This window comes from Streptomyces sp. ISL-66 (assembly GCF_018614135.1).
Taxonomy (GTDB): domain Bacteria; phylum Actinomycetota; class Actinomycetes; order Streptomycetales; family Streptomycetaceae; genus Streptomyces.
Genome location: NZ_JAGGOW010000177.1, coordinates 1 through 56,756, shown reverse-complemented (window position 1 = coordinate 56,756; position 56,756 = coordinate 1). Strand labels below are relative to the sequence as shown.

At 70.7% G+C, this 56,756-nt stretch carries 52 protein-coding genes, 1 tRNA gene and 1 pseudogene (1 of these 54 running past the window's edge); 37 read left to right on the top strand and 17 right to left on the bottom strand.

Going from position 1 to position 56,756, the window contains the following annotated elements:
* Positions 1-321: pseudogene (locus J7E97_RS30575) on the top strand (site-specific integrase); its annotated part reaches 123 nt to the left of the window's first position; the annotation flags it as partial.
* A gap of 188 nt (positions 322-509) precedes the next feature.
* Here J7E97_RS30575 and J7E97_RS30570 read toward each other — a convergent pair.
* Positions 510-581, bottom strand: a tRNA-Arg gene (locus tag J7E97_RS30570).
* Between the two features lie 106 nt (positions 582-687).
* Between J7E97_RS30570 and J7E97_RS30565 the strand changes: the two genes are divergently transcribed.
* The 25 genes from J7E97_RS30565 to J7E97_RS30445 all read left to right on the top strand — a co-directional run bounded on the left by J7E97_RS30565 (position 688) and on the right by J7E97_RS30445 (position 26,980).
* Positions 688-1,158, top strand: a complete 471-nt coding sequence (locus tag J7E97_RS30565) for a PleD family two-component system response regulator (RefSeq protein WP_215034044.1) — start codon at positions 688-690, stop codon at positions 1,156-1,158.
* Positions 1,159-1,274: 116 nt separating this feature from the next.
* The gene (gene nrtL, locus J7E97_RS30560) at positions 1,275-2,435 is read left to right on the top strand and encodes an ArgS-related anticodon-binding protein NrtL (protein WP_215034042.1); all 1,161 of its coding nucleotides are present in this window, start codon (positions 1,275-1,277) and stop codon (positions 2,433-2,435) included.
* Between the two features lie 85 nt (positions 2,436-2,520).
* Positions 2,521-3,912, top strand: coding sequence for a diaminopimelate decarboxylase (lysA, locus tag J7E97_RS30555; protein WP_215034040.1), 1,392 nt, complete (start codon positions 2,521-2,523; stop codon positions 3,910-3,912).
* A 129-nt stretch (positions 3,913-4,041) separates the two neighbouring features.
* Complete coding sequence (locus J7E97_RS30550) at positions 4,042-5,331, top strand: homoserine dehydrogenase (RefSeq protein ID WP_215034065.1); 1,290 nt, start codon at positions 4,042-4,044, stop codon at positions 5,329-5,331.
* A gap of 6 nt (positions 5,332-5,337) precedes the next feature.
* A complete protein-coding gene (thrC, locus tag J7E97_RS30545; protein ID WP_215034038.1) occupies positions 5,338-6,408 on the top strand; it encodes a threonine synthase in 1,071 nt (356 codons plus the stop codon).
* Positions 6,409-6,731: 323 nt separating this feature from the next.
* Positions 6,732-7,658 (top strand): homoserine kinase, encoded by a 927-nt coding sequence (thrB, locus tag J7E97_RS30540; protein ID WP_215034036.1) that lies wholly within the window; start codon positions 6,732-6,734, stop codon positions 7,656-7,658.
* A 467-nt stretch (positions 7,659-8,125) separates the two neighbouring features.
* Positions 8,126-10,243, top strand: coding sequence for a transcription termination factor Rho (gene rho / locus J7E97_RS30535; RefSeq protein WP_215034034.1), 2,118 nt, complete (start codon positions 8,126-8,128; stop codon positions 10,241-10,243).
* Positions 10,244-10,558: 315 nt separating this feature from the next.
* A complete protein-coding gene (locus J7E97_RS30530; protein ID WP_215034032.1) occupies positions 10,559-11,662 on the top strand; it encodes an LCP family protein in 1,104 nt (367 codons plus the stop codon).
* A 206-nt stretch (positions 11,663-11,868) separates the two neighbouring features.
* The gene (gene rpmE / locus J7E97_RS30525) at positions 11,869-12,084 is read left to right on the top strand and encodes a 50S ribosomal protein L31 (protein ID WP_215034030.1); all 216 of its coding nucleotides are present in this window, start codon (positions 11,869-11,871) and stop codon (positions 12,082-12,084) included.
* Positions 12,085-12,198: 114 nt separating this feature from the next.
* Positions 12,199-13,278, top strand: a complete 1,080-nt coding sequence (prfA, locus tag J7E97_RS30520; RefSeq protein ID WP_215034028.1) for a peptide chain release factor 1 — start codon at positions 12,199-12,201, stop codon at positions 13,276-13,278.
* A 64-nt stretch (positions 13,279-13,342) separates the two neighbouring features.
* The gene (gene prmC / locus J7E97_RS30515) at positions 13,343-14,188 is read left to right on the top strand and encodes a peptide chain release factor N(5)-glutamine methyltransferase (protein WP_215034026.1); all 846 of its coding nucleotides are present in this window, start codon (positions 13,343-13,345) and stop codon (positions 14,186-14,188) included.
* Positions 14,189-14,246: 58 nt separating this feature from the next.
* Complete coding sequence (locus J7E97_RS30510; protein ID WP_215034024.1) at positions 14,247-14,894, top strand: L-threonylcarbamoyladenylate synthase; 648 nt, start codon at positions 14,247-14,249, stop codon at positions 14,892-14,894.
* Positions 14,891-15,523: a protein-tyrosine-phosphatase gene (locus J7E97_RS30505; protein WP_215034022.1), complete on the top strand. Its 633-nt coding sequence runs from the start codon at positions 14,891-14,893 to the stop codon at positions 15,521-15,523. The genes J7E97_RS30510 and J7E97_RS30505 overlap by 4 nt, the downstream gene beginning before the upstream one ends.
* A gap of 102 nt (positions 15,524-15,625) precedes the next feature.
* Positions 15,626-16,861, top strand: coding sequence for a serine hydroxymethyltransferase (gene glyA / locus J7E97_RS30500; protein WP_215034019.1), 1,236 nt, complete (start codon positions 15,626-15,628; stop codon positions 16,859-16,861).
* A gap of 101 nt (positions 16,862-16,962) precedes the next feature.
* On the top strand, positions 16,963-18,297 hold the full coding sequence (locus J7E97_RS30495) for an MraY family glycosyltransferase (protein WP_215034063.1): 1,335 nt from the start codon (positions 16,963-16,965) through the stop codon (positions 18,295-18,297).
* A gap of 274 nt (positions 18,298-18,571) precedes the next feature.
* Positions 18,572-19,009, top strand: a complete 438-nt coding sequence (locus J7E97_RS30490) for a hypothetical protein (RefSeq protein ID WP_215034017.1) — start codon at positions 18,572-18,574, stop codon at positions 19,007-19,009.
* Positions 19,010-19,219: 210 nt separating this feature from the next.
* Positions 19,220-20,056, top strand: a complete 837-nt coding sequence (atpB, locus tag J7E97_RS30485; protein ID WP_215034061.1) for a F0F1 ATP synthase subunit A — start codon at positions 19,220-19,222, stop codon at positions 20,054-20,056.
* An 82-nt stretch (positions 20,057-20,138) separates the two neighbouring features.
* Positions 20,139-20,375 carry an ATP synthase subunit C gene (locus tag J7E97_RS30480; RefSeq protein WP_008738174.1) on the top strand — a complete coding sequence of 79 codons (237 nt, stop codon included), beginning with the start codon at positions 20,139-20,141 and terminating at the stop codon, positions 20,373-20,375.
* Positions 20,376-20,416: 41 nt separating this feature from the next.
* Entirely contained in the window at positions 20,417-20,959 is a 543-nt protein-coding gene (locus J7E97_RS30475) for a F0F1 ATP synthase subunit B (protein WP_215034015.1), read from the top strand.
* Entirely contained in the window at positions 20,956-21,771 is an 816-nt protein-coding gene (locus J7E97_RS30470) for a F0F1 ATP synthase subunit delta (protein ID WP_215034013.1), read from the top strand. Before J7E97_RS30475 ends, J7E97_RS30470 begins: the two co-directional genes overlap by 4 nt.
* Before the next feature lie 127 nt (positions 21,772-21,898).
* Entirely contained in the window at positions 21,899-23,494 is a 1,596-nt protein-coding gene (atpA, locus tag J7E97_RS30465; RefSeq protein ID WP_215034011.1) for a F0F1 ATP synthase subunit alpha, read from the top strand.
* A gap of 20 nt (positions 23,495-23,514) precedes the next feature.
* On the top strand, positions 23,515-24,432 hold the full coding sequence (locus J7E97_RS30460; RefSeq protein ID WP_215034009.1) for a F0F1 ATP synthase subunit gamma: 918 nt from the start codon (positions 23,515-23,517) through the stop codon (positions 24,430-24,432).
* Positions 24,432-25,874: a F0F1 ATP synthase subunit beta gene (gene atpD / locus J7E97_RS30455; protein WP_215034007.1), complete on the top strand. Its 1,443-nt coding sequence runs from the start codon at positions 24,432-24,434 to the stop codon at positions 25,872-25,874. Before J7E97_RS30460 ends, atpD begins: the two co-directional genes overlap by 1 nt.
* A gap of 128 nt (positions 25,875-26,002) precedes the next feature.
* Entirely contained in the window at positions 26,003-26,377 is a 375-nt protein-coding gene (locus tag J7E97_RS30450) for a F0F1 ATP synthase subunit epsilon (protein WP_215034005.1), read from the top strand.
* 156 nt (positions 26,378-26,533) lie between these two features.
* Positions 26,534-26,980, top strand: coding sequence for a DUF2550 domain-containing protein (locus tag J7E97_RS30445; protein WP_215034003.1), 447 nt, complete (start codon positions 26,534-26,536; stop codon positions 26,978-26,980).
* A 172-nt stretch (positions 26,981-27,152) separates the two neighbouring features.
* On the opposite strand, the gene J7E97_RS30440 is transcribed toward J7E97_RS30445, so the two are convergent.
* Positions 27,153-29,006, bottom strand: coding sequence for a glycoside hydrolase family 18 chitinase (locus tag J7E97_RS30440; RefSeq protein WP_215034001.1), 1,854 nt, complete (start codon positions 29,004-29,006; stop codon positions 27,153-27,155).
* 312 nt (positions 29,007-29,318) lie between these two features.
* Positions 29,319-29,891 carry a cob(I)yrinic acid a,c-diamide adenosyltransferase gene (locus J7E97_RS30435; protein ID WP_215033999.1) on the bottom strand — a complete coding sequence of 191 codons (573 nt, stop codon included), beginning with the start codon at positions 29,889-29,891 and terminating at the stop codon, positions 29,319-29,321.
* A gap of 231 nt (positions 29,892-30,122) precedes the next feature.
* Here J7E97_RS30435 and J7E97_RS30430 point away from each other — a divergent pair, with 231 nt between their 5' ends.
* The 3 genes from J7E97_RS30430 (at position 30,123) to J7E97_RS30420 (ending at position 34,305) form a co-directional block, all read left to right on the top strand.
* The gene (locus tag J7E97_RS30430) at positions 30,123-30,971 is read left to right on the top strand and encodes a 3-hydroxyacyl-CoA dehydrogenase family protein (protein WP_215033997.1); all 849 of its coding nucleotides are present in this window, start codon (positions 30,123-30,125) and stop codon (positions 30,969-30,971) included.
* 194 nt (positions 30,972-31,165) lie between these two features.
* Positions 31,166-31,489, top strand: coding sequence for an STAS domain-containing protein (locus tag J7E97_RS30425; protein WP_215033995.1), 324 nt, complete (start codon positions 31,166-31,168; stop codon positions 31,487-31,489).
* A gap of 191 nt (positions 31,490-31,680) precedes the next feature.
* On the top strand, positions 31,681-34,305 hold the full coding sequence (locus tag J7E97_RS30420; RefSeq protein ID WP_215033993.1) for an ATP-binding protein: 2,625 nt from the start codon (positions 31,681-31,683) through the stop codon (positions 34,303-34,305).
* 97 nt (positions 34,306-34,402) lie between these two features.
* On the opposite strand, the gene nucS is transcribed toward J7E97_RS30420, so the two are convergent.
* Entirely contained in the window at positions 34,403-35,074 is a 672-nt protein-coding gene (gene nucS / locus J7E97_RS30415) for an endonuclease NucS (RefSeq protein WP_215033991.1), read from the bottom strand.
* Positions 35,075-35,293: 219 nt separating this feature from the next.
* Here nucS and J7E97_RS30410 point away from each other — a divergent pair, with 219 nt between their 5' ends.
* Positions 35,294-35,686, top strand: coding sequence for an SCO5389 family protein (locus tag J7E97_RS30410; protein ID WP_215033989.1), 393 nt, complete (start codon positions 35,294-35,296; stop codon positions 35,684-35,686).
* A gap of 162 nt (positions 35,687-35,848) precedes the next feature.
* On the opposite strand, the gene J7E97_RS30405 is transcribed toward J7E97_RS30410, so the two are convergent.
* The gene (locus J7E97_RS30405; RefSeq protein WP_215033987.1) at positions 35,849-36,904 is read right to left on the bottom strand and encodes an LLM class flavin-dependent oxidoreductase; all 1,056 of its coding nucleotides are present in this window, start codon (positions 36,902-36,904) and stop codon (positions 35,849-35,851) included.
* Positions 36,905-37,145: 241 nt separating this feature from the next.
* Between J7E97_RS30405 and J7E97_RS30400 the strand changes: the two genes are divergently transcribed.
* A complete protein-coding gene (locus J7E97_RS30400; protein WP_215033986.1) occupies positions 37,146-37,487 on the top strand; it encodes an ATP/GTP-binding protein in 342 nt (113 codons plus the stop codon).
* A gap of 39 nt (positions 37,488-37,526) precedes the next feature.
* Here J7E97_RS30400 and J7E97_RS30395 read toward each other — a convergent pair whose 3' ends face one another.
* From J7E97_RS30395 to mce, 7 genes are all read right to left on the bottom strand, one after another.
* On the bottom strand, positions 37,527-38,393 hold the full coding sequence (locus tag J7E97_RS30395) for an ABC transporter permease (protein WP_215033983.1): 867 nt from the start codon (positions 38,391-38,393) through the stop codon (positions 37,527-37,529).
* Complete coding sequence (locus J7E97_RS30390) at positions 38,390-39,574, bottom strand: ABC transporter ATP-binding protein (RefSeq protein ID WP_215033981.1); 1,185 nt, start codon at positions 39,572-39,574, stop codon at positions 38,390-38,392. The genes J7E97_RS30395 and J7E97_RS30390 overlap by 4 nt, the downstream gene beginning before the upstream one ends.
* Before the next feature lie 136 nt (positions 39,575-39,710).
* The gene (locus tag J7E97_RS30385) at positions 39,711-40,490 is read right to left on the bottom strand and encodes an ABC transporter permease (protein ID WP_215034059.1); all 780 of its coding nucleotides are present in this window, start codon (positions 40,488-40,490) and stop codon (positions 39,711-39,713) included.
* A 2-nt stretch (positions 40,491-40,492) separates the two neighbouring features.
* Entirely contained in the window at positions 40,493-41,515 is a 1,023-nt protein-coding gene (locus J7E97_RS30380; RefSeq protein WP_215033979.1) for an ATP-binding cassette domain-containing protein, read from the bottom strand.
* A 103-nt stretch (positions 41,516-41,618) separates the two neighbouring features.
* Entirely contained in the window at positions 41,619-42,557 is a 939-nt protein-coding gene (locus J7E97_RS30375; RefSeq protein ID WP_215033977.1) for a cellulose-binding protein, read from the bottom strand.
* Between the two features lie 203 nt (positions 42,558-42,760).
* Positions 42,761-47,350 (bottom strand): polarized growth protein Scy, encoded by a 4,590-nt coding sequence (gene scy, locus J7E97_RS30370; protein ID WP_215033975.1) that lies wholly within the window; start codon positions 47,348-47,350, stop codon positions 42,761-42,763.
* 181 nt (positions 47,351-47,531) lie between these two features.
* Positions 47,532-47,960, bottom strand: coding sequence for a methylmalonyl-CoA epimerase (gene mce, locus J7E97_RS30365; protein ID WP_215033973.1), 429 nt, complete (start codon positions 47,958-47,960; stop codon positions 47,532-47,534).
* 137 nt (positions 47,961-48,097) lie between these two features.
* Here mce and J7E97_RS30360 point away from each other — a divergent pair, with 137 nt between their 5' ends.
* From J7E97_RS30360 to J7E97_RS37130, 3 genes are read left to right on the top strand one after another with little or no spacing between them, the layout of a single operon-like run.
* Positions 48,098-49,297: an acetyl-CoA C-acetyltransferase gene (locus J7E97_RS30360; protein WP_215033971.1), complete on the top strand. Its 1,200-nt coding sequence runs from the start codon at positions 48,098-48,100 to the stop codon at positions 49,295-49,297.
* 60 nt (positions 49,298-49,357) lie between these two features.
* Positions 49,358-50,344, top strand: a complete 987-nt coding sequence (meaB, locus tag J7E97_RS30355) for a methylmalonyl Co-A mutase-associated GTPase MeaB (RefSeq protein WP_215034057.1) — start codon at positions 49,358-49,360, stop codon at positions 50,342-50,344.
* Positions 50,345-50,384: 40 nt separating this feature from the next.
* Positions 50,385-50,459: a 50S ribosomal protein bL37 gene (locus J7E97_RS37130; RefSeq protein WP_099895366.1), complete on the top strand. Its 75-nt coding sequence runs from the start codon at positions 50,385-50,387 to the stop codon at positions 50,457-50,459.
* 79 nt (positions 50,460-50,538) lie between these two features.
* Here J7E97_RS37130 and J7E97_RS30350 read toward each other — a convergent pair whose 3' ends face one another.
* From J7E97_RS30350 to J7E97_RS30330, 5 genes are all read right to left on the bottom strand, one after another.
* The gene (locus J7E97_RS30350) at positions 50,539-51,120 is read right to left on the bottom strand and encodes a PepSY domain-containing protein (RefSeq protein WP_215033970.1); all 582 of its coding nucleotides are present in this window, start codon (positions 51,118-51,120) and stop codon (positions 50,539-50,541) included.
* Between the two features lie 123 nt (positions 51,121-51,243).
* Positions 51,244-51,720: a MarR family winged helix-turn-helix transcriptional regulator gene (locus J7E97_RS30345; RefSeq protein WP_215034055.1), complete on the bottom strand. Its 477-nt coding sequence runs from the start codon at positions 51,718-51,720 to the stop codon at positions 51,244-51,246.
* 104 nt (positions 51,721-51,824) lie between these two features.
* A complete protein-coding gene (locus J7E97_RS30340) occupies positions 51,825-52,652 on the bottom strand; it encodes an AIM24 family protein (RefSeq protein ID WP_308346855.1) in 828 nt (275 codons plus the stop codon).
* A complete protein-coding gene (locus J7E97_RS30335) occupies positions 52,649-53,299 on the bottom strand; it encodes an AIM24 family protein (protein WP_215033968.1) in 651 nt (216 codons plus the stop codon). The genes J7E97_RS30340 and J7E97_RS30335 overlap by 4 nt, the downstream gene beginning before the upstream one ends.
* The gene (locus J7E97_RS30330; RefSeq protein WP_215033966.1) at positions 53,299-53,937 is read right to left on the bottom strand and encodes an AIM24 family protein; all 639 of its coding nucleotides are present in this window, start codon (positions 53,935-53,937) and stop codon (positions 53,299-53,301) included. The genes J7E97_RS30335 and J7E97_RS30330 overlap by 1 nt, the downstream gene beginning before the upstream one ends.
* A 234-nt stretch (positions 53,938-54,171) precedes the next feature.
* On the opposite strand from J7E97_RS30330, the gene J7E97_RS30325 reads away from it, so the two are divergent.
* From J7E97_RS30325 to J7E97_RS30315, 3 genes are all read left to right on the top strand, one after another.
* The gene (locus J7E97_RS30325) at positions 54,172-54,516 is read left to right on the top strand and encodes a DUF3817 domain-containing protein (RefSeq protein ID WP_215033964.1); all 345 of its coding nucleotides are present in this window, start codon (positions 54,172-54,174) and stop codon (positions 54,514-54,516) included.
* Positions 54,513-54,809: an MTH1187 family thiamine-binding protein gene (locus J7E97_RS30320; RefSeq protein WP_215033962.1), complete on the top strand. Its 297-nt coding sequence runs from the start codon at positions 54,513-54,515 to the stop codon at positions 54,807-54,809. The genes J7E97_RS30325 and J7E97_RS30320 overlap by 4 nt, the downstream gene beginning before the upstream one ends.
* 216 nt (positions 54,810-55,025) lie before the next feature.
* Positions 55,026-56,756, top strand: a 1,731-nt coding sequence (locus J7E97_RS30315; RefSeq protein ID WP_215033960.1) for a glycosyltransferase family 2 protein, incomplete at its 3' end; no start/stop codon positions are given.

Below are 56,756 nucleotides of genomic sequence, written 5' to 3'. Positions count from 1 at the left end.
AAAGAGTTCGGCAAGGCCACGGACGGCAGGATCTTCTCCAACGAGCGTGGAGCCGTTCTGGGGACCTCCAGTTACTGGAGGGTGTGGCAGGAAGCGCGACCGCTCGCGCTTCCCCCGGACAGGGCCGCCGCGCCGCTCGCGCGCCGGCCGTACGACCTGCGGCACACCTGCATCACCAACTGGCTGAACGCCGGGGTGCCGGTGGCCGAGGTCGCCCGACGCGCGGGCAACTCTCCGGAGGTCATCCACCGGCGCTACGAGGGTTGCATCGACGGCCACGAGGAGCTGAACAACGCGAAGATCGCGAAGGCGATGGGGTGGGACGAACTGGGGAGGACGCGCAGGAAGCGGAGGAGGCAGGCTCCTGAGCCTCGCGTGTGGCTCACACGCTCCTCACACGGGACCGGTGCGTAACTACGACAAAGGCCCGGACTCAGCTGGACTGAGTTCGGGCCTTCATGCTTGGCACTTCAGCTGGTCAGCGACACTTGCACACTTATCAGCTGGAGTGCCCCCGGCAGGATTCGAACCTGCGCACACGGCTCCGGAGGCCGTTGCTCTATCCCCTGAGCTACGGGGGCGCTGTCGCTGGTGTTGCGGCGACGGGTTGAACACTACCAGCTCCCGGACGGTGATCAGGAACGGATTGAAGGGGAGAGGGGGGTGGGTCGCTCGGAGGGGGTGGAAGTGGCAAAAAGCCGGACGCGGGGGCCCCGGCCGACCTACTCTCGAGTTGTGTCAGGCGCCTCGGGCCGGGTGCTTGTTGTCGACGACAACAAGGTCATCCGGCAGCTGATCAGGGTCAATCTCGAGCTGGAGGGCTTCGAGGTCGTGACCGCGAACGATGGTGCCGAGTGCCTGGACGTCGTGCACCACGTGCTGCCCGATGTGATCACCCTCGATGTGGTCATGCCCCGCCTGGACGGCTTCGCTACGGCCGCGAAGCTGCGGGCCGATCCGCGGACGCGGCACCTGCCCGTCGCCATGGTGAGCGCTTGTACGCAGTACGAGGCGGAGGTCGGCATCGCCGCCGGAGTGGACGCCTTCCTCGCCAAGCCCTTCGAGCCGGCCGAACTGGTGCGGATCGTGCGGCGGCTCATCGAGCGCCGTGACCGCAGGGAGAGGAAAGAGACTCCCGCCGGGAGAGGGCGGGGATGAGGACGAGGGCGGGGATGAGGGCGGGGATGGTCGCCGCCCCGTGCCCTCGGCGCCCCTTCTGTTCACATGGCGAAACCCTTCGCGTGACCTCGGGGCTTCTCGCCTAGGCTGGGCACGTGACCCCCGCTGACCTCTCCCGTGTCGTCGTGCGCGCCGTGCGCTGCGCCGTCGAGGACGGGGAGCTGCCCGCCGCTTCGGTCGTGCCCGAGCGGGTCGTCGTCGAGCGGAGCCGGCCCGGGGGAGTGGGGGACTACGCCTCTCCCGTCGCCTTCCGGGTGGCCAAGGACGCAGGTATCGCGCCCCGGGAAGTGGCCGAAATGCTGGCCGGCCGACTGGGCGGCGTAGCCGGGATCGAGCGCGTGGAGATCACCGGAGCCGGGTTCCTCAACTTCGTGCTCGCCGAGAGTCCCGTCGCCGAGCTCGTACGGGGCATTCGCGCGCGCGGCACGCGGTACGGGTTCGCCCCCGACGGCGAGCCGAGGGCGCGGGTCGTAGGGGACACCGTCCTGCGGATCCTCCACAGTCAGGGACAGGGACAGGGACAGGGGCACGGGTATGGGAACGGGCAGGGGCATCGGCACGGGCAGGCGGATTCGTTGAGTGCCGCGCCCGTGGCCAAGAGGGACGGGGACGTCGTTTCCGTGTACGGGGCCGACGCCGCCGCCTGGGCGATGCTCTGCGTTCCCGCCCACGAGACGCCCGTGTTTCCCGCCTGGCTGTCGGCGCAGGACGAATCCAGCGAGTTCTTCCGGGTGAGGTACGCCTACAGCCGGGCCTGCGCGCTCAGCCGCAACGCCGAGCAGTTGGGGTACCGGAGCGAGCCGGGTGAGCTGGGTGAGCCGCGCGGGCTGGGTGAGCTGGGTGAGCTGGGTGAGCCGCGCGGGCTGGGTGAGCCGGGTGAGCTGGGTGAGCCGGGTGAGCTGGGCGAGCCGCGCGGGCTGGATGAGCCGGGTGAGCTCGGCGGGCCGGCTGAGCCGCGCGGGCCAGGCGATCCCGCCGGAGCCGCCGCCGCCGCGGCCCTCCTGCGCGCACTCGCCGACTACCCCCTCGTCCTCGAAGCCGCCGCGCACCACCGCGCGCCCGAGCGGATCGTGCGGCATCTGGTCGTGCTGGCCGACGCCCTGCTCGACTTCCAGTACACCGTCCCCGTCCTGCCCAAGGGGGACGAGAAACCCTCGGCCGCCCACCGCGCCCGGCTGGCTCTTACCGAAGCCGCCGGGACGGTGCTGGCCGGCGGCCTGGCCCTCCTCGGTATAGACGCGCCCGACCACCTGTGATGCGGATGCGCACGCGATCCGCTGTGTTCCCGCCTGCGATCCGAACGATCCGGATGATCCGGATGATTGTGAAGAGAGAATTCCGATGAGCCGTTCCGCGCACCCCGCCGGGCCCCGCCACGCCGACGTACTGCCCGAGGGGCACTACTCCCCGCCGGCCGCCGATCTCAATGCCCTCGACGAGAAGGTGTGGGCGCGGACCGTCGGCCGGACGGCCGACGGTGTCGTCACCGTCGGCGGGATCGAAGTGACCGCGCTCGCCGAGGAGTTCGGCACGCCCGCCTACTTCCTCGACGAGGAGGACTTCAGGGCGCGGTGCCGGGCCTGGGCGCACGCCTTCGGGCCGGACGCCGACGTGTTCTACGCCGGGAAGGCGTTCCTCTCCAAGGCCGTCGTGAAGTGGCTCAAGGAGGAGGGGCTCAACCTGGACGTGTGCTCCGGCGGCGAGCTCGCCACCGCGCTCGCCGCCGGGATGCCCGCCCAGCGCATCGCCTTCCACGGAAACAACAAGTCCAACGCCGAGATCACCCGCGCCATCGAGGCCGGTGTCGGGCGGATCGTGCTCGACTCCTTCCAGGAGATCGCCCGCGTCGCGCACATCGCCCGCGAGCTCGGCGTACGCCAGCCCGTGCAGATCCGCGTGACCGTCGGCGTCGAGGCCCACACGCACGAGTTCATCGCCACCGCGCACGAGGACCAGAAGTTCGGCATCGCCGTCGCGGACGGTTCCGCCGCCGAGGCCGTCCGCCGCGCCCTCGGGCACGACAGCCTGGAGCTGCTCGGCGTCCACTCCCACATCGGCTCGCAGATCTTCGACATGGCGGGATTCGAGGTCTCCGCGAAGCGGGTCGTCCAGCTCCTCGCCGCCGTGCGCGACGAGCACGGCGTCGAACTCCCCGAGATCGACCTCGGCGGCGGACTCGGCATCGCCTACACCTCCGAGGACGATCCCCGCGAGCCCCACGAGATCGCCAAGGCCCTGCACGAGATCGTCGCCCGCGAATGCGAGGGCGCCGGTCTGCGCGCGCCGCGCATTTCCGTGGAGCCCGGCCGCGCCATCGTCGGACCGACCGCGTTCACCCTTTACGAGGTGGGGACGATCAAGCCGCTGGAGGGACTGCGGACGTACGTTTCCGTTGACGGCGGCATGTCCGACAACATCCGCACCGCCCTCTACGACGCCGAGTACGCCGTCACCCTCGTCTCGCGCACTTCCGACGCCGAGCCCATGCTCGTCCGTGTCGTGGGCAAGCACTGCGAGAGCGGTGACATCGTGGTCAAGGACGCGTTCCTCCCGGCGGACCTCGCCCCCGGAGACCTGCTCGCGGTTCCGGCCACCGGCGCCTACTGCCGCTCGATGGCCAGCAACTACAACCACGCGTTGCGCCCGCCCGTCGTCGCCGTGCGCGACGGACAGGCGCGCGTCATCGTCCGCCGCGAGACGGAGGAAGATCTCCTGCGCCTCGACCTCGGATAATGAAATCGGTGTCTCACTCAATGGACCGAGGATGGAAACTGCTGTCCATTGAGTGAGACTGGTTTTACACCTGACGCGCAAAACCGCGGGCCGGGTAGCGATGGAAGATCGAAAGGCGTAGGTCGAATGATGCGTACGCGTCCGCTGAAGGTGGCGCTGCTGGGCTGTGGAGTGGTCGGCTCAGAGGTGGCGCGCATCATGACGACGCACGCCGACGACCTGACGGCCAGGATCGGCGCGCCCGTGGAGCTCGCCGGCGTGGCCGTGCGCCGCCCCTCCAGGGTGCGCGAGGGCATCGACCCGGCCCTGATCACCACCGATGCGACCGCGCTGCTCAAACGCGGCGACATCGACATCGCCATCGAGGTCATCGGCGGCATCGAGCCGGCCCGCACCCTGATCACCACCGCCTTCGAGCACGGGATCTCCGTCGTCTCGGCCAACAAGGCGCTGCTCGCCCAGGACGGCGCCGCCCTGCACGCCGCGGCCGAGCAGCACGGGCTGGACCTGTACTACGAGGCCGCCGTCGCCGGCGCCATCCCGCTGGTCCGCCCGATGCGCGAGTCCCTCGCGGGCGACAAGATCAACCGGGTGATGGGCATCGTCAACGGCACGACGAACTTCATCCTCGACAAGATGGACTCCACGGGCGCGGGCTACCAGGAGGCGCTCGACGAGGCCACCGCCCTCGGGTACGCCGAAGCCGATCCCACCGCCGACGTCGAGGGCTACGACGCCGCCGCCAAGGCCGCGATCCTGGCCGGCATCGCCTTCCACACCCGGGTCCGCCTCGACGACGTCTACCGCGAGGGCATGACCGAGGTCAGCGCGTCCGACTTCGCCTCCGCCAAGCGCATGGGCTGCACCATCAAGCTCCTGGCGATCCTGGAGCGCGCCGCCGACGGCGAGTCCGTCACCGCCCGCGTCCACCCCGCCATGATTCCGCTGACCCACCCGCTCGCTTCCGTCCGCGAGGCGTACAACGCGGTCTTCGTCGAGGCGGAGGCCGCCGGGCGGCTCATGTTCTACGGGCCCGGCGCGGGCGGTTCGCCGACCGCGTCGGCGGTGCTCGGCGACCTCGTCGCCGTCTGCCGCAACAAGCTCGCCGAGGCAACGGGGCCCGGCGAGTCGGCGTACACCCAGCTGCCGGTCAGCACCATGGGGGACGTCGTCACCCGCTACCACATCAGCCTCGATGTGGCGGACAAGCCGGGCGTCCTCGCCCAGGTGGCGACGACCTTCGCGGAGCACGGTGTCTCCATCGACACCGTCCGGCAGCAGGGTAAGGACGGCGAGGCCTCCCTCGTCGTCGTCACCCACCGCGCACCCGACGCCGCCCTCTCCGGGACCGTCGAGGCTCTGCGGAAGCTGGACACCGTTCGCGGTGTCGCCAGCATCATGCGTGTTGAAGGGGAGTAAGGACCCATGACCAACCATCGCACCCACCAGTGGCGCGGCATCATCGAGGAGTACCGGGACCGCCTGCCGGTGACGGACGCGACTCCCGTGGTCACGCTCCGCGAGGGCGGAACTCCCCTCGTCCCCGCGCAGGTGCTCTCGGAGCGCACCGGCTGCGAGGTCCACCTCAAGGTCGAGGGCGCGAACCCCACCGGGTCCTTCAAGGACCGTGGCATGACCATGGCGATCACCAAGGCCAAGGAGGACGGCGCCAAGGCCGTCATCTGCGCGTCCACGGGCAACACCTCGGCCTCCGCCGCCGCCTACGCGGTGCGCGCCGGGATGGTCTGCGCCGTCCTCGTGCCCCGCGGCAAGATCGCGCTGGGCAAGATGGGCCAGGCCCTGATCCACGGCGCGAAGATCCTTCAGGTCGACGGAAACTTCGACGACTGCCTGGACCTCGCCCGCGCGCTGTCCGACAACTACCCGGTCGCGCTGGTCAATTCCGTCAATCCGGTGCGCATCGAGGGTCAGAAGACGGCCGCGTTCGAGATCGTCGACGCGCTCGGCGACGCCCCCGACATCCACGTGCTGCCCGTCGGCAACGCCGGCAACATCACCGCGTACTGGAAGGGCTTCAAGGAGTACAAGGCCGACGGCCTGGCCTCCCGTACGCCCCGTGTGTGGGGTTTCCAGGCCTCCGGGTCCGCGCCCATCGTGCGCGGTGAGGTCGTCAAGGAGCCGCACACCATCGCCACCGCGATCCGGATCGGCAACCCGGCCTCGTGGGACTACGCCCTGCAGGCCCGGGACGAGTCGGGCGGCTTCATCGACGAGGTGACGGACCGACAGATCCTGGCGGCCTACCGCCTGTTGGCCGCGCAGGAGGGCGTCTTCGTCGAGCCCGCCTCGGCCGCTTCGGTCGCCGGTCTCCTCAAGGCCGTCGAGCTCGGTCTGGTCGACCCCGGCCAGAAGATCGTGTGCACGGTCACCGGCAACGGCCTGAAGGACCCCGACTGGGCGGTCGCGGGCGCTCCGCAGCCGATCACCATTCCGGTGGACGCCGAGGCGGCCGCCGTGCGCCTCGGTCTGGTCTGACGGGGACGTCCGGCATCAACCGGGTCGCCGGATTCCGGAAGCCCTCCGAAGGCTGAGGAATCCGGCAACTCGGGCCGTACGGCGCCAAAGGCCCCGCGGAAACCGTGCCGACGCGCGGGAGTCCGCGACACGCATCGTGCGCCTGTCGTGCGCCCTATGTCGGAGGAGAACCTTCCTTCGATAGGCTGTACTTACATCCGCCGTCGCGCATATGACCGCGGTGCTGCCCACAGGGCCTTCGGGTGTCGTACGTTCTCCAGTACATTCACAGCGAGCCAGCAGAACATCTCGTCTCGCACAGTCACAAGGAGTGTCATCGGACGATGGCCGGTCCAGCATTCCGCGCCGCCGCCGTACGGGTGCGCGTTCCCGCCAGCAGTGCCAACCTCGGTCCGGGCTTCGACGCTCTCGGCCTGGCCCTGGGGCTCTACGACGACGTCGTCGTCCGCGTGGCCGATTCGGGGCTGAACATCGACATCGCGGGCGAGGGCGCCGACACCCTCCCGCGGGACGAGAGCCACCTTCTCGTACGCTCCATGCGCACCGCCTTCGACCTGCTGGGCGGCCAGCCGCGCGGCCTCGAAGTCGTCTGCGCCAACCGCATCCCGCACGGCCGCGGCCTCGGTTCTTCCTCCGCCGCCATCTGCGCCGGCATCGTCGCCGCCCGCGCCGTGACCATAGGCGGAGAGGCCAAACTCGACGACGCGGCGCTCCTGGAGCTCGCCACCGAGATCGAGGGCCACCCCGACAACGTCGCCGCCTGTCTCCTCGGCGGCTTCACCCTCGCCTGGATGGACGGCGGCAGCGCCAAGGCGATCCGCATGGAGCCCGCCGAGTCGATCGTCCCGGTGGTCTTCGTCCCCTCCAAGCCCGTCCTGACGGAGACCGCGCGCGGCCTGCTGCCGCGCACCGTCCCGCACGTGGACGCGGCGGTCAACGCGGGCCGCGCGGCCCTGCTCGTAGAGGCCCTGACCAGGCGTCCCGAGTTCCTGCTGCCGGCCACCGAGGACCGCCTCCACCAGGAGTACCGATCCCCGGCGATGCCCGAGAGCGTGGCGCTCGTGGCCCGGCTGCGCGCGGACGGCATCCCCGCGGTGATCTCCGGCGCGGGCCCCACGGTCCTCGCGCTGGTCGACAACGGCGCGGCCGACAAGGTCGCGCGGCTCGCGGGCGAGGGGTGGGCGGCCAACCGGCTCGCACTCGACGCCGCGGGCGCGAGCGTACTTCCGCTGGGTACCCAGGGCGGCTGACGAGTGCCGTACGGGCAGTAGTACAGGAGCAACACCGTCAGTCGGCCAGGGGCGGGCGGCCAGGGCAGGCCGTCCGCGCGGAACGGCTCTATGACCGGTGATTGAGAGGGGGAATGTCTGTTGGATCCGGTAGTGTTAGTCTCAAGTGCGCATCCGAAGCCGCCATGGCTCGGTGCTCAGTGTCCCTATCAGGGACCACCTTCCTTCCGGGAGCCTCCCCGACTGCTTTGATCGCTGCCAGCAGTTTCGGGCACGCTCCGGAATCGGCGTGACATTCCCACGCTTCCAGCTCGGGGCTTCTCGCCGGAACCACCCATGCACATGCACGTTTCTCTCCGCCGTATCTCTACCGGCGGACCACCGCCCCGGCAGCAGTCCACGCCTCACCAGGTCACGGACTGCCGTCGGACAGCACAACCGGTCGCCGAGCCAGACAGGCCGACGTCCGCTCCAGGGAAGGACCCTTCGTGAGCGACACCACCGATCTGATGGGCGCTGCCGACACCAATGTCGACACCAGTGCCCCCGCCGCGGGCGCCGCGACCAAGCGTCGCCGCTCCGGCACCGGCCTTGACGGCATGGTCTTGGCCGAGCTTCAGCAGGTCGCGTCGGGCCTCGGCATCAGGGGCACCGCGCGGATGCGCAAGGGCCAGCTGATCGAGGTCATCAAGGAGGCGCAGGCGGGAGGCAGTGCCCCCAAGGCCGCGGCCTCCGCGCCCGCCGAGACCGCCGCCGAGGCCAAGCCGAAGCGCCGCGTCACCAGCAAGGCCCGTACGGGCGAGGCAGCCGCCCCGGCCCCCGTCGAGAAGACCGCCGTGCCGGCGCAGATCGACATCCCGGGCCAGCCGGCCAGCGAGGACGCCCCGGTCGGCGAGCGCCGCCGCCGTCGGGCGACCGCCCCCTCCGGCAGCCCCGAGGGTGCGGCCCCCGCCGCCGTCGTGCAGGTCGAGCAGAAGACCGAGACCGTTCCGGCCGCGCAGGCCGAGGCCAAGACGGAGGCCGCCACCGCGGTCTCCGGCCAGGCACAGGGCCAGGAAGCCGAAGGCCGCGGCCGTCGCGACCGCCGCGAGCGCGGCAACGAGCGCGCCGAGCGGGGCGAGCGCCAGCAGGGCCGCCGCGAGCGCGGTGCCAAGGCCGACGACCAGGGCCAGGCCGGCCAGGGCCAGGCGGCTCAGGGCCAGTCCGGCCAGGGCCAGGGCCAGAACCAGGGCGGCGGCCGGCAGGACCGGACCGACCGTCAGGACCGCCAGCAGCAGGGCGGTCGCGGCCAGGGTCAGGGCCAGGGTCAGCAGGGCGGCCGGCAGGACCGGGACCGTCAGGACAACGGCCCCCAGGACGACTTCGACGAAGACGGCCGTCGCGGCCGCCGTGGCCGCTACCGCGACCGCCGTGGCCGCCGTGGCCGCGACGAGTTCGCGCCGGCGGAGACGCCGGTCGCCGACGACGACGTCCTGATCCCCGTCGCGGGCATCCTCGACATCCTCGACAACTACGCGTTCATCCGGACTTCGGGCTACCTGCCCGGCCCGAACGACGTGTACGTCTCCCTCGCGCAGGTCCGCAAGGCCGGTCTGCGCAAGGGCGACCACACCACCGGTGCGGTCCGCCAGCCCAAGGACGGTGAGCGCCGCGAGAAGTTCAACGCGCTCGTGCGTCTCGACTCCGTCAACGGCATGGCGCCCGAATCCGGCCGCGGCCGCCCGGAGTTCCAGAAGCTGACCCCGCTCTACCCGCAGGACCGGCTCCGTCTGGAGACCGACCCGGGCGTGCTGACCACCCGCATCATCGACCTCGTGTCGCCGATCGGCAAGGGTCAGCGAGGCCTGATCGTGGCCCCGCCGAAGACCGGCAAGACCATGATCATGCAGGCGATCGCCAACGCGATCACCGTCAACAACCCCGAGTGCCACCTGATGGTCGTCCTGGTCGACGAGCGTCCGGAAGAGGTCACCGACATGCAGCGGTCGGTCAAGGGCGAGGTCATCTCCTCGACCTTCGACCGCCCGGCCGAGGACCACACCACCGTCGCCGAGCTGGCCATCGAGCGTGCCAAGCGCCTCGTCGAGCTCGGTCACGACGTGGTCGTCCTGCTGGACTCCATCACCCGCCTGGGACGCGCGTACAACCTCGCCGCCCCCGCCTCCGGCCGCATCCTGTCCGGTGGTGTCGACTCGACCGCGCTGTACCCGCCGAAGCGCTTCTTCGGTGCCGCGCGCAACATCGAGGACGGCGGCTCGCTGACCATCCTGGCCACCGCGCTGGTCGACACCGGCTCGCGCATGGACGAGGTGATCTTCGAGGAGTTCAAGGGCACCGGCAACATGGAGCTCAAGCTCGACCGCAAGCTCGCCGACAAGCGCATCTTCCCGGCTGTCGACGTCGACCCGTCGGGCACCCGCAAGGAGGAGATCCTCCTCAACCCGGAGGAGCTCGCCATCGTCTGGAAGCTGCGCCGGGTGCTGCACGCGCTCGACTCGCAGCAGGCCATCGAGCTGCTCCTCGACAAGATGAAGCAGACGAAGTCGAACGCCGAGTTCCTCATGCAGATCGCGAAGACGACCCCGTCGGGCAAGAACGACGACTGACGTCTCCTCGCGGCACCTGCCTGACGCCGCGTTCCACCACCACGACCGCCCCCGCCGCACGCGACGGGGGCGGTCGCGTGCGGCGGTACCCGCGTGTCCTCCCTCACACCGCGTACCCGGCAGGGCGCCGGGGCGTCACCCCGTGCTCCCGCGGAAACCGCAGGTAAGGGCGGTATTACGCGTTTTTCATCCCCATCGGTCCGATTCTTCGCAATGGTTCCTGTGCGCCGCGGACCGTGGAACCCTTGAAGGCTTCGGGCCGTCTGTGTGAGGGGGCGAGGGGAACCGAACCGAGGACGGGCAGGCAGAGGAAGCATGAGCCAGGACAGCAGGGGCCGGGGTCGAAAGGCCGTCGCGGGCCGACGCCGACGCAAGCCGGCCACCCGCCGCAGGGCCGTCGTCATCGCCGCGTGGACCGCCGCCGGCGTGGTCCTGCTGGGCGGAGGGGGGCTCGGCTACTTCTACTTCAAGCTCAACGGGAACCTGAAGACCGTCGACATCGACGCGGCCCTCGGCACGGACCGCCCGCAGAACGTGGACAACGGCTCGATGGACATCCTCGTCCTCGGATCCGACTCCCGCGGCGGCGCCAACAGCGAGTACGGCCAGGACGACGGCGGCTCCGCCCGCTCCGACACCGCCATGATCGTGCACCTCAACGAGGGCCACACCAAGGCCGGCGTCATATCGATACCCCGCGACACCCTGGTCACCCGGCCCGCCTGCAAGATGCCGGACGGCAAGACCGACGCGGGCGGCACGCGCCGGATGTTCAACGAGTCGTACACCGTCGGCGGGGCCGCCTGCGCGGTCGCGACCGTGGAGAAGATGTCGGGGATCCGCATGGATCACTACCTCGAGGTCGACTTCACCGGCTTCAAGAAGATCATCGACAACCTCGGCGGCGTCGAGGTGACGACCACCAAGCCGATCAAGGACCCGTACAGCCACCTCGACCTGCCGGCCGGCACCAACAAGCTCGGCGGCGAGCAGGCCCTCGGCCTGGTCCGCACCCGCCACGGCGTGGGTGACGGCGGCGACCTCGGCCGGATACAGCTGCAGCAGGCCTTCATCAAGGCACTGATCAAGCAGGTCAACGGCATCGGCGTCTTCGACCATCCGAAGCGGCTCCTGGACCTCGCCGACACCGCCACCAAGGCGCTCACCACCGACAAGGCGCTCGGTGACGTGAAGTCCCTCGTGGGCTTCGCCCAGGGCCTCCAGGGCATCGGCCCGCAGAACATGCAGATGATCACCCTGCCGGTGACCGAGGACACCCGGGACCCGAACCGCGTCGTCCCGCTCACCGCGGAGTCCAAGATGGTCTGGGACGCCCTGCTCGCGGACCGGGACATCCCCGCCGAGGCCACGGCGAACTCGGCCGGAGACAAGGGCACGGCCGGCTCGGTCGTCCAGTAACCGGACGGACGCAGCCCGCTGGACCCCCGGCTCAGGAGGGTCTCGCAAGGGTGAGGAATAGACGCCGGCCCCCCCTTCGTTGAAGCAGGCGTCCCGAAGAATTTTGACAGGCAGCCCGGTCCTGGCAGACTGGTCTGTCGGCCCCGGTTCACGCAGCGCGCAATTCGGCTCCTGCGACCCGGCGCCCTCCCGAACTAGGAGACACCTTGAAGCGCGATGTTCACCCCGAGTACGTCGAGACCCAGGTCAGCTGCACCTGTGGCGCGTCGTTCACCACCCGTAGCACCCTGACCGAAGGCAACATTCGTGCCGAGGTCTGCTCCGAGTGCCACCCGTTCTACACGGGCAAGCAGAAGATCCTCGACACCGGTGGCCGCGTGGCCCGCTTCGAGGCCCGCTTCGGCAAGGCTGCACAGAAGTAGCGAGCTTCCGGCGCCGGACCCCGGCTGCACCCTGTTTCCACGGGGGCAGCCGGACCGGCGCCTTTCTCGTCCCGCAGCCCTTTTCTTCACATTCACCATCTTCAGGAGCCCCCGATGTTCGAGGCGGTCGAGGAACTGATCGGCGAGCACGCCGATCTTGAGAAGAAGCTCGCCGACCCTTCGGTCCACTCGGATCAGGCCAACGCGCGCAAGCTGAACAAGCGCTACGCGGAGCTGACCCCGATCGTCGCGACCTTCCGTGCCTGGAAGCAGACCGCCGAGGACATCGAGACGGCGAAGGAGTTCGCGGCCGACGACCCGGACTTCGCGGCCGAGGCCAAGGTGCTGATCGCACAGCGCGAAGAGCTCACCGAGAAGCTCCGCCTGCTGCTCGTCCCGCGCGACCCCAGCGACGACAAGGACGTGCTCCTCGAGGTCAAGGCGGGCGCGGGCGGCGACGAGTCGGCCCTGTTCGCCGGAGACCTGCTGCGCATGTACCTGCGCTACGCCGAGCGCGTGGGCTGGAAGACCGAGATCATCGACGCCACCGAGTCCGAGCTCGGCGGCTACAAGGACGTCCAGGTCTCCGTCCGCACCAAGGGCGGCAACGGGGCCACCGAGCCCGGCCAGGGCGTCTGGGCCCGCCTGAAGTACGAGGGCGGCGTGCACCGCGTCCAGCGCGTTCCGGCCACCGAGTCCCAGGGCCGCATCCACACCTCCGCCGCCGGCGTGCTCGTCACCCCGGAAGCCGAGGAGGTGGAGGTCGAGGTCAACATGAACGACCTCCGCATCGACGTGTACCGCTCCTCGGGCCCCGGCGGCCAGTCCGTCAACACCACCGACTCGGCCGTGCGCATCACGCACATCCCGACCGGCGTGGTCGCCTCCTGCCAGAACGAGAAGAGCCAGCTCCAGAACAAGGAGCAGGCGATGCGCATCCTGCGCTCGCGCCTGCTGGCCGCCGCCCAGGAAGCCGCCGAGCAGGAGGCCTCCGACGTGCGCCGCAGCCAGGTGCGCAGTGTGGACCGCTCCGAGAAGATCCGTACGTACAACTACCCGGAAAACCGGATCTCGGACCACCGGACGGGCTTCAAGGCGTACAACTTGGACCAGGTGCTCGACGGGGACCTCGACCCGGTCATCCAGGCCTGTGTCGACACGGACTCCGCCGCCAAGCTCGCGTCCGCGCACTGAGTCCCGCAGCACCGCGCAATACCCCCGCACCACCCCCCGTACGACAGCAGCCCGGAGGACCAGCGTGAACTTGCTGCTTGCCGAGGTGGCCCAGGCCACCCAGCGGCTGGCCGCCGCCGGCGTGCCCTCACCGCGTTTCGACGCGGAGGAGCTCGCGGCCTTCGTGCACGGCGTCAAGCGGGGGGAACTGCACCACGTCAAGGACACCGACTTCGACGCCCGCTACTGGGAGACCGTCGCCCGCCGCGAGGCGCGCGAGCCGCTCCAGCACATCACCGGCCGCGCCTTCTTCCGGTACCTGGAGCTCCAGGTGGGGCCCGGGGTCTTCGTGCCCCGGCCCGAGACCGAGTCGGTCGTGGACTGGGCCATACAGGCCGTCCGGGCGATGGACGTGGTCGAGCCGCTGATCGTGGACCTGTGCACCGGCTCCGGCGCCATCGCGCTCGCCATGGCCCAGGAGGTGCCGCGCTCGCGCGTGCACGCCGTGGAGCTGTCCGAGGACGCCCTGCGGTGGACCCGCAAGAACGCCGAGGGCTCGCGGGTCACCGTCCACCAGGGCGACGCGCTCAGCGCGCTGCCGGAGCTGGACGGCCAGGTCGACCTGGTCATTTCCAACCCGCCGTACATCCCGCTCACCGAGTGGGAGTACGTGGCCCCCGAGGCGCGGGACCACGACCCCGAGATGGCGCTGTTCTCCGGCGAGGACGGCCTCGACACCATCCGCGGCATCGAGCGCACCGCCCACCGCCTGCTGCGGCCCGGCGGCATCGTCGTCATCGAGCACGCGGACACCCAGGGCGGCCAGGTTCCCTGGATATTCGCCGAAGAGCGGGGCTGGGCCGACGCGGCCGACCACCCCGACCTGAACAACCGCCCCCGCTTCGCCACCGCTCGCAAGGCCCTGCCGTGACCGGCGTGACCAGCGAGAGCATTTCCGCCACCACCCTGATGCACGAGGAGGCCCGCTGATGGCCCGGCGATACGACTGCAACGACGCGACGGACCGCAAGACGGGCCTGCGTGAAGCCGCATCCGCCGTGCGCCGCGGCGAGCTCGTCGTGCTGCCCACCGACACCCTGTACGGGATCGGCGCGGACGCCTTCAGTGCCGAGGCCGTCGGCGACCTGCTCGCCGCCAAGGGCCGCGGCCGCAACATGCCCACCCCCGTCCTCATCGGCTCCCCGAACACCCTCCACGGGCTGGTCACGGACTTCTCCGAGCAGGCGTGGGAGCTCGTCGACGCCTTCTGGCCGGGCGCGCTGACCCTCGTCGCCAAGCACCAGCCGTCGCTGGCCTGGGACCTGGGGGAGACCAACGGGACCGTGGCCGTACGCATGCCCCTGCACCCCGTCGCGATCGAGCTGCTGACCGAGGTCGGCCCGATGGCGGTCTCCTCGGCGAACCTGACCGGGCACCCGGCGCCGGAGGACTGCGACGCCGCGCGCGAGATGCTGGGCGACTCCGTGTCCGTGTACCTGGACGGCGGACCGACTCCGGGCATGCAGCCGTCGTCGATCGTCGACGTCACCGGGAAGGTGCCCGTCCTGCTGCGCGCGGGGGCGCTGACCGCCGAGCAGCTGCGGGAGGTCGTACCCGACCTCGAGGTGGCCCCGTGAGCCCTGAGGGGCGTGGCATAGCGAGCAGCGGCTCCTTCCGCATACTCCACGTCAGCACCGGCAACGTCTGTCGCTCGCCCATCACCGAGCGGCTGACGCGGCATGCGCTGTCGCACCGGCTGGGGGAGCCCGTGACCGGAGACCTCATCGTCGAGAGCGCGGGCACGTGGGGGCACGAGGGTGCGCCCATGGAGGCCAACGCGGCAGCGGTGCTGGCGGACTTCGGAGCGGACGCGACCGGGTTCACCGGACGGGAGCTGCTGGACGAGCACGTCATACGGGCGGACCTGGTGCTGACCGCCACGCGGGACCACCGGGCGCAGGTGATCTCGATGGGGCACTCGGCGGGGCTGCGGACCTTCACGCTGAAGGAGTTCACCCGGCTGGTGCGGGCCATAGACCCGGCGACGCTGCCTCCGCTGGAGGACGGGATGGTCGAGCGCGCCAGGGCGCTGGTCCGGGCCGCGGCGGCGCTGCGCGGCTGGCTGCTCGCCCCGTCGCCCGACGCGGACGAGGTGTACGACCCGTACGGGGCCCCGATCACCTTCTTCCGCTCGATCGGCGACGAGATCAACCAGGCGCTGGAGCCCGTGGTCACGGCCCTCACGGGCGTGACCACCCCGCGCTGACCCGGTCGGTGCGGCGCGGGCCGGCAGGCGGCCCCGTCGCTGAGCGCGATGCGCGGCCGCGGCCTACAGTGGCTGGTACCCGGTACCCCCTGGAGTCGCGCCATGAGCGTCATCACCGAGCCCACGGACCTGCTGCGCCGGCAGGACCCGCAGATGGCCGACGTACTCGCCGGTGAGGCGCGGCGACAGGCCGGGACCCTGCAGCTGATCGCCGCCGAGAACTTCACCTCTCCCGCCGTGCTCACCGCGCTCGGCTCCACCCTCGCCAACAAGTACGCCGAGGGGTACCCCGGCGCCCGCCACCACGGTGGCTGCGAGTACGCGGACCTCGCCGAGCGGATCGCCGTGCAGCGGGCCACCGCGCTCTTCGGGGCCGCGCACGCCAACGTGCAGCCGCACTCCGGCTCCGCCGCGGTGCTGGCCGCGTACGCCGCGCTGCTGCGGCCCGGGGACACGGTGCTGGCCATGGGGCTGCCGTCCGGGGGACACCTCACGCACGGCTCGCCCGCCAACTTCTCCGGGCGCTGGTTCGACTTCGTGCCCTACGGCGTGGACGCGCGGACCGGCCGCATCGACTACGAGCAGGTGCAGGAGCTCGCGCACGCGAACCGGCCCAAGGCCATCGTGTGCGGTTCCGTCTCCTACCCCCGTCACCCCGAGTACTCCGCCTTCCGGGAGATCGCCGACGAGGTCGGGGCCCATCTCATCGTGGACGCCGCCCACCCCATCGGGCTGGTCGCGGGCGGCGCGGCCCCCAGCCCCGTGCCGTACGCGGACATCGTGTGCGCCACCACCCACAAGGTGCTCCGCGGTCCCCGCGGCGGGATGATCCTGTGCGGCGAGGAGTTCGCCGAGCGGATCGACCGGGCGGTGTTCCCCTTCACCCAGGGCGGCGCCCAGATGCACACCATCGCCGCCAAGGCGGTGGCGTTCGGCGAGGCCGCCGGCACCGGGTTCACCTCCTACGCCCACCGCGTGGTCGCCAACGCGCGGGCCCTGGCCGACGCGCTCGCCGCCCGCGGGTTCGCCGTTACGACCGGGGGGACCGATACGCACCTGATCACCGCCGACCCCGCGCCGCTGGGCGTCGACGGCCCGACCGCGCGCGGCCGGCTCGCCGCCGCCGGGATCGTGCTGGACACCTGCGCCCTTCCGTACGGGGACCAGCGCGGGATCCGCCTGGGCACGGCGGCGGTGACCACGCAGGGGATGGGGGAGGCGCAGATGGGCCGGATCGCCGAACTGTTCACCGCCGCGCTGAGCGGCGGGGAGCCCGTGAAGATCCGTGGGGACGTCAATGAGCTGGTGGTCGGTTTTCCGCCGTACGGGGACGAATAGGGACGAGCGAGAGGTACCGCAACCGGGATACGGACCCCGTGCGTCCCCGACAGCGAGTACTTCGCAGCTAGTGTGTGGGGCTGAGATGGCCGGCGATACATCTGGGGCAGCCCGTGCGTGAATATCTGCTGACGCTTTGCGTCACGGTCGCGGTGACCTATCTGCTCACCGGGCCCGTGCGGAAGTTCGCGATCGCGGTCGGTGCGATGCCGGAGATCCGTGCCCGCGACGTGCACCGGGAGCCGACTCCGCGACTCGGCGGCATCGCCATGTTCGGCGGACTGTGCGCGGGCCTGCTGGTCGCCGACCACCTGCAGAACCTCAACGGCGTCTTCGAGCTGTCGAACGAGCCGCGGGCCCTGCTGTCCGGGGCGGCCCTGATCTGGCTGGTCGGCGTCCTCGACGACAAGTTCGAGCTGGACGCCCTGATCAAGCTCGGCGCCCAGATGATCTCCGCCGGCGTGATGTGCATGCAGGGCCTGACCATCCTGTGGATCCCGGTCCCGTGGATCGGGACGGTCGCCCTCACCCCGTGGCAGGGCAACCTGCTCACGGTGGCACTCGTCGTGATCACCATCAACGCGGTGAACTTCGTGGACGGCCTCGACGGCCTCGCCGCCGGCATGGTCTGCATCGCGGCCTGCGCCTTCTTCCTCTACGCGTACCGGATCTGGTTCGGCTACGGCATCGAGGCGGCGGCGCCCGCCACCCTCTTCGCCGCGATCCTGATGGGCATGTGCCTCGGCTTCCTGCCGCACAACATGCACCCGGCCCGCATCTTCATGGGCGACTCCGGCTCGATGCTCATCGGCCTGGTGCTGGCCGCCGCCGCCATCTCCATCAGCGGGCAGGTGGACCCGGACGCGATGGCGCTCTTCGCGGGCGGCGAGCGCAACGCGACGAAGGCGATGCTCCCGGTCTTCATCCCGCTGATCCTGCCCCTGACGATCATCGCGATCCCGATGGCGGACCTGGTCCTGGCCGTCGTACGGCGCACCTGGAACGGGCAGTCGCCGTTCGCCGCGGACCGCGGGCACCTGCACCACCGACTGCTGGAGCTCGGGCATTCGCACAGCCGTGCGGTGCTGATCATGTACTTCTGGTCGGGACTGATCGCCTTCGGCGTGGTGGCGTACTCGGTGCACTCCACCTCGATGTGGATCGTGCTCGCGATCGCGGCGCTGAGCGCGCTCGGCCTGCTCCTGCTCCTCCTGCCGCGCTTCTCCCCGAGGACTCCGAGCTGGGCGGAGCGACTGGTCCCGCCGCGCTACCGGCACGCGGAGCGGGCGGCCGAAGCGGCCGTGCGGGACGCCTCCGCGGTGGAGCCGGAACCGGCGCGGCCGATCGTGGCCGGTGTCTCCGGCGTCAACGGGGCGACCGCGGTGGGCCCCCGTTCGCGCTTCCCCGACCGGCGTAAGGCCGGATCCTCGCGCTGATGGCGCGGGTTCATGTCGGACATGAACCCCCTTTACCAGACAAGTGGGTTGGCTGTCTTGCACACACGGGCGGGTTAGCCCTCATGTGTGACAGTCAGCACACCCACCAGGTAAAGCTCTCATCAAATACTTTGTGATACCGTTCACTAAACCCGGCGACAGAGCCGAAGGACCGTAGTGCGACGGTCCATTGGCCCGAGGTTCCCACTCGGACCGGGCTTACGCTCGTCCCGTACGAGTCCCTTGCCCCCACCACCACGCGGAGCAAACCGCCATGCGGTCAGATGACGTCCGAACCCTTCTGCAAACCGCCGTACCCACCGCTGCCGCCGGCGCAATCGCCGCCGTCATCAGTGGTGTCGCGGTCGGTGGCAAGGGGGCCGTGGGCGCCCTCGTCGCGACGGTGGTGGTGATGCTGTTCATGGGTGGCGGGTTCCTCGTACTGCAGCGCACGGCGAGGTCCATGCCGAATCTGTTCCAGGCCATGGGGCTCTTGCTCTACACGGTCCAGATCCTGTTGCTCTTCGTCTTCCTCGCCGTGTTCAAGAACACGACGCTGTTCCACCCCAAGGCCTTCGCGATCACGCTCGTCGCCACCACCCTCGTGTGGATCGGCGCACAGGCACGTGCTCACATGAAGGCCAAGATCCTTTACGTCGAACCGGATTCGACCAAGGGCGACAAGCCCGGAAATTCGGGACCGAAGCCGTGAAGGGTAGGGGCGGGATAAGCGGGTGTTCGGGATCCTGCTATCGTCCGGTTCCAACTGCGGCAATGCGGACGCGGGCATCCGAGCTGACGCCTGCTCCATCGCGAGGCTCGATGCCTGCCCGTCGCCCCCCAATCCGAAACACCAGTCCAGTGCCGAACAGCGGCTGTGCGCCGCGCCGACACAACGAGGTTGCCGTACCTATGCGCCACGCTGAAGGAGCCCGCGGTGAGTGCTGACCCGACGACGGTGCTCGCCTTCGAGACCGATTGCCACATCTTCGATGGTTGTGGATTCCCGGCTCCCGGCCTGCACTCGTTCCTGTTCGAGCCGATCTTCGGGGACGGTGACAGCAGCTCGTACTTCAACAAGACGATGCTGCTGGCGCTGCTCGGTACGGTCGTCATCGTCGGCTTCTTCTGGGCCGCCTTCCGCAAGCCGAAGGTCGTGCCGGGCAAGCTGCAGATGGTGGCCGAGGCCGGCTATGACTTCGTGCGCCGCGGCATCGTCTACGAGACGATGGGCAAGAAGGAGGGCGAGAAGTACGTCCCCCTGATGGTCTCGCTGTTCTTCTTCGTCTGGGTCCTGAACCTCTGGTCGATCATTCCGCTCGCCCAGTTCCCGGTGACCGCGATCATCGCGTACCCGGCGGGCCTCGCGGCCATCGTCTACGTGACCTGGATGAGCGTGACCTTCAAGCGTCACGGCCTCGTCGGCGGCTTCAAGAACCTGACCGGCTACGACAAGTCGCTCGGCCCGGTCCTCCCGCTGGTCATGGTCATCGAGTTCTTCTCGAACGTCCTGGTCCGCCCCTTCACCCACGCGGTCCGACTGTTCGCGAACATGTTCGCCGGCCACACGCTGCTGCTGCTGTTCACCATCGCCAGCTGGTACCTGCTGAACGGGATCGGCATCGCGTATGCCGGCGTCTCGTTCGTCATGGTCATCGTGATGACCGCGTTCGAACTCTTCATCCAGGCTGTCCAGGCGTACGTCTTCGTCCTCCTGGCCTGCAGCTTCCTGCAGGGCGCACTCGCCGAGCACCACTGAGCCTCGGCTCGCTCCCCGCAATCCCCCCGAATCGTCCGGTGGCCAACCCCCACCGGTCCATGAAAGAGAAGGAAGAACTGGCATGTCCCAGATCCTCGCTGCCACCGAAGGCGTCACCGGCTCGCTCAGCTCTGTCGGCTACGGTCTCGCGGCCATCGGCCCGGGCGTCGGCGTCGGCATCATCTTCGGTAACGGCACCCAGGCTCTTGCCCGTCAGCCCGAGGCTGCCGGTCTGATCCGCGCCAACCAGATCCTCGGCTTCGCCTTCTGTGAGGCGCTCGCCCTCATCGGTCTGGTCATGCCGTTCGTCTACAGCTGACGAACCGCGATCACTAGTCCGAATCGACGAAAGGCACTGATGTGAACCTCCTGGTTCTCGCGGCCGATGAGGCGGAAAACCCCCTCATCCCGCCGATCCCCGAGCTCGTCATCGGTCTGATCGCCTTCGTCATCGTCTTCGGTTTCCTCGCGAAGAAGCTCCTCCCGAACATCAACAAGGTTCTGGACGAGCGCCGCGAGGCCATCGAAGGCGGTATCGAAAAGGCTGAGGCCGCTCAGACCGAGGCTCAGAGCGTTCTGGAGCAGTACAAGGCCCAGCTCGCCGAAGCCCGGCACGAGGCCGCCCGCCTGCGCCAGGACGCGCTGGAGCAGGGCACTGCGCTCAAGGAAGAACTGCGCGCAGAGGGCCAGCGGCAGCGTGAGGAGATCATCGCTGCCGGTCACGCCCAGATCGAGGCCGACCGCAAGGCCGCCTCTTCTGCGCTCCGTCAGGACGTGGGCAAGCTCGCCACCGACCTGGCCGGAAAGCTCGTCGGCGAGTCCCTTGAGGACCACGCCCGGCAGAGCCGCACGATCGACCGCTTCCTCAGCGAGCTCGAGGAGAAGGCCGAGGCCGCCCGATGAACGGAGCGAGCCGCGACGCGCTGGCCACCGCCCGCGAGCGTCTCGACGCGCTGACGGACAACACGTCCGTCGACGCGGCGAAGCTCGCCGGCGAGCTGGCGGCCGTCACCGCGCTGCTCGACCGTGAGGTCTCGCTGCGTCGGGTCATCACCGACCCGGCGCAGTCCGGCGAGGCCAAGGCCGAGCTGGCCGGCCGACTGCTGGGCGGCCAGGTGGGCGGGGAAACCCTCGACCTGGTGTCCGGCATGGTCCGGTCCCGCTGGTCGCAGTCCCGTGACCTGGTCGACTCGCTCGAGAGGCTGGCGGCCACCGCCGACCTCACGGCGGCCCAGAGCGCGGGCGCACTCGACGACGTGGAAGACGAACTGTTCCGCTTCGGCCGGATCGTCTCCTCGAGCACCGAGCTGCGCGCTGCCCTGACCGACCGGTCGGCGAGCGTCGCCGCCAAGAGCGAGCTGCTGCGCAGCCTGCTCGGCGGCAAGGCGAACGCCGTCACCGAGCGTCTGGTCACGCGTCTCGTCGCACACCCGCGGGGACGTAGCCTGGAAGCGGGCCTCGAGTCCCTTTCCACGCTCGCCGCCGAGCGCCGCAACCGCATGGTCGCCACCGTGACCACCGCGGTTCCGCTCAGCGACGTGCAGAAGCAGCGTCTCGGTGCGGTCCTGGCCAAGCTGTACGGCCGCGAGATGCACCTGAACCTGGACGTGGACCCCGAGGTCCTCGGCGGGATCTCGGTGCGTGTCGGCGACGAGGTCATCGACGGCACCATCGCGGACCGCATCGAAGAAGCGTCCCGTCGCATGGCCGGCTGACCAGCCACCAATAACAAAGCATTCCTAGCGGCCCGGTTGGGCCGTGCAGAACTTGCAGAAGATTCCTGGGGGTCGCCCCCAGACCCCTAAGAAGCTTCAGGCCCAACAAGGAGAGCAGGGAACCCAGATGGCGGAGCTCACGATCCGGCCGGAGGAGATCCGGGACGCACTGGAGAACTTTGTCCAGTCGTACCAGCCGGACGCGGCCTCGCGCGAGGAGGTCGGTACGGTCAGCGTTGCCGGCGACGGCATCGCGAAGGTGGAGGGCCTGCCCTCCGCCATGGCGAACGAGCTGCTGAAGTTCGAGGACGGGACCCTCGGTCTCGCCCTCAACCTCGACGAGCGCGAGATCGGTGCGGTCGTCCTCGGCGAGTTCAGCGGTATCGAGGAGGGCCAGCCGGTGCAGCGCACCGGTGAGGTGCTCTCCGTCGGCGTCGGCGAGGGTTACCTCGGCCGCGTTGTCGACCCGCTCGGCAACCCGATCGACGGCCTCGGCGAGATCGCGACCGAGGGCCGCCGCGCCCTCGAGCTGCAGGCCCCCGGCGTCATGGTCCGCAAGTCGGTCCACGAGCCGATGCAGACCGGCTACAAGGCGATCGACGCGATGGTGCCGGTCGGCCGTGGTCAGCGTCAGCTGATCATCGGCGACCGTCAGACCGGCAAGACCGCTCTGGCCGTCGACACGATCATCAACCAGCGCGACAACTGGCGCTCTGGCGACGTGAACAAGCAGGTCCGCTGCATCTACGTCGCCATCGGCCAGAAGGGCTCGACCATCGCGTCCGTTCGCGGCGCCCTGGAAGACGCCGGCGCGCTCGAGTACACGACGATCGTCGCTGCCCCGGCGTCCGACCCGGCCGGCTTCAAGTACCTGGCGCCGTACACCGGTTCGGCCATCGGCCAGCACTGGATGTACGCCGGCAAGCACGTCCTGATCATCTTCGACGACCTGTCGAAGCAGGCCGACGCCTACCGCGCCGTGTCGCTGCTGCTGCGCCGTCCGCCGGGCCGCGAGGCCTACCCGGGCGACGTCTTCTACCTGCACTCCCGTCTGCTGGAGCGCTGCGCCAAGCTCTCCGACGACATGGGTGCCGGTTCGATGACCGGTCTGCCGATCGTCGAGACCAAGGCGAACGACGTGTCGGCGTTCATCCCGACCAACGTCATCTCCATCACCGACGGCCAGTGCTTCCTGGAGTCCGACCTGTTCAACGCGGGCCAGCGCCCGGCGCTGAACGTCGGTATCTCGGTCTCCCGCGTCGGTGGCTCGGCCCAGCACAAGGCCATGAAGCAGGTTTCCGGCCGTCTGCGCCTGGACCTCGCCCAGTACCGCGAGCTGGAGGCGTTCGCCGCCTTCGGTTCCGACCTGGACGCCGCTTCGAAGGCATCGCTGGAGCGCGGCAAGCGTCTGGTCGAGCTACTGAAGCAGGGCCAGTACCAGCCGATGCCGGTCGAGGAGCAGGTCGTCTCCGTCTGGGCCGGTACCACCGGCAAGATGGACGACGTCCCGGTGGCCGACATCCGTCGCTTCGAGTCGGAGCTGCTGGACCACCTGCGCCTCGAGCGCAAGGAGCTCCTCACCTCCATCGCGGACGGCGGCAAGATGTCGGACGACACGCTCACCTCCATCGGTGACGCGATCGCCAACTTCAAGCGCCAGTTCGAGACCTCGGACGGCAAGCTCCTGGGCGAGGACGCGCCGGCCGTCAACGTCTCCAAGTGACGACGGAAGGGACCTGACTCATGGGAGCGCAGCTCCGGGTCTACAAGCGTCGCATCCGTGCCGTCACGGCGACCAAGAAGATCACCAAGGCGATGGAAATGATCGCCGCCTCGCGCATCGTCAAGGCGCAGCGCAAGGTGGCGGCATCGATGCCGTACGCGACCGAGCTCACCCGTGCGGTGACCGCGGTGGCGACCGGTTCGAACACCAAGCACGCCCTGACCACCGAGGTCGAGGCGCCGGTGCGAGCCGCGATCGTGCTCATCACGAGCGACCGCGGTCTGGCCGGCGGCTACTCCTCGAACGCCATCAAGCAGGCGGAGCGGCTCACCGAGCGGCTGCGCGGCGAGGGCAAGGAGGTCGACACGTACATCGTCGGCCGTAAGGGTGTCGCCTACTACGGCTTCCGCGAGCGCAAGGTCGCGGAGTCGTGGACCGGCTTCACCGACAGCCCGGCCTACGCCGACGCCAAGCGCGTCGCGGCGCCCCTGATCCAGGCCATCCAGACGGACACGGCCGAGGGCGGCGTCGACGAGCTGCACATCATCTTCACGGAATTCGTGTCGATGATGACGCAGAACGCGGTGGACGGCCGGATGCTGCCCCTTAGCCTCGACCAGGCTGCGGAGGAGAGCGGTACGAAGGGCGAGATCCTTCCGCTGTTCGACTTCGAGCCGTCGGCTGAGGACGTCCTCGACGCCCTTCTGCCGCGCTACGTCGAGAGCCGCATCTACAACGCACTGCTGCAGTCGGCCGCTTCCGAGCACGCCGCCCGCCGCCGCGCGATGAAGTCGGCCACCGACAACGCCGGGGATCTCATCAAGAGCCTCTCCCGGCTTGCCAACGCGGCCCGCCAGGCCGAAATCACCCAGGAAATCAGCGAGATCGTCGGTGGCGCGAGCGCCATGGCTGACGCGACCGCGGGGAGTGACAAGTAATGACGACCACTGTTGAGACGGCCGCCGCCACGGGCCGCGTCGCCCGGGTCATCGGCCCGGTCGTCGACGTGGAGTTCCCCGTCGACGCCATGCCCGAGATCTACAACGCCCTCAAGGTCCAGGTCGCCGACCCGGCCGAGGACGGCAAGCTCAAGACGCTGACCCTGGAAGTCGCCCAGCACCTGGGTGACGGCCTGGTCCGCACCATCTCCATGCAGCCCACCGACGGTCTGGTCCGCCAGGCCACGGTGATCAACACGGGCGAGGGCATCACCGTCCCCGTCGGTGACTTCACCAAGGGCAAGGTGTTCAACACCCTCGGTGAGGTGCTGAACTACCCGGAGGAGAACGCCAACGTCACCGAGCGCTGGCCGATCCACCGCAAGGCGCCCCGCTTCGACGAGCTCGAGTCGAAGACCGAGATGTTCGAGACCGGCGTCAAGGTCATCGACCTTCTCACCCCGTACGTCAAGGGTGGAAAGATCGGTCTGTTCGGTGGTGCCGGTGTCGGCAAGACCGTTCTGATCCAGGAAATGATCTACCGCGTCGCCAACAACCACGACGGTGTGTCGGTCTTCGCGGGCGTCGGTGAGCGTACCCGTGAGGGCAACGACCTCATCGAGGAAATGGCCGAGTCCGGCGTCATCGACAAGACGGCGCTCGTCTTCGGCCAGATGGACGAGCCCCCGGGCACCCGTCTTCGCGTCGCGCTGGCCGGTCTGACCATGGCGGAGTACTTCCGCGATGTGCAGAAGCAGGACGTGCTCTTCTTCATCGACAACATCTTCCGTTACACCCAGGCCGGTTCGGAGGTGTCGACCCTTCTGGGCCGCATGCCGTCCGCCGTGGGTTACCAGCCGAACCTGGCTGACGAGATGGGTCTGCTGCAGGAGCGCATCACGTCGACCCGCGGTCACTCGATCACCTCGATGCAGGCGATCTACGTCCCCGCGGACGACCTGACCGACCCGGCGCCGGCGACCACCTTCGCCCACCTCGACGCGACGACGGTTCTTTCCCGTCCGATCTCCGAGAAGGGCATCTACCCGGCCGTGGACCCGCTGGACTCGACGTCCCGCATCCTCGACCCGCGGTACATCGCGGCGGACCACTACGCCACCGCGATGCGCGTCAAGGGGATCCTGCAGAAGTACAAGGACCTCCAGGACATCATCGCGATCCTCGGTATCGACGAGCTGGGCGAGGAGGACAAGCTCGTTGTCCACCGTGCCCGTCGTGTCGAGCGCTTCCTGTCGCAGAACACGCACGTCGCCAAGCAGTTCACCGGCGTCGACGGTTCGGACGTTCCGCTCGAGGAGTCGATCGTGGCGTTCAACGCGATCTGCGACGGCGACTACGACCACTTCCCCGAGCAGGCGTTCTTCCTGTGCGGTGGCATTGAGGACCTCAAGGCCAACGCCAAGGAGCTGGGCGTCTCCTGAAGCCGCGCTCCTCGCGAGCACAGCTGACTGACGGAGAGGGGCGGGTGTGTCCCGTCCCTCTCCCCACGCCCATTAGAATTTGACCCAACACCCGGCCTTCCCGCCGGGTGGTGACCCGAGGAGCCACCTTGGCTGCTGAGCTGCACGTCGAGCTGGTCGCGGCGGACCGTAGCGTCTGGTCCGGCGAGGCCACCCTGGTTGTCGCCCGCACCACGTCCGGCGACATCGGCGTCATGCCCGGTCACCAGCCGCTTCTCGGTGTGCTGGAATCGGGCCCGGTGACCATCCGTACCGTTGAGGGCAACACTGTTGTCGCCGCGGTGCACGGCGGATTCATCTCGTTCGCGGACAACAAGCTGTCCCTGCTGGCCGAGATCGCCGAGCTTGCCGACGAGATCGATGTCGAGCGGGCGGAGCGGGCACTGGAGCGCGCGAAGTCGGAGACCGATGGGGCCGCCGAACGTCGCGCCGATGTCCGGCTGCGCGCGGTTTCGGGGCGCTGAGCCCCGGTACCGGTAAGAGTGTGAAACCTCAGCCGCGGTCCGGTCTGGAATATTCCAGACCAGGTCGCGGCTGAGGCGATGCAGGCCGAGCCCGGACTCCGTCCGGGAGCGCCCCCGTCGTACGCAGTATTCGATGAGCGAGGAGGTCGGTGAAAGATGCTCCTCGCTCTGCTTGTGAGCGGCCTGGTCGTAGCCCTGGTGGTGATCGGGTTGTTCGTCTTCGCGTTGCGCCGCAGGCTGATCCAGCGTTCCGGCGGCACCTTCGACTGCAGCCTGCGCTGGGGCGTGGCCGAAGAGCTCGACATCTCCGGCAAGGGCTGGGTGTACGGGGTCGCGCGCTACAGCGGTGACCGCATCGACTGGTTCCGCGTCTTCAGTTACTCCCCCCGGCCGCGCCGGCTGCTGGAGCGGTCCTCCATCGAGGTCATCGCCCGCCGCGCTCCCGAGGGCGAGGAGGAGCTGGCCCTGCTGTCCGATGCCGTCGTGCTCCGCTGTCGCCACCGGGGGACCCGGCTGGAGCTGGCGATGAGCGATGACGCGCTGACCGGCTTCCTGGCGTGGCTCGAAGCGGCGCCTCCCGGGCAGAGGGTGAACGTCGCCTGAGGCCCGGCGGCGCCGGTGTGTCCCCGCCGGACGGAGTCCGGCGCAGCGCCGCGAAGCCGGGGAGGCCCCCGGGGCCGAGCCGTGCGAGCGGCGCGTGAAGAAGGAGAAGCCGGGGAGACGGGGGCGGACCCGTCTCCCCGGCTTCGTCTTTCACCGGGCCGGCGCGCGGCGCCTACTGCAGGCCGGTGTGGATCGCGGTGGCGAGCTCGCCATTCGCGGTGTCACCGCTGAACTCCCAGGAGAAGGCGCCCCTGAGGCCCTGCTGCTTCACCCAGCTCATCTTGCCCCCGATGGTGGCGGGGGTGTCGTAGCTCCACCAGTTGCTGCCGCACTTGGCGTACGCCGTGCCGGCGATGGTGCCGGTCGACGGGCAGCTGCCCTTGAGCACCTTGTAGTCCTCGATGCCCTGCTCGTAGGTGCCGGGGGCCGGTCCGGTGGCGGTGCCGCCGGGGGTCGCCTGGGTGACGCCGGTCCAGCCGCGGCCGTAGAAGCCGATGCCGAGGTTGAGCTTGGATCCGGCGATGCCCTTGCCCTTGAGCTTGGTGATCGCGGCCTCGGAGTTGAAGCCGGCGATCGGGATGCCGGTGTACGAGGTGAGCGGGGAGTGCGGGGCCGTGGGGCCCTTGGCGTCCCACGCGCCGAAGAAGTCGTAGGTCATGACGTTGTAGAAGTCGACGTACTGGGCCGCGCCCGCGTAGTCGGCGAGGTCGAGCTTGCCGCCGTTGGAGCCGTCGGCGGAGATCGCGGCGGTCACCAGGTTGCTGCCGCCGAACTTCGTGCGCAGTGCGGAGAGGACGTTCTTCAGGGAGGCGGCCCCGCTGGTGTCGCAGGAGAGGCCGCAGGCGTTCGGGTACTCCCAGTCGATGTCGATGCCGTCGAAGACGTCGGCCCAGCGCGGGTCCTCGACCAGGTCGTAGCAGGACTGGGCGAAGGCGGCGGGGTTGGCCGCGGCCTGGCCGAAGCCGCCGGACCAGGTCCAGCCGCCGAAGGAGTACAGGACCTTGATGTTCGGGTACTTCTTCTTCAGCTGGCGCAGCTGGTTGAAGTTGCCCGCCACCGGCTGGTCCCAGGTGTCGGCGACACCGGAGACGCTGGAGGAGGCGTCGTAGGTCTTCTGGTAGTCGGCGTAGGCGTCACCGATGGTGCACTTGCCGCCCTGGACGTTGCCGAAGGCGTAGTTGATGTGCGTGATCTTCGAGGCGGTGCCCGAGGTGACCAGGTTCTTCACGTGGTAGTTGCGCTGGTAGACGCCCCAGTCGGTGAAGTAGCCGAGCTTGACGGTGGAGCCCGGGTTGCCCGGGTCGGGCGGGGTGGTGCCTCCCGTGGTCGTCACCGACAGGGTGCCGGAGGAGGGCCCGGTCTGGTCGATGGTGTCGCGGGCGGTGACGGTGTACTGGTACGTGGTGCCCTTGGTCAGGCCCGAGTCGGTGTACGAGGGGGTGGTGACCGTGGCGATCTTGACTCCGCCGCGGTGGACGTCGTAGTTCTTGACGCCCTTGTCGTCGGTGGCCGCCGACCAGCCGAGGGTCAGCCCGGTGTCCGTGACGCCGCTGGCCGTGGGGGTGCCGGGGGCGCCGGGCGGGTTGTCGGTGGGGGTGGTGGTGCCGTCGCAGGAGCCGCCGTTGACCTTGCAGCCGGCGGGAGCGCCGGGGCCCGTGCCGTTGAAGCCGAAGCTGATGGTGGCGCCCGGGGCGAGGGTCCCGTTCCAGCCGACGTTCTTTCCGGTCCAGTGGGTGCCCGAGCTGGTGACGGTGGCGTCCCAGGCGGAGGTGACGGCGGTGCCGGACGGGTAGTCCCACTCCACGGTCCAGCTGCTGAGGGTGGTCGTGCCGGTGTTCTTCACCGTCCACTTGCCCTCGAAGCCGGAGCCCCAGTCGGAGACCTTGGTGTACGTCGCGGTCGCCGAGGCCGCGGCCTCGGCGGGGGCGGCGATGGCCACCAGTGCGGCGAGGGGCAGGGTGAGCACGGCCAGGGCGGCCGCCACTCTTCGGAAAAACGGTGCGCGTCGTGGGGGTGCTGTGCTCAAGGGTGCTCCTCCGAGGTCCGTCGCGGCCGTGGGGACGGCCGCGGCATGGGGTGGGACCTGCGCCGCCCGTGAGCGGGCCCGACATGATTTTTTGTCATGGCACGCTCACCACAGTTGTGCGTGAGAGTAGAAAGGTCTGGACCAACCGTCAAGAGGTCCAGACCTTCCATGGGCAACCTCGAATGCACTTCCAGCCGGATTCGACTGGGCGCCCAACTCCTGCGCCCCTACGGCCGCTTGGACCATCATGAGGTGGGGCACCGCCGGGAGATCTACCGGCGGTGCCGACCTCCCGAGGCCGCTGGGCGGTGGTCAGCGTTCGCCGCCGGGGACCCAGAGGACGTCCCCGACCTCCTTGTTGGCCGTACGGGCCAGGATGAAGAGGAGGTCGGAGAGGCGGTTGAGGTAGGTGGCCGTCAACGGGTTCATCACGTCGCCGTGCGCCTCCAGCGCCGCCCAGGTGGAGCGCTCCGCGCGGCGGACCACCGTGCAGGCCTGGTGGAGCAGGGCCGCGCCCGGGGCGCCGCCGGGGAGGATGAAGCTGCGGAGCTTCTCCAGCTCCTCGTTGAAGCGGTCGCAGTCAGCCTCCAGCTTGTCGACGTAGAACTGCTCGACGCGCAGCGGAGGGTACTGCGGCTCCTCGACGACCGGCGTGCACAGGTCCGCGCCGACATCGAACAGGTCGTTCTGCACCCGGACCAGGACCTTCATGACATCGGCGGACAGTCCGCCCAGTGCGATCGCCGTTCCGATGGCCGCGTTGGCCTCGTTGGCGTCGGCGTAGGCGGAGATCCGCAGGTCGGTCTTGGCGGTCCGGCTCATGTCGCCGAGGGCCGTCGTGCCCTTGTCGCCGGTGCGGGTGTAGATGCGCGTGAGGTTCACCATGCCGTCAGCGTAGTTGGGGACGAAGGAGCGCGCGGGCCAACTGGAGGGCCCTGGCGCGCTGCTGAGCCGTACCGGTGTGATGTCCGTCATCTGAGACGTGACGCGTGTTACTTCGCGGTCACACCGCCCCCCACGGGCGCTAGTCTCCGCCGGAGAAGGTGCGCGACCGTTCCGTATCGAGGGCCGTGCCGTACCGAAGGCCGTGTCGTATTGAAGAGCGTGGGGTGTGCAGTGGCTGGGAAGCTCGCCGTCATCGGTGCCGGACTGATGGGTTCCGGAATCGCGCAGGTCTCCGCTCAGGCGGGTTGGGACGTCGTGCTGCGCGATGTCACCGACGCCGCGCTGACCCGGGGCACCGACGGGATCAAGGCCTCGTACGACAAGTTCGTCTCGAAGGGCAAGCTGACCGCCGAGGACGCCGAGGCCGCGCTGGCCCGCATCACCACGAGCACCGACATGGAAGCGGTCGCCGACGCCGACATCGTCGTCGAGGCCGTCTTCGAGAAGCTGGAGGTCAAGCACGAGATCTTCCGCGCGCTCGACAAGCTCGTGCGCGAGGACGCGATCCTCGCCTCCAACACCTCGGCCATCCCGATCACCAAGATCGCGGCCGTGACCGAGCGTCCGGAGCGGGTCGTCGGCGCGCACTTCTTCTCGCCCGTCCCGATGATGCAGCTGTGCGAGCTCGTGCGCGGCTACAAGACGAGCGATGAAACGCTCGCCACCACCCGCGCGTTCGCCGAGTCCGTGGGCAAGACCTGCATCGTGGTCAACCGCGACGTGGCCGGTTTCGTGACGACCCGTCTGATCTCCGCGCTGGTCGTCGAAGCCGCCAAACTGTACGAATCGGGCGTCGCGTCCGCCGAGGACATCGACATCGCCTGCAAGCTCGGCTTCGGTCACGCCATGGGCCCGCTGGCCACCGCCGACCTCACCGGCGTCGACATCCTGCTGCACGCCACCAGCAACATCTACACCGAATGCCAGGACGAGAAGTTCGCGCCGCCGGAGCTGATGCGCCGCATGGTGGACGCGGGCGACATCGGCCGCAAGAGCGGTCAGGGCTTCTACAAGCACTGAACCGTGGCCAGGCGCGGGCGCCGGGCCGGAACGGTGCGTTCGAACACCGTTCTTCACCCCTCGGGGTGAATTAGGTATCGGTTCGCTCACGGTCGGCAACTTCCCTGCCCCGGAGGCAGTCAGTTGCATTGAGAGTTGCCGATCACGGACCAGTCGGACCATACGTACGCAGTACCGCACTGCCGGGAGCACACATGCACATCAGGGGCGATCACGCCCAACTCGCAGTCGGGGGCCGCCTCGACGTGCGCAGCGCGGCGGACGCCCGTACGGCCCTGCACACCGCCCTCGACGACGGTCACGGCGACCTCGTGCTGGACCTCACCGGGCTCGACTCCTGGGACGCGACCGGCCTCGGCGTGATCATGGGCGCACACCGCCGGGCCGGCCGGACCGGGCGGCGGCTCGTCCTGCGCGGGGTTCCTCCGCAGATGCAGCGACTGCTCGTCGCCACCCGCCTGCACCGGATCCTCGCGATCGAGGGCGGCCTCGAAGCGGAGTCCCTGCCGCGCGTCTGATCCGTGGACCTGGGGTTTACACAACCTGCGGAAACGTAACGGTCCGGTGGTGAAGGCACCCCGGCCGTTCCCGCGCGGCCGGGCACGGTCTAGGGTTCGGGCGGAAACCGGACCAGTAGCGACAGCGGCGTGAGCGAAGGCCGGGCAGCAGACGGCGACGACGGCGCAGGGCGCGATCGGGGGACTTGGTCATGGACCGCACTCAGGGGCAGGCTGCCGAGACGGCGGAAGCACCCGCACGGGTCGTGACGCTGACCGCCGGGGACTTCACCCTCACGGTGAACCCCGTCGACGGCAGCGAGATCGAGCCGACCCACCGCCCCGGCGGCGAGCCCGCCCGCCTTCCGGCCAAGCGCACCCCCGCCGCCCGCACCTCGGCCGCGGCCGCGGCACGGCCCCCCGTACCGCCGGGCGCCCCGGCGGGCCCGCGCCGGCTGCTCGGCCGCGAGGAGGAGCGCGAACGCCTCGTACTGCTCCTCGGGCGCGGCCGCTCCGTACGCCTGACCGGACCGCCCGGATCCGGGCGCACGGCGCTGCTCGACTCCGTCGCCGAGGCCTGCCACGACATGGCCCCCGACGGAGTCGTACGGCTCTCCGCGCACGGGCACCAGCAGGCCGGCGAGCTGCTCCACGCCCTGTACGCGGCCGTCTACGAGGCCCCGGCGGAGCGGCCGGACCGGACCGGACTCCTCGCCCGGGTACGGCGGATCGGAGCCGTCGTCCTCCTCGACGACCTCGACATGGGCGGCCCCGCGCTCGACGAACTGCTGCGAGCCACGCCGGAGTGCGCCTACCTGCTGGCCGCCACCCCCGACACCCGGGCCCCCTCGGACGATTCGCACCTGGAACAGGTGTTCCTCGGCGGACTGGCCCGCACCGACTGCGTGGCCCTGCTCGAGGAGGGCATCGGGCGCCCCCTGACCGAGGAGGAAACGGCCTGGGCGGGGGACCTGCGCTTCGCCTCCGAAGGGCTGCCGCTGCGCTTCGTACAGGCCGCCGCGCTGCTGCGCCGGCGCGACGAGCTGAACCGGGCGGACGGCGTGGACGAGGACGAGGAGCCCGGCGTCTTCGAGGAGCGCCCGCGCGACGCGTCCTTCGTACCGCTGCCCACCCTCGCCGAGGGCGCCGCCCCGGCGGAACTGCTGGCCTCCCGGGTCAGCGAGTCGGCGCGGGCCGCGCTGCGGATCGCCTGCGCGCTGGGCGGGGAGCTGCCGCACCACGCGCACCTGCCGGCGCTGGTCGGCGACACGCACGCCGACCTGGCCGTGGGGGAGCTGCTCGCCTGCGGGCTGCTGACCCCCGTCGGGACGCGCTACCGGCTGGCCGCCGGGGTCGCCCGGCAGCTGGAGGAGGCCGGGTACGGGGACTCCGCGGCCGAGGGGGCCCGTACGGCCGCCCGGCACTACGCCTGGTGGACCGGGCACACCTCGGTGACCCCGGAACGGATCGCGGCCGAGGCCGACGCCGTGCTCGCGGCGCTGGCCGGGGCCGACGTCGTGGCCGCGGTGCTGCTGGCCCGGACGGCGGCCCCGGCGTTCGCGGCCTCGCTGCACTGGGAGGCGTGGGAGCGGGTGCTGCGCTCCGGCGCGGAGGCCGCGCGCAAGGCGGGAGAGGTCGCGGAGCAGGCGTACTTCCACCACGAACTCGGGGTACTGGCCCTGTGCGAGGGACGGCTCGACCGGGCGCGGGCGGAGCTGGAGGCCTCGATCGGGCTGCGCGGGGCCCTCGCCGACAAGCGGGGGACCGTCGCGGGGCGGCGTGCGCTGGCGCTGGTCACCGACCGGGAGAAAGCGGGGGTGAAGGTGTCGCCGCCGCTGCGGTTGGCTCCGCCGAGCGCGGCGGGGGGCGGGACGGCGGCTGAGGCCGGAACGGCGGCCGGGTCCGGGTCTGCGGCTCGGGCGGGAACGGCGGCCGGGTCTGCGGCCGGGGCGGGAACGGCTGCTGGGTCTACGGCCGGGGCGGGAACGGCGGCTGGGTCCGGGTCCGCGGCGGGGTCCGCGGCCGCGCAGCCCCGTACCGTGCCCGGGGCCGGTTCCGTACCCGGGGCCGCGGGCCCGGCTTCGCTTCCGGCTTCCGCCGGGGCTCTGGTGAAGCCCTTGGGCGCGGCGGCTCCGCAGGGGTCCGCGGGTGCGTCGGTTCCGCGGGGCCCGGTGGCTCCGGGAGCCCCGGTGGCTCCGGGAGCCCCGGTGGCGCCGGGAGCTTCGGAAGCGGCGACCACGGTCATACCCGCCATCGCGCCGCCGGGTTCGGTCTCGCCCGTGACGCTGGCGGAGGTGTTCGAGAACGCGTTCCCCCTCGCCCCGGAGCCGGAGCCGGAGCCGGTCCCGTTTCCCGCCAAGCCGCAGCCCGAGCGGGAGTCCCACCGCAAGCCGATCCTGCTGGCCGCGGCCGGGGCACTGGCCGTGGTGGTGATCGGCACGGTGGTCGCGCTGGCGATGGCCTCGTCCGAGGACGCGCCGCCGCCCCCGGTGCGGGGTCCGGGCGTCTCGGTCACCCCGACCACGCCGGAGTCGCACACCGCCCCCAGCGAGCCGGGCCCGAGCGGGAACGATCCTGTCGCACCGGATCCGCAGACCTCGGCCCCCGCCCAGGCGGAGCCGAGTACGGGCCCGTCGCCGCGGAAGACCCCGTCGCGCAAGCCTTCGCCGACCCCGCGGTCGTCGAGTCCGGGGAACCCGCCTCCGCCGCCGTCGTCTTCGAGCCCGTCCTCGCCGTCACCGATCACGTCGGAGCCCACGAGCGCGGCTCCGACCCCCCCGACGTCCGATCCCACGACATCGACGGGGCCGTCGGGAACGGCGGGGTCGGGGAACTGACGGGTCGGGTCGCGGTCGAACCGGCCGAACCGCCCCGACCGGTCGGGGCGCCGGTCGAACCGACCCGTTCTCCGCCCCGCCGCGCCCCTCGTGCCCGTCAGAACAGGCGGAGCTTGTCGTCCTCGATGCCGCGCATGGCGTTGTAGTCGAGGACGACGCACTCCATGCCGCGGTCCGTCGCCAGGACGCGGGCCTGGGGCTTGATCTCCTGGGCCGCGAAGATGCCCTTGACGGGCGCCAGGTGCGGATCGCGGTTCAGCAGCTCCAGGTAGCGCGTGAGCTGCTCGACGCCGTCGATCTCGCCGCGCCGCTTGATCTCCACGGCCACCGTCGCGCCGCCGCCGTCCCGGCACAGGATGTCCACGGGGCCGATCGCCGTCATGTACTCGCGGCGGATCAGCGTGTACCCCTCGCCGAGGGTGTCGATCCGGTCGGCCAGGAGTTCCTGCAGGTGGGCCTCGACGCCGTCCTTGATCAGGCCGGGGTCGATGCCGAGCTCGTGCGAGGAGTCGTGGAGGACCTCCTCCATGGTGATGATGAGCTTCTCGCCCGCCTTGTTGACGACCGTCCAGACGCCGGCTTCGTCACCGCTCCCCTCCTTGAGGGTGCACGGCGGCGACATCCAGTTGAGCGGTTTGTACGCCCGGTCGTCCGCGTGGATCGAGACACTGCCGTCGGCCTTCACGAGGATCAGACGGGGTGCCGAGGGCAGATGGGCGGTGAGCCGGCCCGCATAGTCGACGGAGCAACGGGCAATGACGAGACGCATGGTCGGCAACGCTACTCGACGAGAAGGCCCGCACGCGATTCGCCCCCGAAAGCCCCCTTCGCGGATGGCGCGTTGTATGCGCATTCTCCTGGTGCGGTACCCACCGGGCGCCTACCGTGGTGAGCGGGAGGTTGCGACGCGTACACACTGCGTTGCGATCTCCCTCCCTGACCGTAAGACCCCGGCAACCAAATCACCGGGGTCGCGAGAGGAGAACCCATGTCGCTCGACGTCTCACCGGCCCTACTCGAACAGGCCGAGCGAGGCGAGGTCGACGAAGCCGCTTTCGTCGACTGCGTCCGGACCTCCCTGCCTTACGCATGGGAGATGGTCAGCTCGCTCGTGGCCCAGCTGAAGGTGGACGGCGGACAGTTCGCCGACAACCAGACGCCTCCGCCCGACGAGCAGGCGCGTGGCCAGCTGCTCCGCGCTCTTGCGAGTGACGCGATACGGGGGGCGCTGCAGCGCCACTTCGGAGTGCGCCTGGCCTTCCAGAACTGCCACCGGGTTGCGGTGTTCCCGCTGGACTCCTCGGTGGACGACCGGTTGGCCAAGTTCACTTCGATCCGCGGTCAGCTGCTCAACCAGTCGCCTGAACTGCGGGACTGCTAGCAACACCGGCAGACCGGCAGATCGCTGGAGCGGCAGGCCCGCAGTACGCAGGACCGCACTTGCGTACGACGCGTGAGGTACGACGTCCGACCGGTGTCCGCTGCCGCTCCGGTGCCAACGGAGCGGCAGCCCTGGTCCCGGTCCCGAGCCGTGGCCCTGGTGTCAGCCGAGCCCCGGCACGACTTCCGCGCCGAGGCGCCGGAGGTTCTCCTCCGTCGAGGCGAGGTCTCCCGAGCCTTCCGTCAGCAGGGCGAACCGCGTGATGCCCGTACGTTCCGACGTGGCCGCCAGCCGGTCCGCGGCCAGCTCCGGAGTGCCGACGGGGTGCAGATCGCACAGCAGCTCCGTGTAGGCGACGGGATCCCGCATCGCCCGCTGTCGCCCGTCCACCGTCACGTGCGCGTCCAGGCCCTGCTTGAGCCAGCCCGGCATCGCCTTCAGCAGCGTTTCCCGGGCGTCCGCCGTCCGGTCCGCGAGCTGGCACACCCCGGCCGATACGTGGCCCGCCTCCGGCGAACGGCCCGCGGCCCGCGCGGTGCGACGCCACAGCTCGACCATCGCGGCCTTGTCCTCGTCCCCGCAGTGCATGCCCAGCAGCATCGGCAGGCCGCGCTCGGCGGCCAGCCGGACCGATGCGGGAGAGGTGCAGGCGACGATCACTTCCGGCCCGTTCCCCTCGCCGTCCAGCGCCTCCGACGGACGGGGTACGACGGCCACCTCGCGGAAGCCGTACCGTTCGCCGGCGGCATCCGTCCCGGCCCCCGTGCCCAGCCCCGGCGCCGTCCCCACCCGGGGCTCGGTCAGCCAGCGGCGCAGCAGGTCCAGGTCCTGCGGGAAGCGGTTCTCGTACGCGTCGAGACCGCCGCCGAAGACCTCAAGGTCCACCCAGGGACCGCCCCGGCCCACCCCCAGGGTGAACCGGCCCTCCGACGTCAGGTGCAGCAGGGCCGCCTGCTCGCCCAGGGCCACCGGATGCGTGCTCGGCAGCACGCTCACCGCGGTGCCCACGCGCAGCCGCCGGGTGCGGCCCAGCAAGAGGGCCGCCAGCGTCACCGCCGACGGGCAGACCCCGTACGGCACGAAGTGGTGCTCGGCGATCCAGACCGAATCGAGGCCGGCCTCCTCGGCCACCTCGGCGGTCCGGACCGCCCGGTGCAGTGCCTCTCCCTGCCCCTGGCCCGGGAACTGGGCCGCCAGTACAAATGCTCCTACGCGCATCGCCTTTAGCCTCCTCGCGGCTGACGCGGCCTCCCCAGGCGGACCGGTTTCCATACCGGCAACAACGTCTGACACGTGCCAAAGGCACGGCCTGACAGGAAGGTTATTGGGATTGTCAGGCCAGTCGCGCTTTCGGATGGTCGGTCTCGAGGGTCATCCTTCAGCCACCCTGCGGGTACCCGGCTTCGCTGCGCGTAGTCTGAGAGAAAGTCACTGCCGTCCGCCCATCCGTGAGGTATACGTGTCACCGCGCCACAACCGCCCCAGGGGCGGCGAGAAGCCAGCCGATCGTTCGGACCAGGGCTCGGGCCCGGGGAGTCTGGACCGGTACGGGCTGGAGCGCATGGAGGAGTACCAGGGCGAGGTCTGGAAGGTCCGGCACGTCGCGGGTGCGAGCGCGGCGGGCAAGCGCTACCGCTGCCCCGGCTGCGACCAGGAGATCCCCTCCGGCACGCCGCACCTGGTGGCCTGGCCGGAGTACGGCGGCGTCGACGACCGCAGGCACTGGCACAAGGCCTGCTGGAACGCGAAGGACCGCCGCACCTCGAAGGTGCAGCGGTCCCGCAACGCCCCGAAGTACTGAGACCCGGGCCCCGCGCGTCACACGGCGTACGGCGTCTGGTCAGACGTCCCGGCGGCCGACCACCAGGTACGAGCCGGCGACCGCGGCGACCGTCACCAGCAGGATCAGCATCAGGTGGCTCAGGTCCCCGGGAACGGGGACCTCGCCGTTCGACGGGTCGGTGGCGCCGGCCGGCATCCCGAACAACTGCATCAGCGCCACCGGCGCGTTGTACTGGAGCAGGGCGCGGCCGAGCGGCGCGAGGGCCTCCCAGATGCTGAGCACCGCCCCTATCACCGGCGGCAGCGTGACGAGGCCGAGCATCACGGCGATCGCCCCCGCGGAGTGCCGTACCAGCGCCCCGACCGCCAGGGCCAGTACGCCGAGCAGGGTGACGTAGAAGCTGCCCAGGAGCCCGGCCGCCCACTCGTTGCCCGGATGCGGACCGGAGCCCGGACCGTCGCGCAGGATCGAAGCGGTCAGCCCCACCAGACAGACCGAGCCGGCGGTGGTCAGGAACGCGGTGGTGCCGAAGACGAGGTACTTCGCCGTGAGTACCCGGTACCGGTCGGGGGCCGCCGTGAAGGTGGTGCGGACCAGTCCCGTGCCGTACTCGGAGGTCATCGTGAGAACCCCGAGCACCATCACCGAGAGCTGCCCGACCAGCAGGCCGAAGAGGGCGGGGGTGGTGAACGGCATCTGCTCGTAGTCGCGGGAGGCGGTCTGCAGGATGACCAGACCTCCGAGGCCAACGACCAGCAGCACCAGCGAGCCGAGCGTCCACATCGTGGAGCGCACCGACGTCAGCTTGGTCCACTCGGAGGCCAGCGCGTGCCCCAGGTGGGGCCGGGAGACCGGCAGGGGCGACGTGTAGTTCGCCGGCTGCGGCCGCTCCCCGGCGGCGGCCGTGGTCATCGGGGCGGTCATCGGGTGTCCTCGGCGTTCTCGGCGTTCTCGGCGGCGGTCCGTGCGGGGGAGTGCACCGGCTCGGGGGAGAGCTCGGGGGCGTGACCGGGGGCGGAGGCGGTCAGTTCGCCGGGGCTGGCGGGCATCAGGAACGGCCGTCCGTCCGAGCCGGGCGGCGGAGGCGCGAAGAAGCCCGCCCGTGGAACGTCGAGGGCGGGGACGGCGTCCTCCTCCCACTCGGGAAGGCTGAGCGGATCCGGTTCCCACAGCTCGGCCCGCGGGTCCTCGGTGGAGGTGTACTCGAGCGAGGACTGGGTCATCCGCATGTACGCCTCTTCCAGGGAGGCCCGGTGCGGCGACAGCTCCCACAGCCGTACGCCCGCCCGGTGCGCGAGATCGGAGATCCGGGGCAGCTCCAGCCCGGTCACCCGCAGGGCCCCGTCGGGCTCCTTGAGCACCCGGCCGCCCGCCTTGGTGAGCGTGGAGCCGAGCACGTCCCGGCCGGCCGGGACGGTATCGGCGGTGCGCACCCGTGCGAATCCGGCCGAATTGTGCGTGATGAAGTCCTGGGTGGTCATGTCGGCGAGGAGCCGGCCCCGGCCGATCACGATCAGGTGGTCGGCGGTCAGCGCCATCTCGCTCATCAGGTGTGAGGAGACGAAGACGGTGCGGCCCTCGGCGGCGAGCTGGCGCATCAGGTTGCGGACCCAGAGGATGCCCTCGGGGTCGAGACCGTTGACCGGCTCGTCGAAGAGCAGCACCTGGGGGTCGCCGAGCAGGGCCGTCGCGATGCCGAGGCGCTGGCCCATGCCGAGCGAGAAGCCCTTGGTGCGCTGTCGCGCGACGTCCTGGAGGCCCACGACGCCCAGGACCTCATCGACCCGCTTCTCGGGGATCCCCGAGAGCTGGGCGGTCGCCAGGAGGTGGGTGCGGGCCCGGCGGCCGCCGTGCATGGCCTTGGCGTCGAGGAGGGCGCCGACGTGCCGCTGGGCGTTCGGCAGCTCGCGGAAGGGCAGGCCGTTGATGGTGACCCGGCCCGAGGTGGGGCGGTCCAAGCCCAGGACCAGGCGCATGGTGGTGGACTTCCCGGAGCCGTTGGGCCCCAGGAATCCCGTCACGTGACCGGGCCTGACCTGGAAGGACAGGTCGTCGACGGCGGTCTTCGCGCCGAAGCGCTTGGTCAGGCCGACTGCCTCGATCATGTGCTCTGCCCCTTACCAGGCCGGGACGACTCTCGCCCGCGTAAGGGTTAAGAGGATATCTAGGATCCTACGGTTCCGTCCCGGGCCGGATCCCTGAGCTGCCCCTGAGACCGACCCGGGGATTCCCCGTAGTACCTCAGGCGTCCCTCTTCCTGAGGACGAGGTAGCCGCCGACGACGGCGGCCACCACCCACAGGGCCATGATCCCGAAGCCGCCCCAGGGGCCGTAGGGCACCTTCTCGCTTCCCATCGCTCCCGGGATCACCTGCATGATCTTGGATCCGGCCTGGTCGGGGAAGTACTGGGCGACCTTCCGGGTCGCCGACACCGCCCCGAGGATGTTCGAGACCAGGAAGAAGAACGGCATCAGGATGCCGAGCGAGAGCATCGAGCTGCGCAGCATGGCGGCCACGCCCATGGAGAACAGGGCGATCATCGCCATGTAGAGCCCGGCGCCGATCACGGCGCGCAGCACGTTCGGCTCGTCGATGCCGATGCTGCGCTCGCCCAGGATGGCCTGTCCCACGAAGAAGGACACGAAGCTGGTGACCAGGCCGACGACGAGCGCGAGCCCGGTGGCGACCAGCAGCTTGCCGAAGAGGAAGCTGCCGCGCCGTGGCACGGCGGCCAGCGAGGTGCGGATCATGCCCGAGCTGTACTCGGAGCCGACCACCAGCACGCCGAAGACGATCATCGCCAGCTGGCCGAGGGACATGCCGGCGAAGCTGGCCAGCGTCGGGTCGAAGGTGGCCTGCTCCTGTGCGGGCATGTCCTTGAAGGATGAGCTGATGAAGGCGCACAGTGCGGCGCTGATGGCCACCGTGACGATGGCCGCGGCGGCCAGGGTCCAGAGGGTGGAGGCGACCGTACGGATCTTGGTCCACTCGGAGTTCAGGACGGCGGAGAAGGAGGACATGCTCACGCACCGCCCTTGTGCGTCGCCTCGAAGCCGGCGCCCCACGCGGGTACGTCGGCCGGCCGGGCCGGGTTGTCGACGGCCATGCCGGGAACGGCCGGGAGCCCCGGGCCCCCCGGTGCGTGGGCGTGGTACTCGACGGAGTCCGCCGTCATGCGCATGAACGCTTCCTCCAGTGAAGCCCGCTGCGGGCTGAGTTCGTGCAGCACGATCTGGTGCTGGGCGGCCAGCTCGCCGAGCCGCTCCGGTCCCACCCCGTCGATCTCCAGGGCGCCGGTGGCCGGGACGCTGATCGCGTCGATACCGGCTTCGTGCAGGACGTCCTTCAAACGTTCCTGCTGCGGAGAGCGCAGCCGGACGTAACTGCGGGAGTTCTGGTGGATGAAATCGGCCATCGACAGATCGGCGAGGAGCTTTCCCTGTCCGATGACGACCAAGTGTTCGGCGGTCAGTGCCATTTCGCTCATCAGGTGAGAGGAAACGAAGATCGTCCTTCCCTCCGCCGCGAGACCCTTCATGAGATTGCGGATCCAGAGAATTCCCTCCGGGTCCAGACCATTGACGGGTTCGTCGAACATCAAGATCTCCGGGTCGCCGAGCAGCGCGGAGGCGATTCCGAGCCGCTGGCCCATACCCAGCGAAAACCCTTTCGACTTCTTCTTCGCGACGGCCGTCAGGCCGACCAGGTCGAGCACCTCGGACACCCGGCTGCGCGGGATCCGGTTCGACTGGGCGAGGCAGAGAAGGTTGTTGTACGCGCTGCGGCCGCCGTTCATGGCCTTCGCGTCCAGCAGTGCCCCGATGTACTTCAGTGGCTCCGGCAGGTCCCGGTAGTGCTTCCCGTCGATCCGGACCGTACCGCTGGTCGGGTTGTCGAGGTCGAGCATCATGCGCATGGTCGTGGACTTGCCCGCCCCGTTGGGGCCGAGGAAGCCGGTCACCACCCCCGGTCTGACCTGGAAGCTGAGGTGGTCCACGGCGGTCTTCGCGCCGAATCGTTTGGTAAGGCCCTCAAGCTCGATCATTCCGCCACGCTAGAACGCCGGAGGGCCCTACGCCACCTCATATGGGTGACCCAGGGCCCTCGGTGTCGAAGCGGAAGCTTTCCTTCCGTTGACGGTCCGGCGACTAGCGGCTCTGCTGCGCCGGAACGCCGCGGGTGACCGGCTCGTCGTCGATCGGGGAGGCGGCGGCCGCGACCGCGGCACCCGTCAGCGTCGCCAGCATCTCGCGGACGTTGGTCAGCTGAGCGTTGATCGAGTCGCGGCGGTTGGTGAGCGCCGCCAGCTCGCGCTCGGACTCGCTGCGGATCCGGTCGGCCTTGGCGTTGGCGTCGGCCACGATGTCCTCGGCCTGGCGCTGCGCGGTCTCCACCGTCTGACGGGCGCGGCGCTCGGCGTCCGTACGGAGCTTCTCGGCCTCCAGGCGCAGCTGCTCCGCGCGGTGCTCGATCTCCGCGAGGCGCTTCTCGGCCTTGGCCTGACGGCCGGCCAGGTCGCGCTCGGACTGCTCACGGCGCTTGGCCAGGTTGGTCTCGAAGTCCGCGGCGGCCTGGGCGGCCTTGGCGCGGGTCTCCTCGAAGAGCGCGTCGGCCTCCTCGCGCTTGGAGGCGGCGTCCTTCTGGGCCTCGGCGCGCAGGGTGGAAGCGTCACCCTTGGCCTTCTCGACGATCCGGACACCCTCGTCCTCGGCCGTCGACTTGCGGTCGGCGGCGAACGACTCGGCGTCGTTGCGCACCTGCTGGGCCGCCGACTCGGCGAGCTCGCGGTGCTGCTCGGCGGCGCGACGGGCCTCCTCGCGCAGGTCCTTCGCCTCCTCCTCGGCCAGGCGCAGGATCTTCTCGACCCGGGCGCCGAGACCGGCGTACGACGGCTCGGCGTCGTTCACCTGGGCCTGGGCGTTCTGCGTCTCGAGGTGCAACTCCTCGATCCGCTTTTCCAGAGAGTTGATACGTCCGAGGGCGCTGTCACGGTCGGAGACCAGCTTGGTGATGCGGTCGTCCACCTGACCGCGGTCGTAACCACGCCGCACGAGCTCGAAGCCGAAGGGGGAGGAAGTGTCGCTCATGGGGTTCCTGTCGAATGAGACCGATGAGGTACTACGTCGAGGTGTTGGGTGTTAAGGGGAATCCTAGGCGCCCGGGCGGCGTGTCATCGAGTCAATCCACGTTTGATCTGGACAATGACACCCCTTTTGAGTGGCAAGGCGACGGAATACTTGTCACTCGTTCGCCTGAACCTCCCTCAGGAGCACACGTCCGTGCGCGCCCCCTACCCCTCTGACGTCTTGCCACCCGAACGAGTGGAACCCGCTGTCGCACCGGCCTTCACGCCCCCCGCGCCCTGACCGCCGACCCCGGGCTTCGCGCCACCCGAAGGCGCCTCGAATGATTCCAACGCCTCAAGAACGTCCTGGACACGGGAGATCTCCGCCTGAATGTCCTCGCGCCGCCGCACCAGGACCTGCAGTTCGCGCCGGCCCTCCTCGACGAGCCGCTCGGCCTCCGCCTTCGCCTCCGCGAGCCGGCGCTCGGCCTCCCGCACCAGCTCCGCCTTCTTCTGCTCGGCCTCCTTGAGCAGCGCCTCCGCCTTGCGCACCGCGGCGATGCGGACCTTGCCCGCCTCGCTGCTCGCGTCCGACACCAGGGCCTTGGCCTTCGCCTCCGCCTCGACGCTCTGCTCGGTCGCCGCCCGCACCAGCTTGTCCACGCGCTCGCCGGCCGACTTCATCTGCTCGGCCGACTCCCGGCGGGCCCGCTCGTGCAGCTCCTCGACCTCCGCCTCGACGCGGCCGCGCAGCTCCTCCGCCCGCTCCCTTATGGCGGAGGCGTCCGTGCGCGCCCCGACCAGCAGCTCGTCGGCGTCCGTACGGGCCTTCTCCACCAGGGAGTTGCCCTCGACGGTCGCCTCGGAGGAGATCCGAGCGGCCTCCTTGCGCGCCGCGTCGACCATCGCGTCCGCCTGCTCCTCGGCCGCCGTCGTGGCGGCCAGAGCCTGCTTCTGCGCGTCCCCGATGAGCTTCTCGGCCTCCGACGAGGCCTCCGTGATGAGCCGGTCGACCTGCGTCGCGGCCTCGCTGCGACGCTTGTTGGCCTCTTCGCGGGCCTCGTCCAGCAGCCGCTCCGACTCCGAACGCGCCTCGCTCCGTACCCGCTCGGCGTCGGTCGCGGCCTCGGCCTTGACCCGCTCCGCCTCGGAGCGGGTGCGGGTCGCGTGCTCCTGCGCGGAGGACAGCGCCTCGGCCGCCTCCCCGCGCAGCCGCTCGGCCTCGTTCGCGGCCTCGCCGACCGTGCGCTCGTTGTCCTTGCGGGTCTGCTCGGTGAGCCGGTCCGCCTCGCCGACGGCCTCCGCGACCAGCCGGTCGGCCTGCTCGGCCGCCTCGGTACGGAGCCTGCCGGCCTCCGCGCGCGCCTCGTCGAGCGTCTGCTCGGACTCCCGCTCGGCGCTCGCCAGCGTCTCGTTCGCCGCGATCGTGACGCGGTCCGCCTCCGCGGTGGCCTCGCCGATGATCCGGCCGCCCTCCGCGCGGGCTTCGTCCAGGGCCCGTGCCGCCTCGGCACGGAGCCGGTCGGCCTCGGCAGCCGCCTCGCCGACCGTGGCCTCGTTCGCCACGCGCGTCTCGTCGACCAGCCGGTCGCCCTCGGTGCGGGCGTCGACCAGGATCCGGGCCGCGTCGCGCTCGGCGGCGGCCAGCGTCTGCGCCGCCTGGTCCGTCATCCGGCCCGCCTCGGCGCGGGCCGCGTCCAGGGCCTCGGCCGCCTCGGACCGCAGGGCCTTCGCGGCGCTCTCCGCCTCGCCGACCGTGACCGCGTTCGCGGCCAGGGTCTCCCGGGTGAGCTTGTCCGCCTCCGACGCGGCCTCGGTGATGAGCCGGTCCGCCTGCTCGGCGGCCTCCGTACGCAGCCGGTTGGCCTCCGCACGGGCTTCGTCCAGCGTGCCGTCCGCCTCGGACCGGGTGGCGTCCGCGGCGGCGAGCGCCGCCTCGGTGAGCCGGTCGGCCTCGGCCTGCGCCGCGGCGACCGTCGCCGCGTTCGCGGCGGCGGTCTCGTCGGTGAGCCGCGTCGCCTCGGCCGTGGCCTGCGCCACGATCCGGCCGCCCTCGGCGCGGGAGGCCTCCAGGGCCTCCGCCGCCTCGCCGCGGATGCGGTTCGCGTCGTCCCGGGCGTCCGCCCTCGTACGGGCCGCGTCGCGCTCGGACGCGGCCAGGGCGTCCGTGGCCTCCGTCCGCACGCGCTGCGCGTACTCCGCGGTGTCCGAACGCAGCTGCTCGGTCTCGGCGATCGCGTCGCCGACGGTCCGCTCGGCCAGCGCCTTCGCCGCGTCCGTCTCGGTCCGCGCCTCGCTGCGGATCCGGTTCGCGTCCTCGGCGGCGCGCTCCCGCTCGGAGTACGCGTCGGCGCGGACCCGGCCGGCCTCTTCCTCGGCCTCCGTCTTCGTGCGCTCCGCCGCGTGCTCGGCCGCGCTGCGCAGCCCCGCGACCTCTTCCTCGGCCTGCTCGTGCAGCCCGGCCACGGAATCGCGCACCTGCTGGGCGGTGGCCTCAGCCGCCGCGACCACCTCGGACGCGCGCCGCTCGGCCTCCTCGGTGAGCCAGACCGCCTCGGCCTGGGCCTCCTCGGAGCGCTTGCGGGCCTGGGCGAGGAGCTCCTCGCTCTCCTGGCGGGCCTGCGCGCGCTCGCTCTCCGCGTCGGTGCGCGCCGAGGCCAGGGTCTCCTCGGACTCCCGGCGCCTGCGCGCGGCCTCCTCCTGGGCGGCGGCCAGCGCCTCGGCGGCCTCCTGCGCGACCCGCTCGGCGGCGGCCTTGGCCTCCGCGCGCAGCCGGTCGGCGGTCTCCTGGGCCTCGGAACGCAGCCGCTCCGCCTCGGCCTCGGCCTCGCCCGTCAGCCGCACCGCGGTCTGTTCGGCCTCGGCGCGGACCCGGCCGACGTCCTCGGCCGCTTCGGTGCGCAGCTGTTCGGCCTCGGTCTCCGCCTGCGTGCGCAGCGTGCGGATCCGCTCCGCGGCCTCGGCGCGCAGCCGGTCGCTCTCCTCGGTGGCTTCCTTGCGGACGCTCTCCGCGGCCGCCCTGGCATCGCGCAGGGTCTGCTCGGCCGTCGTGAGGCGCCCCTCCGCGTCCGTGTGCAGCCGGACGAGCTCCTCCTCGGCCTCCGCCCGCTTCGCGGCCAGCGCCTGCTCGGTCTCCTCGCGCCGCAGGGCCGCCGCGGCGTCCGCCTCGGACCGTACGGACTGCGCCTGCTCCTCGGCCTCCGCGCGCAGCCGCTCGGCCTCGGCGCGGGTCCGGTCCAGGGTCTCCTCGGCCTGCTTGCGCAGGGTCGTGGCCCGCTCGACGGCCTCGCCGCGGACCCGCTCGCTCTCGGCGCTCGCGCTCGCGCGCACCTCGTCGGCGTCCGCCCGGGACTTGCCGAGCAGTTCCTCGGCGGTCCGGGCCGCCTCCTCGATCTGCTGGACCGCCTCGCGGCGTGCCTCGCCGCGGATCCGCTCGCCCTCGGCGACGGCCTCCGCGCGCAGCTGCTCGGCCTCGCCGCGCAGCCTGCGGGCCTCGGCCTGGAGCTCGACCGTGCGGGCCCGGTACTCCTCGGTGTCGTCCTTCGCCGCGCCCTTGAGCTCGTCGGCGGTGGCCGCGGCCTGGGCGCGCAGCCGCTCGGCCTCGGCCTCCGCCTCGCCGCGGATCCGCTCGGCCTCCTCGGACGCCGCGCGGGTGGTGGCGCGGGCGTCCTCCGAGGCCTTGTTCAGGACCTCCTCGGCGGTGCGGGCCGCCTTCGCCAGCTGGGCCGCCGTGTCCTCGGCCGCCGCGGTACGGGCCTGCTCGCCGGCCTCGACGCGCAGCCGCTCGGCGTCCGCGCGGGCATCGGCCAGCGCCTGCTCGGCCTCGCCCTTGAGGATCTCGGCTTCCTTGGTGGCCTCGCCGACGAGGCGCGCCACCTGCTCCTTGGCCGTACGGGTGCGCTGCTCGTTGACGGATTCCGCCGAGGCGAGCTGGCGGGCGGCGCTCTCCTTGGCTTCCGCGAGCAGCTTCTCGGCGGCCGCGCGCGCCTCGCGCAGCGTCCCGTCGGCTTCCTGCGCGCGCTGTTCGGCGACCCGGCCCAGGTCCATGGTCTGCCGGCGGGTCTGCTCGGCCTCGGCCGAGGTGGTGGAGCGCAGCCGCTCCGCGTGCTCCGTGGCCTCCTGGGCCTGCGCGGACGCGGCGGCCAGGAGCCGCTCGGCCTCCTTGCGGGCGCGCAGCAGCGTCGCCTCGGCCTCGGCGCGCGTCGCCTCGTTCTCGGCGGCGAGCCGGCGGGTGGCCTCGGCGGTGACGCGGGCGGCCTCGGCGCGGGCGGCGTTCAGGGTCTGCTCGGCCTCGGCGCGGGACTCGTCCATGAGCCGGCGGGCCTGCGATTCGGTGCGGGCGCGCAACTGTTCGGCCCAGGCCACGTTCTCGTTGACGTGGGCCTCGACCGTCTGGCGGCGCTCGCCCAGCTCCTGGTCCAGGCGCTGGCGGCGGTTGACGGCCTCGGCGTGCAGTTCGGCCTGGAGCCGCGCCTGGTGCTCGGCGTGCTCCTGGAGGATGCGCTGGGTCTGCGCCCGTACGTCGCGCAGTTCGCGCTCGGCGTCGGAACGCATCTGGTCGGCCTGGATCTGGGCATTGCGGAGCAGCTGCTCCGCCTGGTAGCCCATGTCCGCGCCGTCGTAGGCGGGGCGGGACGCCAGATTGCGGCGTACCTCGTGGAGCTTGGCGCGCAGCACCTCGACCTGGTACCCCAGGTCATCGGCGTGCTGGACGGCCTTCCCGCGTTCCTTCTTCAGCCGCTCCATCTCGGCTTCGAAGAGCGAGAGATGGTCGGCCTCGGCCTGGTGGCTCTCCTGGCTTTCGTAGCCCCGCACAGCGCGGTCCCATCCGTCCCCTGGTCGCAAGCTCACACCCAAATGAGCATCGTCCGCCCGCTGAACGACGCCCCCGGGGAATGGTGTCAGATGGCGGGGCTGGGGATACAGGTCCCGACCCCGTCTCCGCACCGAACCCCGGCCGAGCCAGAGCCACTCTACCGGCCGGGGAAACGGGACATTAGTGCTCGGGGTTGCTCGTGACCAGTTCGGTCAGGACGCCGTGGCAGTCCTTGGGGTGCAGGAAGGTGATCTGAGACCCCATCGAACCCGTGCGGGGCTGGTCGTAGAGGACGCGGACGCCCTTGCCGCGGATGGCCTCGGAGTCGCCGAGGACGTCCGCGGTGCCGAAGGCGATGTGGTGGACGCCCTCGCCGTTCTTCGCCAGCCACTTGCCGACCGCGGAGTCCTCGCGGGTGGGCTCCAGGAGCTGGAGGTACGAGGCGCCGCCGTCGGAGGTCTCGTTGATCTTGAGCATGGCCTCGCGGACACCCTGCTCCTCGTTGACCTCGGAGTGGAACACCTCGAAGCCGTAGGTGGCACGGTAGAACTCGACGGTCTTGTCCAGGTCGAAGCAGGCGATCCCGATGTGGTCGATTCTTGTCAGCATGGACACAGTGCAGCGCTACGGGAGGTGGTTACGCAACGTGCGCGCGATCACACTGACGGGCCGGTGACGGCAGGGGTACCGCTCAGTACATTCGGGTAAACCCTCGTTCACTCCTCATCTTCAAGGGGCTGTGCTCCATGTCCGGAACGAACAACACCACGTCAGTGATCGTCGCCGGGGCCCGCACGCCCATGGGACGGCTGCTGGGCTCGCTCAAGTCCTTCTCGGGCGCCGACCTCGGCGGCTTCGCCATCAAGTCCGCGCTGGAGCGGGCCGGGATCTCCGGCGACCAGGTCCAGTACGTGATCATGGGCCAGGTGCTCCAGGCCGGCGCGGGCCAGATCCCCGCCCGCCAGGCCGCCGTCAAGGGCGGAATCCCGATGAACGTGCCCGCCCTCACCATCAACAAGGTGTGCCTCTCGGGCCTCGACGCCATCGCGCTGGCCGACCAGCTCATCCGCGCCGGGGAGTTCGACATCGTGGTCGCGGGCGGCCAGGAGTCCATGACCAACGCCCCGCACCTGCTGGCGAAGTCCCGCGAGGGCTTCAAGTACGGCGCCATCGAAATGCTCGACGCGATGGCCTACGACGGCCTCACCGACGCCTTCGAGAACATCGCGATGGGCGAGTCCACCGAGAAGCACAACACCCGCCTCGGCATCGAGCGCGCCCCGCAGGACGAGTTCGCCGCCGCGTCCCACCAGCGGGCCGCCGCCGCGCAGAAGAACGGCGTCTTCGAGGCCGAGATCACCCCGGTCGAGGTCCCGCAGCGCAAGGGCGAGCCGGTCGTCTTCTCCACCGACGAAGGCATCCGCCCCGAGACGACGGCGGAGTCCCTCGGCAAGCTGCGCCCGGCCTTCACCAAGGACGGCACCATCACCGCCGGTACGTCCTCGCAGATCAGCGACGGCGCGGCCGCCGTGGTCGTGATGAGCAAGGCCAAGGCCGAGGAGCTGGGCCTGGAGTGGCTCGCCGAGATCGGCGCCCACGGCAACGTGGCCGGCCCGGACAACTCGCTCCAGTCGCAGCCGTCCAACGCGATCCTGCACGCCCTGAAGAAGGAGGGCCTGGAGGTCGCCGACCTGGACCTGATCGAGATCAACGAGGCCTTCGCGGCGGTCGCCGTGCAGTCAATGAAGGACCTCGGCGTGACCCCGGAAAAGGTGAACGTCAACGGCGGCGCCATCGCCCTGGGCCACCCGATCGGCATGTCCGGCGCCCGCGTGGTGCTGCACCTGGCGCTGGAGCTCAAGCGCCGCGGCGGCGGGGTCGGCGCGGCCGCGCTGTGCGGCGGCGGCGGGCAGGGCGACGCCCTGATCGTCCGCGTCGCCAAGTAGGGCGCGCGGCCCCAGGCCGGACGCCCGTACCCGTACGAGAACCGAGGAGCGCAGCACGTGATGACGGCGGTGGACGTCCCCCAGCTGGTGGCACAGGCACGCGAAGGCAGGCCGAGGGCGGTGGCCCGGCTGATCTCGCTGGTCGAGGGGGCGTCCCCGCAGCTGCGCGAGGTGATGGCGGCGCTGGCGCCGCTCACGGGCAACGCGTACGTGGTGGGCCTCACGGGCTCGCCGGGCGTGGGCAAGTCCACGACCACCTCGGCGCTGGTCACCGCGTACCGCCGGGCCGGCAAGCGGGTCGGCGTCCTCGCCGTCGACCCGTCCTCGCCGTTCAGCGGCGGCGCGCTGCTCGGCGACCGGGTGCGGATGTCCGACCACGCCTCCGACCCGGGGGTCTACATCCGCTCCATGGCCACCCGCGGCCACCTGGGCGGTCTGGCGTGGGCCGCGCCGCAGGCCATCCGGGTCCTGGACGCCGCCGGCTGCGAGGTGATCCTGGTCGAGACGGTCGGGGTCGGGCAGTCGGAGGTGGAGATCGCCGCCCAGGCCGACACCTCGGTGGTGCTGCTCGCCCCCGGGATGGGCGACGGGATCCAGGCCGCGAAGGCGGGCATCCTGGAGATCGGCGACGTCTACGTGGTGAACAAGGCCGACCGCGACGGCGCGGACGCCACCGCGCGGGAGCTGAACCACATGCTGAGCCTCGGGGAGTCCCGGGGCAAGGGCGACTGGCGGCCGCCGATCGTCAAGACGGTCGCGGCCCGCGGCACCGGCATCGACGAGCTGGTCGAGGCGCTGGAGAAGCACCGGGCGTGGATGGACGAGCGCGGGGTGCTGGCCGAGCGCCGCACGGCGCGGGCGGCGCACGAGGTCGAGACGATCGCGATCACCGCGCTGCGCGCCCGGCTGGCCGATGTGCACGGCGACGCCCGGCTCGAGGCCCTGGCCGCGCGGGTCGCCGGCGGCGAGCTGGACCCGTACGCGGCCTCGGACGCGCTGCTGGCGACCCTCACGGAACCGGATGCGGAGCCCGCGGGCCGGTCATAGACTGGCGAACGCCCGGAATGCCCCGACGCAGGGAGGTTTCATGGCGAAGCGCGGCAACAAGAAGCGAGCCCGCAAGAAGAAGAAGGCCAACCACGGCAAGCGTCCCAACGCCTGACCGGCCTGCCTGAACGCACGAGAAAGCCGCGCCCCCCCGTGAGGGGGGCGCGGCTCCTCTCGTACGCCGTCAGGTGCCGTCAGCTGCCGCTGTTCCCGTCTTGCCCGTCCTCACCGTCGTTCCCGTTGTTGTCCGACGGGACCACCTTGGCCGTGGCGGTGTCCACGTGGACCTTCTGGGTCTTGCCGTTCGTCGTTTTGACCTCGACGTTCCAGTAGGCGGCGCGGCCGTTGTCGGCGTCATACCAATCCACCGACCAGACCTTGCCGGGGTGGGCGGCGAGGGCCGTCTTGATCGCCTGGGTGGCGGTCACCTTCGCGGCGAGCAGGTCGGCGTACTCCTTGGCCCGCTGTTCGTCGTCCTGCGACTCCTTGGTGACGCCGCCGCTCGCGGCGTCGACGTCGATCTCGGCATGGGTGCCGTCCTTGCTGATCACGTCGACGTGCCAGACGGCGCCGTCGCGGTTGAGGGACTCGATGACGCCCGGGTGGGCCTTCAGGGCGGCCGAGGCCGCGGCCTCGGCGGTGATCTCGGCGCGCGCGACGGTGGTCGCGGACGGGGCTTTCGCGGTGTCGGCGCTTGCCGTCGCCGCGGCCGCCACCGGGCCTCCCAGTGCGAGGACCACGGCCGCGGCCGCCGAAACGTAGGTGTAGCGCTGCATGACTAGACCTCCTCAGGCCGGCCACGTGCGCCTACGGTTGCTCGGCGGGGCCGGCAGCGAGTGCGTTGTGCACCATTGTCCGGTGATCCGCCGGGATGGGCACGTGGAGCGCTCCGGACCAGGTCAGGCCTTGCCGCGGCCCGTCCGAAGGTGCTCGGCGACCGGCCCCAGCGAGGAGCGCAGCGCCGCGAGGGCGTCCGGCGGGAGCAGGTCGATGAAGTGCCGGCGGACGGACGCCACGTGGTGCGGGGCGACCTTGCGCATGGTCTCCATGCCCTCGGGGGTGAGCACCGCGTAGAGCCCGCGGCGGTCGGACTCGCAGTTCATGCGGCGGACCAGGCCCGCGGATTCCATCCGGGTGATCTGGTGGGAGAGCCGGCTCTTGGACTGCAGGGTCGACGTCGCGAGGTCGCTCATCCGCATCCGGTGGTCCTCGGACTCCGAGAGGTTCACGAGGATCTCGTAGTCGTTGTTGGTGAGCCCGAAGGGCTGGAGGTCCTTTTCCAGCTGGTGCATCAGCAGTCGGCTGACGTCCAGGTGGGTGCGCCACGCGCACTGCTCGGCGTCGTTCAGCCACTGGGTGGCCGTCTCGGTCTCGATGGTCTCCATGAAAGAACTCTACCTAAGAAGTTGAATTGCGTACAAATATGGCGGCGGCGCTGGGGTGGAGGGGGCGGGCGGGGCCGGCCCGGTCCGACCCGGGCCTACAGGCCGAAGCGCCGCTGGAGATCACCCAGCTGCCCGGGCATCCGCGGTACGCCCAGCTGCCCGAGCGGCCCCTGACCGGCCCCGGGAACGCCCTGCGCGTTGCCCGTGGCCGCGCCGGCGCCCACGGCCCCGACCGCCTGCTCCGGCATCAGCATCTCCGAGGACTGCAGCAGCACCGTCCCGGCGCCCACGAACTCGAACTGGTGCTCCTCGCCCGAGGAACCCCCGATGCCCGTCAGCGAGCGCAGGCCCCCGAGCACGCCCGACATGTACCCGTGGTCGTAGTGGTGACAGGGGGACGGGCAGTCCGCCCACCCCACCAGCGCCTGCGGGTCCACGCGCAGCGGCGGCTCCATGAACACCACCGGCCCGCTGGAGGCGGCGACGAACTTGCCGGTCCCGATGAGCGTGAGGAAGCCCGGGACGATGGATTGCTTGAGCGCGAGCGAGGGCTGGTAGGCGAGCAGGTTCCCCGACCGGATGGTCAGGTTGCCGTTGTCCAGATCGTAGGAGTTCACGTCGAAGGCCCGGTCGGCGAGCAGCATCTTGCCCTGCCCCTCGGCCACCACCCAGTCGCTCGCGTGCAGCGGCGAGTGGAAGCTGGTGCGCAGCAGCCGGTCGAAGCGGCCGTGGCCGATGCCGTTGAACTCGATGCTCCCGTAGTACGAGATCATCTTGCCCTTCTGCAGGAACCACTGGCTCCCCTTGAGCTCCACGCAGAAGGTGTAGGCGTTGACGTTGTCGTCGGACGGCAGCGTGTACGGGTCGAAGACCGTCGGGCTGCCGGGGCCGCCGGGGCCGCCGGTCACAGGGCCAAAGTTCACAGCTTCTCCTCCGAGGCCTGTACGTACACCGCGCCCTGCCCGGACAGCTCCAGCTGGAACGCCTCGCCCGAGCCCCGCCCGACCATGTCCCGCCAGCCCAGCGCCGCGGAGAGCTTGTTGCGGACCTCGCCGTGGTGGGCGACGTAGGCCTGCGGGTCCACGTGGACCGGCCGCCGCGGGGTGATCGGCAGCTCGATGACCCCGCCGTGGGCCATCACCGCCACCGAGCCGTGGCCCTTGAGGGTGGTGGTGAACAGGCCCTGCCCGGTCACCTGGCCGCGGACCATGCCCATGACCCCGCCCTGGGAGCCCATGAACATCGTGCCCTGTTGCAGGGTGCCGTCGAAGGCGAGGAGCCGGTCCGCCTCCACGTAGAGGGTCTCGCCGGTCAGGTTGATCACCTGGATGTGGTGGCCGCCGTGGCCGAACATCACGGTGCCGCTGCCCTCCACCTCCATCAGCGGGGTCTGCTCGTTCGCCACGCGGCGCCCGATCATGCCCATCACGCCGCCCTGGCCGCCGGTCAGGCTCGGGGTGAAGGAGACCTCGCCCCGGTACGCGAGCATCGCGCCGCGCTGGCTGTACATCTTCTGGCCCGGTACGACCTGGGCCTCGACCATCTTCGAGTTGAGCTCGCGGAACGGCATCAGACGTCGCCCCCGATGGTGTTGCGCTCGCTGGGCTGCACGTACACCAGGCCCTCGCCCTCGAAACGGATCTGGAACGCCTCGCCCGAGCCCTCGCCGATCAGCGTGCGGAAGTTCACGCCGGACTGGAAGGACTGCTGGAGGTTGCCGGTGTGCGCGACGTACGCCCCCGGGTCGACGGAGAGCGGGTACTGGGCGCTGACGCGCAGGACCACCGCCGGGCCGTCGGAGGTGATCGCGGCCTGCCCGTTGCCCTCGACGGTCGTCGTGAACAGGCCGTTGCCCGAGGTCGCACCCCGCAGGCCGGTGAAGGTGGTGCCGGTGCGCAGGCCGGCGTCGGTGCACAGCAGGTTGCTGGACTCGACGTACAGTTTCTCGCCGCGCAGATTGACCAGATTGATCTCACTCGCCCGGTCGGCGAAGAAGCAGGTGCCGTGACCCTGCACCTCCATCACGGTCATCTGCTCGCCGGTGAGCCGCCGGGTCACCATGCCGCGGAGGCCTTCGCCGCCGCCGGTCATCTTTTTGAAGGCCATCTGGCCGTCGTACGCGACCATGGCGCCGTTCTTTGCTTTGACGGCGTCACCGGTCAGGTCGACGGCGAGCACCTTGCTGCCTTGAAGTCTGAACTGAGCCACGGGATGACGTTATCGGCAGAGCGCGGGAGCGAACAGGGCCCCGTGGCCGATAGGGGCCGGGAATGGTCGGTTCCGCCGGGTGGAACCCGTCACGTCACGACGGGGCGGGGCGGGGCGGGGCGGGCGCGAGCCGAGGCCGGGGCCGGGCGGGGCCCGTCCGGGGCCCGCGGGAAGATCGCTCCGGGCGGCTGACACACTGGGACGGACCCCCGGCATCCACCCCGAAGGTTCCACGTGGACATCAAGACCGCTTCCGCCCTGCACCGGCTGCGCCTCATCTCCGTACCGGAGGCGCTGTCGTTCCCGGCCCTGCTGATCTTCGGCTCGGTGCTGAGCCGGATCTCGGACATCGACTACCTGATGATGCCGCTGGGCATCGTCCACGGGATCCTGTTCGTCATCTACGCGGTGTTCCTGCTGGATGTCTGGAACAAGGCGAAGTGGCCGCTCAAGAAGGTCGCGCTGTTCTTCCTGCTGGCACTGCTGCCCTTCGGCGGCCTCTACGGCGACCGGCTGCTCAAGCGCGAGGAATCGGCCAGTGTGCTCGCGGCCCGCGCCCGTGAGGCGGCCCGCGCATGATGATCGCGTTCTCGGTGACCCCGCTGGGAGTCGGCGAAGAGGTCGGCGAGTACGTGGCCGACGCCGTCCGCGTCGTCCGGGAATCCGGGCTGCCGAACCGCACGGACGCGATGTTCACCACCATCGAGGGCGAGTGGGATGAAGTGATGGACGTGGTGAAGCGCGCGGTGGAGGCCGTCGAGGCGCGCGCGCCCCGGGTCTCCTTCATCCTCAAGGCCGACATCCGCCCCGGTGTCACCGACGGCATCACCTCCAAGGTGGAGACGGTGGAACGGCACCTCGCGCAGGGCTGACCCACTCCGACGCTTCGCGAAGGCGCTCCCGGCCCAGCGGCCGGGGGCGCTTTTCGCGTACCCCTCCGGGGTCGGTCGAGCGCGCGGACACCCGTACGGCCCTGTGCGCGGTCACGTTCCGCAGAACCGCCCGCTCGGCCGCATCCAGGTCGACACCCCTGGCCGTGTCACCTTTCGTTGGGATGACAACCTCGGTTTCGAGCACCTGGAGGAACCGTGCGGGCGGAAGGCTTCGACTACGAGACCCACAGCTGCCTCGCCGGCCCGTTCGCGGAGCCGGAGCCCGGGCCGGCCGGGGTCTACCGGGTGGAGTACCGCTCCCTCCTGTCGCGCGAGGAGCTCCGTACCCGAATACGGGCCGTCGCCCTCATGACGCTCGCCCCGCTCGCCGCCGCCGGGCTCCTCCTCTACCTCGTCTGGCCCACGCACTGGACCGTCCGCGAGGGCGGCGCCCCCTGGCTGGTCCGCCTCGACGCCGTGATGCTCGGCTCCATCGCCCTGATCATGTTCTTCACGCTGGTCAACGTGGTCTCCATCGCCCACGCCACCATGGTCGCCAGGGACCCCGTCCCGGTCCCCGCCGAGCCCGCCACCCGGGTCGCCTTCCTCACCACCTACGTGCCCGGCAAGGAACCGCTCGCCATGGTCGCGGCCACCCTCCGCGGGGCCGTGCGGATCCGCCACGACGGGCCGCTCGACGTCTGGCTCCTCGACGAGGGAGACGATCCCGGGGCCAGGGCACTGTGCGCCGAGCTCGGCGTGCGCCACTTCACGCGCAAGGGCGTACCCGGGTGGAACACCGCGAAGGGCGCCCACCGGGCGGGGACCAAACACGGCAACTACAACGCCTGGCTGGCCCGCCACGGCGCGGACTACGACTACTTCGCCTCCGTCGACACCGACCACGTGCCGCTGGCGAACTACCTGGAGCGGATGCTCGGCTTCTTCCGCGACCCCGACATCGCCTTCGTCGTCGGCCCCCAGGTCTACGGGAACTACACGGCCCCGGTCACCAAAGCCGCCGAATCCCAGCAGTTCCTCTTCCACGCGCTGATCCAGCGCGCGGGCAACCGCTACGGCGCCCCCATGTTCGTCGGCACCAACAACGCCGTCCGGATCAGCGCACTGGAGCAGGTCGGCGGGTTCTACGACTCCATCACCGAGGACATGGCCACCGGCTTCGAGCTGCACCGCCGCCGCAACCCCGCCACCGGGCGGTTCTGGTGCTCCGTCTACACCCCCGACGTGCTCGCCGTCGGGGAGGGCCCGACCTCCTGGACCGACTTCTTCACGCAGCAGTTGCGCTGGTCGCGCGGCACGTACGAGACCCTCTTGCGGCAGTACTGGCGCGGCTGCCTGCGGATGCCCCCCGGCCGCCGGCTCAACTACGCCCTGATGCTCGTCTACTACCCCATGACGGCCGTCAACTGGCTGCTCGGCGTCCTCAGCTGTGTGCTCTTCCTGTGGTTCGGCGCCTCCGGCACCCAGGTCTCCTCCGAGGTCTGGCTGATGCTCTACACCGACGCCGCCGCCCTCCAGGTCGGCCTGTACCTGTGGAACCGCCGCCACAACGTCTCGCCCCACGAGCCGGCCGGCTCCGGCGGGCTGGCCGGCATGGCGATGTCCGCGATCTGCGCGCCCGTCTACCTCAAGTCCCTCGGCTCGGCGGTGCTGCGTACGCGGGGCCGTTTCGTCGTCACCCCCAAGGGCGGCGACGCCAGCCCCGACCGGCCCGCGACCTTCCGGATCCACCTGTTCTGGGCCGGCGTCCTCCTCGCCTCGCTCGCCGCCTCCGTGCGCTACGGCCACACCCACGCGGCCATGCGCGTCTGGGCGCTCCTCGCGCTGGCCGTCTGTCTCGCGCCGCTGGCCGTATGGGGGACGACGGCGCTGCGGCACGGCCGGCGGGCCCGCGGCGCGCCGCGGCCGAGGCCGGCCGTGCGGGGC

Excerpts from the sequence above, each read along its gene's own strand:
- lysA (WP_215034040.1), top strand. The coding sequence starts at position 2,521 with ATGAGCCGTTCCGCGCACCCCGCCGGGCCCCGCCACGCCGACGTACTG.
- J7E97_RS30550 (WP_215034065.1), top strand. The coding sequence starts at position 4,042 with ATGCGTACGCGTCCGCTGAAGGTGGCGCTGCTGGGCTGTGGAGTGGTC.
- thrC (WP_215034038.1), top strand. The coding sequence starts at position 5,338 with ATGACCAACCATCGCACCCACCAGTGGCGCGGCATCATCGAGGAGTAC.
- thrB (WP_215034036.1), top strand. The coding sequence starts at position 6,732 with ATGGCCGGTCCAGCATTCCGCGCCGCCGCCGTACGGGTGCGCGTTCCC.
- J7E97_RS30530 (WP_215034032.1), top strand. The coding sequence starts at position 10,559 with ATGAGCCAGGACAGCAGGGGCCGGGGTCGAAAGGCCGTCGCGGGCCGA.
- prfA (WP_215034028.1), top strand. The coding sequence starts at position 12,199 with ATGTTCGAGGCGGTCGAGGAACTGATCGGCGAGCACGCCGATCTTGAG.
- J7E97_RS30510 (WP_215034024.1), top strand. The coding sequence starts at position 14,247 with ATGGCCCGGCGATACGACTGCAACGACGCGACGGACCGCAAGACGGGC.
- glyA (WP_215034019.1), top strand. The coding sequence starts at position 15,626 with ATGAGCGTCATCACCGAGCCCACGGACCTGCTGCGCCGGCAGGACCCG.
- J7E97_RS30490 (WP_215034017.1), top strand. The coding sequence starts at position 18,572 with ATGCGGTCAGATGACGTCCGAACCCTTCTGCAAACCGCCGTACCCACC.
- J7E97_RS30480 (WP_008738174.1), top strand. The coding sequence starts at position 20,139 with ATGTCCCAGATCCTCGCTGCCACCGAAGGCGTCACCGGCTCGCTCAGC.
- J7E97_RS30470 (WP_215034013.1), top strand. The coding sequence starts at position 20,956 with ATGAACGGAGCGAGCCGCGACGCGCTGGCCACCGCCCGCGAGCGTCTC.
- atpA (WP_215034011.1), top strand. The coding sequence starts at position 21,899 with ATGGCGGAGCTCACGATCCGGCCGGAGGAGATCCGGGACGCACTGGAG.
- J7E97_RS30460 (WP_215034009.1), top strand. The coding sequence starts at position 23,515 with ATGGGAGCGCAGCTCCGGGTCTACAAGCGTCGCATCCGTGCCGTCACG.
- atpD (WP_215034007.1), top strand. The coding sequence starts at position 24,432 with ATGACGACCACTGTTGAGACGGCCGCCGCCACGGGCCGCGTCGCCCGG.
- J7E97_RS30445 (WP_215034003.1), top strand. The coding sequence starts at position 26,534 with ATGCTCCTCGCTCTGCTTGTGAGCGGCCTGGTCGTAGCCCTGGTGGTG.
- J7E97_RS30435 (WP_215033999.1), bottom strand. The coding sequence starts at position 29,891 with ATGGTGAACCTCACGCGCATCTACACCCGCACCGGCGACAAGGGCACG.
- J7E97_RS30425 (WP_215033995.1), top strand. The coding sequence starts at position 31,166 with ATGCACATCAGGGGCGATCACGCCCAACTCGCAGTCGGGGGCCGCCTC.
- J7E97_RS30420 (WP_215033993.1), top strand. The coding sequence starts at position 31,681 with ATGGACCGCACTCAGGGGCAGGCTGCCGAGACGGCGGAAGCACCCGCA.
- nucS (WP_215033991.1), bottom strand. The coding sequence starts at position 35,074 with ATGCGTCTCGTCATTGCCCGTTGCTCCGTCGACTATGCGGGCCGGCTC.
- J7E97_RS30410 (WP_215033989.1), top strand. The coding sequence starts at position 35,294 with ATGTCGCTCGACGTCTCACCGGCCCTACTCGAACAGGCCGAGCGAGGC.
- J7E97_RS30405 (WP_215033987.1), bottom strand. The coding sequence starts at position 36,904 with ATGCGCGTAGGAGCATTTGTACTGGCGGCCCAGTTCCCGGGCCAGGGG.
- J7E97_RS30395 (WP_215033983.1), bottom strand. The coding sequence starts at position 38,393 with ATGACCGCCCCGATGACCACGGCCGCCGCCGGGGAGCGGCCGCAGCCG.
- J7E97_RS30390 (WP_215033981.1), bottom strand. The coding sequence starts at position 39,574 with ATGATCGAGGCAGTCGGCCTGACCAAGCGCTTCGGCGCGAAGACCGCC.
- J7E97_RS30385 (WP_215034059.1), bottom strand. The coding sequence starts at position 40,490 with ATGTCCTCCTTCTCCGCCGTCCTGAACTCCGAGTGGACCAAGATCCGT.
- J7E97_RS30380 (WP_215033979.1), bottom strand. The coding sequence starts at position 41,515 with ATGATCGAGCTTGAGGGCCTTACCAAACGATTCGGCGCGAAGACCGCC.
- J7E97_RS30375 (WP_215033977.1), bottom strand. The coding sequence starts at position 42,557 with ATGAGCGACACTTCCTCCCCCTTCGGCTTCGAGCTCGTGCGGCGTGGT.
- mce (WP_215033973.1), bottom strand. The coding sequence starts at position 47,960 with ATGCTGACAAGAATCGACCACATCGGGATCGCCTGCTTCGACCTGGAC.
- J7E97_RS30360 (WP_215033971.1), top strand. The coding sequence starts at position 48,098 with ATGTCCGGAACGAACAACACCACGTCAGTGATCGTCGCCGGGGCCCGC.
- meaB (WP_215034057.1), top strand. The coding sequence starts at position 49,358 with ATGACGGCGGTGGACGTCCCCCAGCTGGTGGCACAGGCACGCGAAGGC.
- J7E97_RS30350 (WP_215033970.1), bottom strand. The coding sequence starts at position 51,120 with ATGCAGCGCTACACCTACGTTTCGGCGGCCGCGGCCGTGGTCCTCGCA.
- J7E97_RS30335 (WP_215033968.1), bottom strand. The coding sequence starts at position 53,299 with ATGCCGTTCCGCGAGCTCAACTCGAAGATGGTCGAGGCCCAGGTCGTA.
- J7E97_RS30320 (WP_215033962.1), top strand. The coding sequence starts at position 54,513 with ATGATGATCGCGTTCTCGGTGACCCCGCTGGGAGTCGGCGAAGAGGTC.